Source organism: Streptomyces sp. NPDC029152, from assembly GCF_055564355.1.
In genome coordinates, this window is sequence record NZ_JBVHWR010000003.1 from 69,631 (window position 1) to 126,935 (window position 57,305).

Annotated in this window: 46 protein-coding genes, 1 tRNA gene and 4 pseudogenes (1 of these 51 running past the window's edge); 15 read left to right on the top strand and 36 right to left on the bottom strand. The window is 73.1% G+C overall.

The genetic code is table 11. From position 1 onward, the window contains the following. Nucleotides 1-45 precede the first annotated feature (45 nt). From ftsH to dacB, 5 genes are all read right to left on the bottom strand, one after another. A complete protein-coding gene (gene ftsH, locus ACZ4V6_RS06950; RefSeq protein WP_467824322.1) occupies nt 46-2,085 on the bottom strand; it encodes an ATP-dependent zinc metalloprotease FtsH in 2,040 nt (679 codons plus the stop codon). A gap of 174 nt (nt 2,086-2,259) precedes the next feature. Then, nucleotides 2,260-2,799 carry a hypoxanthine phosphoribosyltransferase gene (gene hpt / locus ACZ4V6_RS06955; protein ID WP_467824325.1) on the bottom strand — a complete coding sequence of 180 codons (540 nt, stop codon included), beginning with the start codon at nt 2,797-2,799 and terminating at the stop codon, nt 2,260-2,262. Nucleotides 2,800-2,892: 93 nt separating this feature from the next. Next, the gene (tilS, locus tag ACZ4V6_RS06960; RefSeq protein WP_467823301.1) at nt 2,893-3,939 is read right to left on the bottom strand and encodes a tRNA lysidine(34) synthetase TilS; all 1,047 of its coding nucleotides are present in this window, start codon (nt 3,937-3,939) and stop codon (nt 2,893-2,895) included. 189 nt (nt 3,940-4,128) lie between these two features. Continuing rightward, nucleotides 4,129-5,256, bottom strand: a complete 1,128-nt coding sequence (locus ACZ4V6_RS06965; RefSeq protein WP_467823303.1) for a zinc-dependent metalloprotease — start codon at nt 5,254-5,256, stop codon at nt 4,129-4,131. A 212-nt stretch (nt 5,257-5,468) separates the two neighbouring features. Further along, nucleotides 5,469-7,070 carry a D-alanyl-D-alanine carboxypeptidase/D-alanyl-D-alanine endopeptidase gene (gene dacB, locus ACZ4V6_RS06970; protein ID WP_467823306.1) on the bottom strand — a complete coding sequence of 534 codons (1,602 nt, stop codon included), beginning with the start codon at nt 7,068-7,070 and terminating at the stop codon, nt 5,469-5,471. Nucleotides 7,071-7,149: 79 nt separating this feature from the next. Between dacB and ACZ4V6_RS06975 the strand changes: the two genes are divergently transcribed. Then, complete coding sequence (locus tag ACZ4V6_RS06975; protein WP_006132604.1) at nt 7,150-7,641, top strand: inorganic diphosphatase; 492 nt, start codon at nt 7,150-7,152, stop codon at nt 7,639-7,641. A 113-nt stretch (nt 7,642-7,754) separates the two neighbouring features. After that, a complete protein-coding gene (locus ACZ4V6_RS06980) occupies nt 7,755-9,467 on the top strand; it encodes a threonine/serine exporter family protein (RefSeq protein WP_467823308.1) in 1,713 nt (570 codons plus the stop codon). Nucleotides 9,468-9,489: 22 nt separating this feature from the next. Here ACZ4V6_RS06980 and ACZ4V6_RS06985 read toward each other — a convergent pair whose 3' ends face one another. Next, nucleotides 9,490-10,608 carry a DedA family protein gene (locus tag ACZ4V6_RS06985; protein WP_467823310.1) on the bottom strand — a complete coding sequence of 373 codons (1,119 nt, stop codon included), beginning with the start codon at nt 10,606-10,608 and terminating at the stop codon, nt 9,490-9,492. 134 nt (nt 10,609-10,742) lie between these two features. Here ACZ4V6_RS06985 and ACZ4V6_RS06990 point away from each other — a divergent pair, with 134 nt between their 5' ends. Further along, entirely contained in the window at nt 10,743-11,108 is a 366-nt protein-coding gene (locus tag ACZ4V6_RS06990) for a YbjQ family protein (protein WP_467823311.1), read from the top strand. Between the two features lie 21 nt (nt 11,109-11,129). On the opposite strand, the gene ACZ4V6_RS06995 is transcribed toward ACZ4V6_RS06990, so the two are convergent. Next, entirely contained in the window at nt 11,130-11,891 is a 762-nt protein-coding gene (locus ACZ4V6_RS06995) for a MerR family transcriptional regulator (RefSeq protein WP_467823314.1), read from the bottom strand. 99 nt (nt 11,892-11,990) lie between these two features. Between ACZ4V6_RS06995 and ACZ4V6_RS07000 the strand changes: the two genes are divergently transcribed. Continuing rightward, a complete protein-coding gene (locus ACZ4V6_RS07000) occupies nt 11,991-13,415 on the top strand; it encodes a glutamate decarboxylase (protein WP_467823316.1) in 1,425 nt (474 codons plus the stop codon). A gap of 55 nt (nt 13,416-13,470) precedes the next feature. Here the strand turns inward: ACZ4V6_RS07000 and ACZ4V6_RS07005 are convergent, their stop codons facing one another. From ACZ4V6_RS07005 to ACZ4V6_RS07025, 5 genes are all read right to left on the bottom strand, one after another. Continuing rightward, nucleotides 13,471-14,232, bottom strand: a complete 762-nt coding sequence (locus ACZ4V6_RS07005; protein ID WP_467823318.1) for an ABC transporter permease — start codon at nt 14,230-14,232, stop codon at nt 13,471-13,473. Then, nucleotides 14,229-15,170 carry an ATP-binding cassette domain-containing protein gene (locus tag ACZ4V6_RS07010; RefSeq protein ID WP_467823320.1) on the bottom strand — a complete coding sequence of 314 codons (942 nt, stop codon included), beginning with the start codon at nt 15,168-15,170 and terminating at the stop codon, nt 14,229-14,231. The genes ACZ4V6_RS07005 and ACZ4V6_RS07010 overlap by 4 nt, the downstream gene beginning before the upstream one ends. 76 nt (nt 15,171-15,246) lie before the next feature. Beyond that, nucleotides 15,247-15,888, bottom strand: coding sequence for a PadR family transcriptional regulator (locus ACZ4V6_RS07015; protein ID WP_467823323.1), 642 nt, complete (start codon nt 15,886-15,888; stop codon nt 15,247-15,249). A gap of 59 nt (nt 15,889-15,947) precedes the next feature. After that, complete coding sequence (locus tag ACZ4V6_RS07020) at nt 15,948-17,408, bottom strand: aldehyde dehydrogenase family protein (RefSeq protein ID WP_467823326.1); 1,461 nt, start codon at nt 17,406-17,408, stop codon at nt 15,948-15,950. 66 nt (nt 17,409-17,474) lie between these two features. Next, the gene (locus ACZ4V6_RS07025) at nt 17,475-18,299 is read right to left on the bottom strand and encodes a helix-turn-helix domain-containing protein (protein ID WP_467824327.1); all 825 of its coding nucleotides are present in this window, start codon (nt 18,297-18,299) and stop codon (nt 17,475-17,477) included. A 356-nt stretch (nt 18,300-18,655) separates the two neighbouring features. Between ACZ4V6_RS07025 and ACZ4V6_RS07030 the strand changes: the two genes are divergently transcribed. Further along, nucleotides 18,656-19,156, top strand: coding sequence for an ATP-binding protein (locus ACZ4V6_RS07030; protein WP_467823328.1), 501 nt, complete (start codon nt 18,656-18,658; stop codon nt 19,154-19,156). Between the two features lie 93 nt (nt 19,157-19,249). Here the strand turns inward: ACZ4V6_RS07030 and ACZ4V6_RS07035 are convergent, their stop codons facing one another. The 3 genes and pseudogenes from ACZ4V6_RS07035 to ACZ4V6_RS07045 all read right to left on the bottom strand — a co-directional run. After that, nucleotides 19,250-19,519, bottom strand: a complete 270-nt coding sequence (locus tag ACZ4V6_RS07035; protein WP_077799099.1) for a DUF397 domain-containing protein — start codon at nt 19,517-19,519, stop codon at nt 19,250-19,252. Nucleotides 19,520-19,813: 294 nt separating this feature from the next. Next, on the bottom strand, nt 19,814-20,065 hold the full coding sequence (gene rpsR, locus ACZ4V6_RS07040) for a 30S ribosomal protein S18 (protein WP_467823330.1): 252 nt from the start codon (nt 20,063-20,065) through the stop codon (nt 19,814-19,816). 6 nt (nt 20,066-20,071) lie between these two features. Continuing rightward, a pseudogene (locus ACZ4V6_RS07045) lies at nt 20,072-20,662 on the bottom strand (CobW C-terminal domain-containing protein); the annotation flags it as partial. Here ACZ4V6_RS07045 and ACZ4V6_RS07050 point away from each other — a divergent pair. The 3 genes and pseudogenes from ACZ4V6_RS07050 to ACZ4V6_RS07060 all read left to right on the top strand — a co-directional run. After that, nucleotides 20,649-20,735: pseudogene (locus tag ACZ4V6_RS07050) on the top strand (30S ribosomal protein S14); the annotation flags it as partial. The pseudogenes ACZ4V6_RS07045 and ACZ4V6_RS07050 sit on opposite strands and share 14 nt — an antisense overlap. Nucleotides 20,736-20,789: 54 nt before the next feature. Beyond that, nucleotides 20,790-21,404, top strand: a complete 615-nt coding sequence (locus ACZ4V6_RS07055; protein WP_467823332.1) for a hypothetical protein — start codon at nt 20,790-20,792, stop codon at nt 21,402-21,404. A 26-nt stretch (nt 21,405-21,430) separates the two neighbouring features. Continuing rightward, nucleotides 21,431-21,955 (top strand): DUF4232 domain-containing protein, encoded by a 525-nt coding sequence (locus tag ACZ4V6_RS07060; protein ID WP_467823334.1) that lies wholly within the window; start codon nt 21,431-21,433, stop codon nt 21,953-21,955. 20 nt (nt 21,956-21,975) lie between these two features. Here ACZ4V6_RS07060 and ACZ4V6_RS07065 read toward each other — a convergent pair whose 3' ends face one another. Then, nucleotides 21,976-23,109, bottom strand: coding sequence for a DUF2786 domain-containing protein (locus ACZ4V6_RS07065; RefSeq protein ID WP_467823335.1), 1,134 nt, complete (start codon nt 23,107-23,109; stop codon nt 21,976-21,978). A gap of 131 nt (nt 23,110-23,240) precedes the next feature. Between ACZ4V6_RS07065 and ACZ4V6_RS07070 the strand changes: the two genes are divergently transcribed. The 3 genes from ACZ4V6_RS07070 (at nt 23,241) to ACZ4V6_RS07080 (ending at nt 26,509) form a co-directional block, all read left to right on the top strand. Further along, on the top strand, nt 23,241-23,873 hold the full coding sequence (locus ACZ4V6_RS07070; protein WP_467823338.1) for a LysE family translocator: 633 nt from the start codon (nt 23,241-23,243) through the stop codon (nt 23,871-23,873). Nucleotides 23,874-23,954: 81 nt separating this feature from the next. Next, complete coding sequence (locus ACZ4V6_RS07075) at nt 23,955-24,716, top strand: Clp protease N-terminal domain-containing protein (RefSeq protein WP_467823341.1); 762 nt, start codon at nt 23,955-23,957, stop codon at nt 24,714-24,716. A 98-nt stretch (nt 24,717-24,814) separates the two neighbouring features. Further along, nucleotides 24,815-26,509: a bifunctional 3'-5' exonuclease/DNA polymerase gene (locus tag ACZ4V6_RS07080; RefSeq protein ID WP_467823344.1), complete on the top strand. Its 1,695-nt coding sequence runs from the start codon at nt 24,815-24,817 to the stop codon at nt 26,507-26,509. 91 nt (nt 26,510-26,600) lie between these two features. Here the strand turns inward: ACZ4V6_RS07080 and ACZ4V6_RS07085 are convergent. The 11 genes from ACZ4V6_RS07085 to bldG form a co-directional block, all read right to left on the bottom strand. Further along, a tRNA-Thr gene (locus ACZ4V6_RS07085) sits at nt 26,601-26,674 on the bottom strand. Between the two features lie 124 nt (nt 26,675-26,798). After that, complete coding sequence (locus ACZ4V6_RS07090; protein WP_467823346.1) at nt 26,799-28,406, bottom strand: alpha/beta hydrolase; 1,608 nt, start codon at nt 28,404-28,406, stop codon at nt 26,799-26,801. 94 nt (nt 28,407-28,500) lie between these two features. After that, nucleotides 28,501-29,706: a DNA polymerase III subunit delta' gene (locus tag ACZ4V6_RS07095; RefSeq protein ID WP_467823348.1), complete on the bottom strand. Its 1,206-nt coding sequence runs from the start codon at nt 29,704-29,706 to the stop codon at nt 28,501-28,503. A 105-nt stretch (nt 29,707-29,811) separates the two neighbouring features. After that, nucleotides 29,812-33,084, bottom strand: a complete 3,273-nt coding sequence (tmk, locus tag ACZ4V6_RS07100; protein ID WP_467823350.1) for a dTMP kinase — start codon at nt 33,082-33,084, stop codon at nt 29,812-29,814. Between the two features lie 134 nt (nt 33,085-33,218). After that, nucleotides 33,219-36,065: a type I DNA topoisomerase gene (topA, locus tag ACZ4V6_RS07105; RefSeq protein ID WP_467823352.1), complete on the bottom strand. Its 2,847-nt coding sequence runs from the start codon at nt 36,063-36,065 to the stop codon at nt 33,219-33,221. Between the two features lie 271 nt (nt 36,066-36,336). Further along, entirely contained in the window at nt 36,337-36,534 is a 198-nt protein-coding gene (locus ACZ4V6_RS07110) for a hypothetical protein (RefSeq protein WP_467823354.1), read from the bottom strand. A 193-nt stretch (nt 36,535-36,727) separates the two neighbouring features. Then, nucleotides 36,728-38,293, bottom strand: a complete 1,566-nt coding sequence (locus tag ACZ4V6_RS07115; RefSeq protein WP_467823357.1) for a DUF7059 domain-containing protein — start codon at nt 38,291-38,293, stop codon at nt 36,728-36,730. An 85-nt stretch (nt 38,294-38,378) separates the two neighbouring features. Further along, nucleotides 38,379-38,966: a small secreted protein gene (locus ACZ4V6_RS07120; RefSeq protein WP_467823359.1), complete on the bottom strand. Its 588-nt coding sequence runs from the start codon at nt 38,964-38,966 to the stop codon at nt 38,379-38,381. A gap of 203 nt (nt 38,967-39,169) precedes the next feature. Continuing rightward, a complete protein-coding gene (locus ACZ4V6_RS07125) occupies nt 39,170-41,575 on the bottom strand; it encodes a sodium-translocating pyrophosphatase (RefSeq protein ID WP_467823361.1) in 2,406 nt (801 codons plus the stop codon). Nucleotides 41,576-41,899: 324 nt separating this feature from the next. Further along, complete coding sequence (locus ACZ4V6_RS07130; RefSeq protein WP_467823364.1) at nt 41,900-42,328, bottom strand: ATP-binding protein; 429 nt, start codon at nt 42,326-42,328, stop codon at nt 41,900-41,902. Between the two features lie 103 nt (nt 42,329-42,431). Next, entirely contained in the window at nt 42,432-42,773 is a 342-nt protein-coding gene (gene bldG / locus ACZ4V6_RS07135) for an anti-sigma factor antagonist BldG (RefSeq protein WP_003975386.1), read from the bottom strand. An 82-nt stretch (nt 42,774-42,855) separates the two neighbouring features. Between bldG and ACZ4V6_RS07140 the strand changes: the two genes are divergently transcribed. Beyond that, a complete protein-coding gene (locus ACZ4V6_RS07140; RefSeq protein ID WP_467823366.1) occupies nt 42,856-45,354 on the top strand; it encodes a DEAD/DEAH box helicase in 2,499 nt (832 codons plus the stop codon). Between the two features lie 116 nt (nt 45,355-45,470). On the opposite strand, the pseudogene ACZ4V6_RS07145 reads toward ACZ4V6_RS07140, so the two are convergent. The 7 genes and pseudogenes from ACZ4V6_RS07145 to ssd all read right to left on the bottom strand — a co-directional run. Continuing rightward, nucleotides 45,471-45,845 (bottom strand): annotated as a pseudogene (locus ACZ4V6_RS07145) (Rv3654c family TadE-like protein); the annotation flags it as partial. Nucleotides 45,846-45,988: 143 nt separating this feature from the next. Continuing rightward, nucleotides 45,989-46,372: pseudogene (locus tag ACZ4V6_RS07150) on the bottom strand (TadE family type IV pilus minor pilin); the annotation flags it as partial. Next, nucleotides 46,359-46,586, bottom strand: a complete 228-nt coding sequence (locus tag ACZ4V6_RS07155) for a DUF4244 domain-containing protein (protein ID WP_467823368.1) — start codon at nt 46,584-46,586, stop codon at nt 46,359-46,361. The gene ACZ4V6_RS07155 and the pseudogene ACZ4V6_RS07150, both read right to left, overlap by 14 nt. A gap of 100 nt (nt 46,587-46,686) precedes the next feature. After that, nucleotides 46,687-47,484: a type II secretion system F family protein gene (locus ACZ4V6_RS07160; protein WP_467823370.1), complete on the bottom strand. Its 798-nt coding sequence runs from the start codon at nt 47,482-47,484 to the stop codon at nt 46,687-46,689. Next, a complete protein-coding gene (locus ACZ4V6_RS07165; protein WP_467823372.1) occupies nt 47,481-48,350 on the bottom strand; it encodes a type II secretion system F family protein in 870 nt (289 codons plus the stop codon). The genes ACZ4V6_RS07160 and ACZ4V6_RS07165 overlap by 4 nt, the downstream gene beginning before the upstream one ends. Next, nucleotides 48,337-49,566: a TadA family conjugal transfer-associated ATPase gene (locus tag ACZ4V6_RS07170; protein ID WP_467823375.1), complete on the bottom strand. Its 1,230-nt coding sequence runs from the start codon at nt 49,564-49,566 to the stop codon at nt 48,337-48,339. Before ACZ4V6_RS07170 ends, ACZ4V6_RS07165 begins: the two co-directional genes overlap by 14 nt. A gap of 461 nt (nt 49,567-50,027) precedes the next feature. Further along, nucleotides 50,028-51,155, bottom strand: coding sequence for a septum site-determining protein Ssd (gene ssd / locus ACZ4V6_RS07175; RefSeq protein WP_467823377.1), 1,128 nt, complete (start codon nt 51,153-51,155; stop codon nt 50,028-50,030). 636 nt (nt 51,156-51,791) lie between these two features. Between ssd and ACZ4V6_RS07180 the strand changes: the two genes are divergently transcribed. Then, complete coding sequence (locus tag ACZ4V6_RS07180; protein ID WP_467823379.1) at nt 51,792-52,625, top strand: HAD family hydrolase; 834 nt, start codon at nt 51,792-51,794, stop codon at nt 52,623-52,625. A gap of 349 nt (nt 52,626-52,974) precedes the next feature. Here the strand turns inward: ACZ4V6_RS07180 and ACZ4V6_RS07185 are convergent, their stop codons facing one another. Further along, nucleotides 52,975-53,799 carry a Fic family protein gene (locus ACZ4V6_RS07185; RefSeq protein ID WP_467823382.1) on the bottom strand — a complete coding sequence of 275 codons (825 nt, stop codon included), beginning with the start codon at nt 53,797-53,799 and terminating at the stop codon, nt 52,975-52,977. A gap of 111 nt (nt 53,800-53,910) precedes the next feature. On the opposite strand from ACZ4V6_RS07185, the gene ACZ4V6_RS07190 reads away from it, so the two are divergent. Continuing rightward, complete coding sequence (locus tag ACZ4V6_RS07190) at nt 53,911-54,891, top strand: ATP-binding protein (RefSeq protein WP_467823385.1); 981 nt, start codon at nt 53,911-53,913, stop codon at nt 54,889-54,891. Nucleotides 54,892-54,894: 3 nt separating this feature from the next. On the opposite strand, the gene ACZ4V6_RS07195 is transcribed toward ACZ4V6_RS07190, so the two are convergent. Then, complete coding sequence (locus tag ACZ4V6_RS07195) at nt 54,895-56,178, bottom strand: polysaccharide deacetylase family protein (RefSeq protein ID WP_467823387.1); 1,284 nt, start codon at nt 56,176-56,178, stop codon at nt 54,895-54,897. Between the two features lie 372 nt (nt 56,179-56,550). Here ACZ4V6_RS07195 and ACZ4V6_RS07200 point away from each other — a divergent pair, with 372 nt between their 5' ends. Further along, on the top strand, nt 56,551-57,305 hold the 5' end (the start) of the coding sequence (locus ACZ4V6_RS07200) for a SulP family inorganic anion transporter (RefSeq protein ID WP_467823389.1). 1,735 nt of this gene lie beyond the right edge of the window; only the first 755 of its 2,490 coding nucleotides appear in the window; the start codon lies at nt 56,551-56,553; the stop codon falls past the right edge of the window.

The window sequence follows — 57,305 nt, forward strand, 5'->3', positions numbered from 1 at the left end:
GCCGGCATACATTCCGGGCCCGGTGGGCCGCGGGGAGGGCCTCGGTCAGCTCTCCGGGCGGTCCTCCGGGGCTCGTTCCGGTGCCGGGGCGGGCTCCGTGGTGGTGCTCTTGACGGTGGAGATCGCCGCCGTCGCACCGTTCGCCCCGTTCGTCAGCGCGAGCTCCTTGGGGGAGAGCACCGGCGGGCGGGTCGAGGGGGTGCGGCGGGAGGAACCGGTCCAGGCGGGCCGGGGCGGACGCTTGACGATCGGGGCGAAGATCTCGGCGATCTCCTCCTTGCCGAGCGTCTCCTTCTCCAGCAGGGCGAGGACGAGGTTGTCGAGGACGTCGCGGTTCTCGACCAGGATCTCCCAGGCCTCGTTGTGCGCCGTCTCGATGAGCTTCTTGACCTCTTCGTCGACCAGCGCGGCGACCTCTTCCGAGTAGTCGCGCTGGTGCGCCATCTCACGGCCGAGGAAGGGCTCGGTGTTGTCGCCGCCGAACTTGATCGCGCCGAGACGCTCGGTCATGCCGTACTGCGTGACCATCGCGCGGGCCACGCCGGTGGCCTTCTCGATGTCGTTGGCGGCACCGGTCGTCGGGTCGTGGAAGACCAGTTCCTCGGCCGCGCGGCCGCCCAGCATGTAGGCGAGCTGGTCGAGCATCTCGTTGCGCGTGGTCGAGTACTTGTCCTCGTCCGGGAGCACCATCGTGTAGCCGAGGGCGCGGCCGCGGGAGAGGATCGTGATCTTGTGGACCGGGTCGGAGTTCGGCGAGGCCGCCGCGACCAGGGCGTGACCGCCCTCGTGGTACGCGGTGATCTTCTTCTCCTTGTCCGACATGATCCGGGTCCGCTTCTGCGGGCCCGCGACCACGCGGTCGATCGCCTCGTCCAGCATGTGGTTGTCGATCAGCTTCTGGTCGCTGCGGGCCGTCAGCAGCGCGGCCTCGTTCAGCACGTTGGCCAGATCGGCACCGGTCATGCCGGGCGTGCGGCGGGCGACGGCCGACAGGTCGACGTCCGGGGCGACCGGCTTGCCCTTCTGGTGGACCTTGAGGATCTCCAGACGGCCCTGCATGTCCGGCCGGTCGACGGCGATCTGCCGGTCGAAGCGGCCGGGGCGCAGCAGCGCCGGGTCGAGGATGTCGGGCCGGTTCGTCGCGGCGATGAGGATCACGCCGCCCTTGACGTCGAAGCCGTCCATCTCGACGAGCAGCTGGTTCAGCGTCTGCTCGCGCTCGTCGTGACCGCCGCCGAGGCCGGCGCCGCGGTGGCGGCCGACCGCGTCGATCTCGTCGACGAAGACGATGGCCGGGGCGTTCGCCTTGGCCTGCTCGAACAGGTCACGCACTCGGGAGGCACCGACACCGACGAACATCTCGACGAAGTCGGAACCGGAGATCGAGTAGAACGGCACGCCCGCCTCGCCCGCGACGGCGCGCGCGAGCAGGGTCTTGCCGGTGCCGGGAGGCCCGTAGAGCAGGACGCCCTTGGGGATCTTGGCGCCGACGGCCTGGAACTTCGCCGGCTCCTGGAGGAACTCCTTGATCTCGTGGAGTTCCTCGACCGCCTCGTCCGAGCCGGCGACGTCGGCGAACGTCGTCTTGGGGGTGTCCTTGGTGATGAGCTTCGCCTTGGACTTCCCGAAGTTCATGACCCGGGAGCCGCCGCCCTGCATCTGGTTCATCAGGAACAGGAAGACGACCACGATCAGGACGAACGGCAGCAGGGACAGCAGGATGCCGACGAACGCGTTCTGCTTGGACGGCGACACGGTGTAGCCGTCGGGGATCTGCTTGTCCTGGTACTTGTTCTGCAGGGTGCCGGCGATGGTCACGCCCTGGTCGCCGATGTAGCTCGCCTGGATCTTCGAGCTGCCCTTGATCTTCTCGCCGTCCTTGAGCTGGACCTTGATGATCTGCTCGTCACCGGTGGTCAGCTTGGCCGACTCGACCTTGTTGTCGTTGATCGCCTGGACGACCTGGCCAGTGTCCACCGTCTTGTAGCCGCCGGACGAGCCGACGACCTGCATCAACACGACCACGGCAAGGACGGCCAGCACGATCCACATGACCGGCCCACGGAAGTATCGCTTCACGTCCATCCACACGGAGCGGTGCCGCCCCGTCCCTCCTGCCATAGTGAGTTTGATAAGACAGTTCTTCTGACGGTACCCCAGCCTGGTGGCCCGAAGCCGCACAGGACGGCCGACGTCCCGTCTGCATGCTCCAACGGCGCGCGGGCCCCCGGGGTTCCCGTTCCGCCCTACGGGGCTGTGCTAGCCACCGTAGACGTGGGGCGCGAGCGTACCGACGAACGGCAGGTTCCGGTACTTCTCGGCGTAGTCGAGTCCGTAGCCGACGACGAACTCGTTGGGGATGTCGAAGCCGACCCACTCCACGTCGATGGCCACCTTGGCGGCGTCGGGCTTGCGCAGCAGCGTGCACACCTTGAGGGAGGCGGGCTCGCGCGAGCCGAGGTTGGAGATCAGCCAGGACAGGGTCAGGCCGGAGTCGATGATGTCCTCGACGATCAGGACGTGCCTGCCCTTGATGTCGGTGTCGAGGTCCTTGAGGATCCGCACCACCCCGGAGGACTGGGTGCCCGCGCCGTACGAGGACACCGCCATCCAGTCCATGGTGACGGGGGTGGACAGCGACCGGGCGAGGTCGGCCATGACCATCACGGCGCCCTTGAGGACACCGACGATGAGCAGGTCCTTGCCCTCGTACTCCGCGTCGATCTTCGCGGCCAGTTCGGCCAGCTTCGCGTCGATCTCTTCCTTGGTGATGAGCACCTTCTCGAGGTCGGCACCCATGTCGTTCGCGTCCACCCGCATCACTTTCGGTCGTCCCACCGGCCACTCCGGATCACCCCGGTGACCCGGTCGGGTCGGTGGGAGGATCCGGATTCAGCCTTGCCGAATCACCAGTCTGCCACCCTGGCGCCGGGCGACGACTTTGCCGGGGAGGTTGATGGCCCCCTGGCCGCGCCAGCCGGTGATCAGCCGGTCGACTTCCTCGATGTGGCGGGCGAACAGCGCACCGGCCGGGGCACCGGCCTCGATGGCGGCGCGCCGCAGGATCCTGCGGCGTACGGCGGGCGGCAGGGCGTAGAGCTTGGCGCACTCCAGGACGCCGGTGGCGTCACGGACGCCGGCCTCGGCCTGGCGGGCCCAGGTGTCGAGGGCGTCGGCGTCGTCCCGGGAGAGCTGGGCCGTACGGGCGAGGGCCTCGACGACTCCCTTGCCGAGGGCCTTCTCCAGGGCGGGCAGGCCCTCGTGGCGCAGCCGGGAACGGGTGTACGCGGGATCCGCGTTGTGAGGATCGTCCCAGACGGGCAGGGACTGGACCATGCAGGCCTTGCGGGCGGTCTGCCGGTCGACCTGGAGGAAAGGGCGCCGGTAACGGCCGCCGGCCCCCGAGACCGCGGCCATGCCCGACAGGGAGCGGATGCCGGAGCCGCGGGCGAGGCCCAGCAGGACGGTCTCGGCCTGGTCGTCGCGGGTGTGCCCGAGCAGGACGGCGGCGGCGCCGTGCCGGGCGGCGGCGGCGTCCAGGGCGGCGTAGCGTGCGTCACGGGCGGCCGCCTCGGGTCCGCCGGCGCGGCCGACGGTCACGGAGGTCGCCTCGACGGGGTCCAGGCCGAGTTCGCGCAGGCGCAGGACGACTTCCTCGGCACGCAGGTCGGAACCGCTCTGCAGGCCGTGGTCGACGGTGACGCCGCCGGCGCGGACGCCGAGCCGGGGGGCCTCGAAGGCCAGGGCGGAGGCGAGCGCCATCGAGTCGGCGCCGCCGGAGCAGGCCACGAGCACGAGCGGCGCCGGCGGACGTCCGGGCGCGCGCTCGGCGGCCGTCCCCGCGGGGACGTCGGCCGTGGTGTTCAGTTCGGTGAGGATGTCGTGGAGGACGCGGCGGACCGCCAGGCGTATCGCCGCGACCGCAGGATGGGGACCCATGTCCGGTGCCCTTCATGAAGTTTTCGGGGGGTGAGCCCGAGGTTCGGTCACACAGAGTGTGTAGATGGTGACAGAAACGGGCCGTTCCCCGAGCATCGCACGCCCGCCGAAGGCTTTCGGTCCCTCGGACGGGTGAAAGGGGCGTTCGTCCGCCGACGGCCGGATCCGTTCGCGCCCCGTCCGCAGGGCTCACGCCTCCGGCTTGCGGTGCACCCGCGCGATCCAGTCCGCCGGTTTGGCGATCTCCGACTTGGTGGGGAGGGTGTTGGGCGAGGTCCACACGCGGTTGAAGCCGTCCATGCCGCACTCGTCGACGACGGCCCGTACGAAGCGCTCGCCGTCCCGGTACTGGCGGAGCTTGGCGTCCAGGCCGAGCAGCTTGCGCAGGGCCATGTCGAGACGGGAGGCACCCTTGGCACGGCGCTGCTGGAACTTCTCGCGGATCTCCCCCACGCTCGGCACGACCGCGGGGCCGACCCCGTCCATCACGAAGTCCGCGTGGCCCTCCAGCAGGGACATCACGGCGGTGAGACGGCTGAGGACCTCCCGCTGGGCGGGGGTCTGCACCAGCTCGACGAGCGACCGGCCGCCGTCGTCCTCCTCGCCCTCGGGGCGGCCCCCGGCGAGCGTCTGGGCGGCCTCGCGGACGCGCTCCAGCACGGTCATGGGGTCGACGTCGGTCTCCGCGAGGAACGACTGGATCTCGCCCTCGAGGTGGTCGCGCAGCCAGGGCACGGCGGTGAACTGCGTGCGGTGCGTCTCCTCGTGCAGGCACACCCACAGGCGGAAGTCGTGGGGTTCGACGTCGAGTTCGCGCTCGACGTGGACGATGTTCGGCGCGACGAGCAGCAGCCGGCCGCCGCCGTTCGCGCCGGCGGGGAGCTCTCGGGTGGCCGGGGCGAAGGTCTCGTACTGGCCGAGGACGCGGGAGGACAGGAAGGACAGCAGCATGCCCAGCTCCACGCCGGTGACCTTGCCGCCGACGGCGCCGAGGACGGCGCCGCCCGGGGAGCCGCCGCGGCGCTCCTGCATCTTCTCGAGCAGGGGTTTGAGGAGCTCCCGGAACCCGGCGACGTTCGCCCGGACCCAGCCGGGGCGGTCGACGACGAGGACGGGGGTGTCGTGGGCCTCGTCGGTGGCCATACGGGTGAAGCCCCGGACGTGTTCCTCCGAGGCCTTGGCGTGGCGGCGGAGCTCCGCGACGACGGCCCGGGCCTCGTCGCGGCTCACCTCGGGGCCCGGCCGTACGAGCCGGGTCGCGGTCGCCACCGCGAGATTCCAGTCGACCATGCCGGAAGATGCGCCGATGCTCGTCATTCCTCAACGGTACGTGAGCGCTGCCGCTCGGGGCAGGCCGTGCGGGGCGGTGGGGCGGGCGGGCCCCGGACCGGCCGGGCGAGGTCCGTCGCGACGGCACCCGGCGCCGCGGGCCGTGCCCGCCCTCCCCCCTTGCCCGAACGGCACGAGAAGCACCCCCGTCGCCGTGCGGAACGCCCGCCCACGGCGGAACGGCAGCGGACGGAACGCGGCTAGGCGCAGGCGCAGGCCGCCAGTTCCGTCGCCGCTCTGTCCAGGGCCGTCTGGGCCGCCCGGGGGTCCGTCGTGTCGTGGGCCAGGAAGGCGAAGGCCAGGAGGTGGCCGTCGGGGGTGGCCACGGTGCCGGCGAGGGTGTTCACACCGGTCAGGGTGCCGGTCTTGGCGCGGACGAGACCGGCCGCGCCGTCCGTGTAGCGGCCGCTCAGCGTGCCGGTGAATCCGGCGACGGGGAGACCGGTGAGGACCGGGCGGAGTTCGGGCCGGGCGGGGTCGGCCGCCTCGGCGAGCAGGGCCGTGAGGAGGTCGGCGGTGATCCGGTCGGTGCGGTCCAGGCCGCTGCCGTCGTGGAACACCGCGCCCCGCACGGGCAGACCGAGCCGCTCCAGCCGGGCGGTGAGGGCGGCGGAGACGCCGTCGAAGTCGGCGGGGTGCCCGGCCGCCACGGCCGTGTGGCGGGCCAGTGCCTCGGCGATGTCGTTGTCGCTGTTGGTCAGCATCCGCTCCACCAGGGCGGACAGCGGGGGCGAGGAGACGGTGGCGAGGGTGGCGGCGCGGGCGGTGGCCTTGGAGGGGCCCGGGGCCGACGCCGTGACGCCGTGCTCGCCCAGGAAGCCCGCGAAGGCGCGGGCCGCCTCCGCCGCCGGGTCCGCCGCGCGCGGGGCCGGGCCGCTGTCGGAGTCGTCCGTGCGGGCCTCGTCGGCCATCAGGGCGGTGACGGGGGCGAGGTTCTCGTTGACCCCGATCGGGTGCGTCCGCGTACCGGCGTAGAGGGACGTGTCGTACGACAGCGTCACCTCGCGCACGCCCCGCTTCTTCAGGGCCGCGGCGGTCTTCCCGGCGAGGGTGCGCAGGCTCGCGAGGCCGTGGGCGTTCGTGCGGGCGGTGAGGGTGGGGTCGCCGCCGCCCACCAGGACGAGCTCGCCCGTGTCGGTCTCCAGGGCGGTGCGGGTGGTGAGGCGGTGGTCGGGGCCGAGGGCGCTGAGGGCGGCGACCGCCGTGGCGATCTTGGTGGTGGAGGCGGGGGTCAGCGGGGTGCCGGCGCCCTGCCCGTACAGGCGCTCGCCGGTGGTGAGGTCGACGACCGCCGCCCCGTTCCGGGCGCCGAGCGCCGGGTCGGCGAGCAGGGGGCCGAGGGCGTCGGCGAGGGCCTCGCCGCGCGGTGCCGCCTTGACGCCGCCGGGAGCGGCGCCGGAGGCGCCGGCGAGGGCGGTCAGCACGGACGCGGCGCTGGGGGCGGGCCGGGGCGTCCCGGAGGCCGCGCCGGGGCCGGCGGTTCCGCGGCCGTGATCTGCGCCACCCGTGCGTTCCGGGGCGACTGCCCGGTCCCGCTCGGCCGTACGCTGACCCGTGGAGTCCCAGGGGCCGACGGCGGTCACCACACCGGCGGCCAGTGCCAGCCCGGCGGTGGCGGCGCCGGCGGTGTACTGCCAGGTCCTCGGACCGCGGGTGAGCTGCGGTGCCGTGGCCCGCGCGAGCCGCGTCAGACGCGGTCCGGCGGCCCGGGCGGCGCGTGCGAGACGCGGTCGTACGGCGCCCGCGGCCCGCACCACGTGCGGTCTCGCGGCCCGCCAAGGCCTCAGCTCTGGCACTACCACCAGCCCCTTTCGCGATCACACACCTGCGTGAGGGACACTTAACCACCAGAACTATGTGCTGATCATGGAGGAGCGTCCGGTGGAGTTCGACGTCACGATCGAGATCCCGAAGGGTTCGCGGAACAAGTACGAGGTGGACCACGAGACCGGTCGTATCCGCCTGGACCGCCGCCTGTTCACCTCGACCGCCTACCCGACCGACTACGGCTTCGTCGAGAACACCCTCGGCGAGGACGGCGACCCGCTGGACGCGCTGGTCATCCTGGACGAGCCGACCTTCCCGGGCTGCCTGATCCGCTGCCGCGCGATCGGCATGTTCCGCATGACCGACGAGGCCGGCGGCGACGACAAGCTGCTGTGCGTGCCGTCGACCGACCCCCGTGTGGAGCACCTGCGGGACATTCACCACGTGTCGGAGTTCGACCGCCTGGAGATCCAGCACTTCTTCGAGGTCTACAAGGACCTGGAGCCGGGCAAGTCGGTCGAGGGCGCCAACTGGGTCGGCCGTGTCGACGCGGAGGCCGAGATCGAGCGGTCCTACAAGCGCTTCAAGGAGCAGGGCGGCCACTGAGCAGCACCCCTCCCGCCAACGGGCCGCACGCGAGCGCGTGCGGCCCGTTCACGTTTGGGTGCGCATACTGAGGGCTACAGGAGGGTGTGTTCGTACCAGGGAGCGTTACGCAGGTGACGGAGGCCGAGGACCGCAAGCCGCAGTCGGACGAGGCGCACAGCGCCTTCCGGCAGCCCCATGGGGTCGCGGCGTCGGCCGACGGCGAGTCGTCGACGACGTCCGAGTTCGAGATCCCGCAGGGGCTGGCCGTCCCGCGGCCCACCGGATCGGAGTCCGAGACGACGTCGGAGTTCGCGCTGCCGGAGGGGCTGGACGTGCCCCCGGCGCCGCCCGCCGAGTCGGAGGGGTCGGCGTTCAGCACGCCGAGCACGTACAGCGCGTGGAGCGCGCCGGCCGCGTTCACCCCGGCGGGCGGGATCCCGGCGGTGAGCCTGACCAAGGACGCGCCGTGGCAGGACCGGATGCGCTTGATGCTGCGCATGCCGGTGGCCGAGCGGCCCGCGCCGGAGACGGCGCAGCGGCACGACGACGACGCGGGTCCCGCCGTGCCGCGCGTGCTCGACCTGACGCTGCGCATCGGGGAGCTGCTGCTGGCGGGCGGTGAGGGCGCCGAGGACGTGGAGGCCGCGATGTTCGCGGTCTGCCGTTCCTACGGCCTGGACCGCTGCGAGCCGAACGTCACCTTCACGCTGCTGTCGATCTCCCACCAGCCGTCCCTGGTCGAGGACCCGGTGACGGCGTCACGGACGGTGCGCCGCCGGGGCACCGACTACACGCGGCTCGCGGCCGTGTTCCAGCTGGTGGACGACCTCAGCGACCCGGACACGCACATCTCCCTGGAGGAGGCCTACCGGCGCCTCGCGGAGATCCGCCGCAACCGGCACCCGTACCCGACCTGGGTCCTGACCGCGGCGAGCGGCGCGCTGGCCGGCGCGGCCTCGCTGCTGGTCGGCGGTGACGTGATCGTGTTCTTCGCGGCGCTGTTCGGCGCGATGCTCGGCGACCGGCTGGCGTGGCTGTGCGCGGGGCGCGGGCTGCCGGAGTTCTACCAGTTCGCGGTGGCCGCGATGCCGCCGGCCGCGATCGGCATCGCGCTGACGCTGACGCACGTCGACGTGAAGGCGTCCGCGGTCATCACCGGTGGCCTGTTCGCCCTGCTGCCGGGGCGGGCGCTGGTCGCGGGCGTGCAGGACGGTCTGACCGGCTTCTACATCACGGCCGCCGCGCGCCTGCTGGAGGTCATGTACTTCTTCGTCAGCATCGTCGGCGGGGTGCTGGTGGTGCTGTACTTCGGCGTCCAGGTGGGCGCCAAGCTCAACCCGGACGCCGCGCTGGGCACGGGCGACGAGCCGGTCGTGCAGATCTTCGCCTCGATGCTGCTGTCGCTGGCCTTCGCGATCCTGCTCCAGCAGGAGCGGTCCACCGTGCTGGCGGTGACCCTGAACGGTGGCGTCGCCTGGTGCGTGTACGGCGCCATGCACTACGCCGGCGACATCTCGCCGGTGGCCTCCACGGCCGCCGCGGCGGGGCTGGTGGGCCTGTTCGGGCAGCTGATGTCCCGGTACCGGTTCGCGTCGGCGCTGCCGTACACGACCGCGGCGATCGGACCGCTGCTGCCCGGTTCGGCGACGTACTTCGGACTGCTGGCGATCGCGCAGAGCAAGGTGGACGCGGGGCTGCTGTCGCTGTCCAAGGCGGTGGCGCTCGCCATGGCCATCGCCATCGGGGTGAATCTCGGCGGGGAGATCTCCCGGTTGTTCCTGAAGGTGCCGGGGGCCGCGAGCGCGGCGGGCAGGCGGGCCGCGAAGCGGACGCGGGGTTTCTGACGCCGCGCCCCTTCGGGGTGCTTCAGTGGCCCTGGTCGTACGGGTACTGACCGTCTTGCCGGTCGCCGTGGGGCTGCCGGCCGTAGCCCTGCGGGTACTGCTGCGCGTACGGCTGCCGCTGGCCGCCGTAGGGCTGCTGATTGCCGTAGGGCTGCTGGCCGTCGTAGCCCTGGTCGTACTGCTGCTGGTGCTGCTGCGGCTGCTGGTGGTGCTGCGGCTGCTGCTGGTGGTGCTGCGGCTGCTGGTGGTGCTGCGGCTGCTGCTGGTGCTGCGGCTGCTGCTGGTGCTGCTGCGGCTGCTGCTGGTGCTGCGGCTGCTGCTGGTGCTGCTGCGGCTGCTGCTGGTGCTGCGGCTGCTGCTGGTGCTGCTGCGGCTGCTGGTGGTGCTGCGGCTGCTGGTGGTGGTGCTGCTGGTACGGGTCCACGCGGCGGAGCTGGGTCGTCGCGTCGTCCATGACCGGGTACTGGGGCTGCTCGGGGCGCTGCTGGGCCGCCGGAGGCACCGGCCCGGCCGCGGCGGCGCGCTTCTTCTTCCCGCGCTCGCGGAGGTACTCGATGCCGATCGGGACGACCGAGACCAGGACGATCAGGACGAGGATCGCCTCGACGTTGGTGCGGATGAACTCGATCTGCCCGAGCCAGTACCCCGCGAGGGTGACGCCCGTGCCCCAGGCCACGCCGCCGATGACGTTGTACGTGAGGAACGTGCGGTACTTCATGCGCCCGGCGCCCGCCACGATGGGGGCGAAGGTGCGCACGATCGGCACGAAGCGGGCCAGGACGATCGCCTTGGGACCGTACTTCTCCATGAACTCGTGGGCCTTCTCCAGGTTCTCCTGCTTGAAGAGTCTGGAGTTGGGCCGGTTGAAGAGCTTCGGGCCGAAGAACTTGCCGATCATGTAGCCGACCTGGTCGCCGAGGACGGCGGCGGCCACGATCAGGGTGCACACCAGCCACAGCGGCTGGCTGATGTACTGCCCTTGGGCGACGAAGAGACCCGCGGTGAACAGCAGCGAGTCGCCGGGCAGGAACGCGAAGAGACCGGACTCGGCGAAGACGATCAGCAGGATGCCGGCCAGGCTGAAGGTCTCGATCAGGTAGTCCGGGCTCAGCCACTCGGGGCCGAGCGCAAGCGTGGTCACGGGATTGTGGCTCCTGCACTGGGGGGCGGGCGGGGGCTTTGGCTGCCCCAACGTATCAACGCGGCCGTCGGGGCCCAGGTTCCACGGCCGCCCGAGGGGTGCGCTGTGCGTCCGGCCGGGGAACCCTGTGAACCATGGGAATCGAAGAATACGGCGGCGGACAGGGCCCTCGGCCCGACGTACTCGTCGTCACCACGAACGACCTGCCCGGGCACCGCGTGCAGGAGGTGCTCGGGGAGGTCTTCGGACTGACCGTACGCTCCCGGCACCTGGGGAGCCAGATCGGCGCCGGGCTGAAGTCCCTGGTCGGCGGGGAGCTGCGCGGGCTCACCAAGACCCTCGTCGAGACCCGCAACCAGGCCATGGAGCGGCTCGTGGAGCAGGCACGCGCGCGGGGCGCCAACGCGGTGCTGGCGTTCCGCTTCGACGTGACCGAGGCGGCGGACGTGGGCACCGAGGTGTGCGCCTACGGGACGGCGGTGGTCGTGGCCCGGGAGTGAGACCCGGCCCACGACCACCGCTCAGGAGGTGTGCCGGACGGCGTTGGCGAGGATCGCGTCGCGCATGTAGGCGGCGAGGCCCGGCTCGGCGGCGTCGATGTTCCGCGTGAAACGTTCGTCCGACACGTACATCTCGCCCAGGCAGGTGTGCATCTCGTACCCGCAGTCGTAGTGGTTGCGGGCGATCCCCTGCCGGTGGTCCTCGGCGACGTCCATGGCCGCCTCGGAGTCGGCGGGCTCACCGGCCTCCATCAGGGCCACGAAGCGCCGGGTGAGCTCGTCGGCCTCGTCCTGGATGCGCTGCCAGTCCTCCTTCGTGTACGAGGCGGCCTTCTGCTCGGACTGGCGGTAGGCGTCGGTGTCGCCCCAGCGCTCCTGGACCTCCTCCTCGTACTGGTCGGGGTCGAAGTCGCCGAAGACCTCGAACTTCTCCTCGGGCGTGAGGTTGATGCCCATGCTGCGTGCCTCCATGGCGTGCTCCACGGCCGCCGCCATCTTCTGCAGCTTCTCGATCCGGGCGGTCAGCAGCTCGTGCTGGCGGCGCAGGTGCGCACGCGGGTCCGCGGCCGGGTCGTCGAGCAGGGCGGCGACCTCGTCGAGCGGGAAGCCGAGCTCGCGGTAGAACAGGATCTGCTGCAGCCGGTCGAGGTCGGCGTCGCCGTAGCGCCGGTGACCCGCGTGGCTGCGCTCGCCCGGGACGAGCAGGCCGATGTCGTCGTAGTGGTGCAGGGTGCGCACCGTCACCCCGGCGAAGCCGGCCACCTGTCCCACGGAGTAGCTCACTTCCGCTCCCTTCTGTGACGCCGTCCACGCTGCCGCCTCACGTCACGTGAGGTGCAAGCCCGGGTGCGCGGCTCATGTCCCGGACCTACCGTCGGACGCATGCCACTGCACCACGGTCACCACCCGCGCCGCGAAGACGCCGGCCGGCGTCGGCTCGCCGCCAACCCCTTCCACGGCCAGGCGAATCCTCTCGGCGGCATGACCGAGGCGCCGCCCGTGCACCGCCTCCCGGACTCCCCCCTGCCGCCGTCGACGGCGTACGAGCTGGTCCACGACGAGCTGATGCTGGACGGCAACGCCCGGCTGAACCTGGCCACCTTCGTCACCACCTGGATGGAGCCGCAGGCCGGGGTGCTGATGGGCGAGTGCCGGGACAAGAACATGATCGACAAGGACGAGTACCCGCGCACCGCCGAGCTGGAGCGGCGCTGCGTGGCGATGCTCGCCGACCTGTGGCACGCGCCCGACCCGTCGGTGGCCGTGGGCTGTTCGACGACGGGTTCGAGCGAGGCGTGCATGCTGGCCGGGATGGCGCTGAAGCGGCGGTGGGCGCTGCGGAACGCCGACCGGTATCCGGCGAAGGACGTGCGGCCCAATCTGGTGATGGGCGTGAACGTCCAGGTCTGCTGGGACAAGTTCTGCAACTTCTGGGAGGTGGAGGCCCGTCAGGTGCCCATGGAGGGGGACCGCTTCCACATCGACCCGCAGGCCGCCGTCGAGCTGTGCGACGAGAACACGATCGGCGTCGTCGGCATCCTCGGTTCCACCTTCGACGGGTCCTACGAGCCGGTCGCCGACCTGTGCGCGGCCCTGGACGCGCTCCAGGAGCGGACCGGCCTCGACGTCCCCGTGCACGTGGACGGGGCCTCCGGCGGCATGGTCGCGCCCTTCCTGGACGAGGACCTGGTGTGGGACTTCCGGCTGCCGAGGGTCGCCTCGATCAACACCTCGGGGCACAAGTACGGGCTGGTCTACCCCGGCGTCGGCTGGGCGCTGTGGCGGGACGCGGACGCGCTGCCCGAGGAGCTGGTGTTCCGGGTCAACTACCTGGGCGGCGACATGCCGACCTTCGCGCTGAACTTCTCGCGGCCCGGCGCGCAGGTGGTCGCGCAGTACTACACCTTCCTGCGGCTGGGCCGCGAGGGCTACCGGGCCGTGCAGCAGAACTCGCGGGACGTGGCCCGGGGCCTGGCCGAGCGGGTGGAGGCGCTCGGCGACTTCCGGCTGCTGACGCGGGGCGACCAGCTGCCCGTGTTCGCGTTCACCACGGCGGACGACGTGACGGCGTACGACGTCTTCGACGTCTCCCGGCGGCTGCGCGAGAGCGGCTGGCTGGTGCCCGCGTACACCTTCCCGCCGCACCGCGAGGACCTGTCCGTGCTGCGGGTGGTGTGCCGCAACGGGTTCTCGGCCGACATGGCGGACCTGCTCATGGGCGACCTGGAGCGGCTGCTGCCGGACCTGCGCCGTCAGCCGCACCCCCTGACCCACGACAAGGGCGCGGCGACCGGATTCCATCACTAGGGGTGCCCTCCGGAGCCGGCCCGATCCGGACGGCACCCCTCGCGCCCACCGGTGCCTACCGGCTCAGGCGCGCGAACCTGCGGACCGCCAGGGGGAAGAACACGGCGAGCAGCGCCAGCGGCCAGGCGACGGCCGCCCACAGGTGCCCGGGCTCGCCGCCGGGGCCGCCGAACAGGTCGCGCACGGCCGTGGCGGTCTGGGACATCGGGTTCCACCGGACGACCGTGCCCAGCCAGCCGGGCATGGAGTCCGGCGCGGCGAAGGCGTTGGAGAGGAAACCGACCGGCCAGACCAGGATCTGCACCGCCTGCACCAGCTCGGGCCTGCCCGCCACCAGGGCCAGGAAGATGCCGATCCACAGCATGGCGAACCGGAAGAGCAGGAGCAGGCCCATCGCGCCCAGGAACGCGCCGGCACCGCCGTGGGCGCGCCAGCCGAGCGCGTACCCGACCGCGGTCATCACCGCGAGCCCCGCCACCGACTGGAGCATGTCGGCGGCCGAACGGCCCACCAGTACCGCCCCGTTCGCCATCGGCAGCGAGCGGAAGCGGTCGATGACGCCCTTGTCGAGGTCCCGGGTGACGGCGATCATGGTGCCCTCCAGGCCGAAGGCCATGGTGAGCGCCAGCATCCCGGGGACCAGGTAGTCGACGTAGGCGCCGTTCACGCCCCGGCCGCCGCCGACCAGGTAGCCGAACATCAGCAGCAGCATGACGGGGAAGACCAGGTTGACGACGACCGTGACGGGCTGTCGCGCCCAGCGGGCCAGCTCGCGGCGGGTCATGGTCCAGGAGTCGGTCAGGGCGAAGGCGGTCACACGGCCTCCTCGGCGTGGTCGGTGAGGTGCAGGAACACCTCGTCCAGGGTCGGCCGGCGCAGGGCCACGTCCTCGGCCTCGGCCCCGGCCTCCCGCAGCGCCCGTACGACGCCGGAGAACGCCGCCGTCCGGTCGGTGACCGGCGCGCTGAGCAGCCGGCGGTCGGGGTCGACGCGGACGCCGGGGAGCGGCAGCAGGGCGGCCACGGCGCCCAGCCGGCCGGCGTCGCGCAGGACGACGTCGATGCGGTCGCCGCCGGTGGCGGCCTTCAGTTCGTCCGCCGTGCCGTCGGCGACGACCCGGCCGGCGTCGACGACGCAGATGCGGTCGGCGAGCTGGTCGGCCTCCTCCAGGTACTGGGTGGTGAGCAGGACCGTCGTGCCGCCGCCGACCAGGGAGCGGACCGACTCCCACACCTCGGCCCGGCCCCGCGGGTCGAGGCCGGTGGTCGGTTCGTCCAGGAAGAGCACCTCCGGCTCGGTGATCAGGGACGCCGCGAGGTCCAGGCGGCGCCGCATGCCGCCGCTGTAGGCGCCGACCGGCTTGCGTCCGGTGCCGGTGAGGCCGAAGCGCTCCAGCAGTTCACCGGCGCGCGCGCGTGCCCGCCGGGCGCCCAGGTGGTGCAGGCGGCCGAACATCTCCAGGTTCTGCCGGCCGCCGAGCTCCTCGTCGAGCGCCGCGTGCTGGCCGAGCAGGCCGATGCGCAGCCGTACGGCGTACGCGTCGGTGACGACGTCGTGGCCGGCCACCTCGATCCGGCCCGCGTCCGGCCGCAGCAGGGTGGACAGGATCCGGACCAGGGTGGTCTTGCCCGCGCCGTTGGGGCCGAGCACCCCGTGCACCGTGCCCCGCGCGACCGTCAGGTCGAGCCCGTCCAGCGCGTGCTTGCCGCCGTACTCCTTGCGTGCCCCTTCGACGGTGATCGCCGCATCGGCCACTGCGCCTCCCCTGTTAGTCAAATTTGACTACTCGATAAGGGAAAGTACTCCCGTCCGCACGTCTGGTCAAACTTGATTAGCCGGCATCCCCGGGATGCCGCTCCCCCGTCGCGTACGGGTTCCCCTCGCCCTCCGCCAGGACGCCGACGAACGGCTCGCCCTCGCCGGCGAAGGTGTACGCGCCCTTGCGGATGCGCTCCACGAGCGCGCGGGTCCACTCGGCGCCGGTGTCGGCGGAGTGCACCCAGAGGTTCATGATCTCGCCGATGTGGCCGAGCTGCCCGGGACCGTCCTCGGGCGTGTAGTACGTGGTGACGGACTCGCGCCACTCCTCGATGGCCCGGATCCGTTCCTCCAGGAGGGCCAGCACCTCCTCGCGGCCGAGGTCGACCATGAAGCCGAGCCCGGCGGAGAGCACGTCCGGCTTCTGGTCGTAGGCGGTCAGGGACTCCCGCAGCAGGGCGAAGTACTCCTCGGTGCCCTTCTCGGTGATCTCGTACTCCGTGCGCGGCGGGCCGCCCGCGGTCGACGGGGCGATCTCGTGCGCGTGCAGCAGTCCCTGCTTGGCCATCTGCTTCAGCGCGTGGTAGATCGAGCCGGGCTTGGCGTTGGACCACTCGTGCGCGCCCCAGTACTCCAGGTCGTTGCGCACCTGGTAGCCGTGGGCCCGCCCGTGCTGACGGACCGCGCCGAGCACCAGGAGACGGATCACTGACATGGGGTCCAGCCTAGGTGCCCGCGCGGCAGGTCCCGCGCCGGTGCCGCCCGCCGGAACGGTCAGAACGGGAAACCGCTCCGGCCGTGCTGCACCGAGATCCACTTCTGCGTGGTGAACGCGTCCAGCATCGTGTCGCCGTTCAGCCGGCCGATGCCGGAGTGCTTCTCGCCGCCGAAGGGCACGATCGGCTCGTCGTGCACGGTGCCGTCGTTCACGTGGAACATGCCGGTGTCGATCTGCTGGGCGAAGCGCACGCCCCGCTCGACGTTCCCCGTGTGCACCGCACCGCTCAAGCCGTACGGGGTGTCGTTGACCAGGCGCACGGCCTCTTCCTCACCGTCGAAGGGGACGAGGAAGGCGATCGGGCCGAAGACCTCCTGCTTCAGCAGGGCGGAGTCGGCGGGCAGGCCGGTCAGGACCGACGGCGTGACGAGGTTGTCGGTGGTCGTGCCGCGCACCAGGGCGGTCGCGCCCTCGGCGAGCGCCTGCTCGACCACGCCGGTCAGCGCGTCCGCCTGCGAGGAGTTGATCACCGGGCCGATGACGGTCGACGGGTCGCTCGGGTCGCCGGCCTTGAGGGTCCTCACCTTGGCGACGAACTTCTCGGTGAACTCGTCGGCGACCGCGCGGTCGACCAGCACGCGGTTGGCGGCCATGCAGACCTGGCCCTGGTGGACGAAGCGGCTGAAGACGGCGGCGTCGACCGCGTAGTCGACGTCGGCGTCGTCGAGGACCACCAGGGCGCTGTTGCCGCCCAGTTCGAGCACCGAGCGCTTGAAGTGCGCGGCACAGACGGTGGCCACGTGGCGGCCCACCGTGTCCGAGCCGGTGAAGGAGATCACCTTCGGGACCGGGTGCTCCAGGAAGGCGTCGCCGATCTCCGCGATGTCGGTGACCACGACGTTGAGCAGGCCGCCCGGCAGACCGGCGTCCTCGAAGAGCTTCGCGACCAGGGTGCCGCCGACGATCGGCGTGTTCTGGTGCGGCTTGAGGACGACGCCGTTGCCGAGGGCGAGGGCCGGGGCGACCGACTTCAGGGAGAGCAGGAAGGGGAAGTTGAAGGGGCTGATGACGCCCACCACGCCGACCGGCACCCGGTAGACGCGGTTCTCCTTGCCGTCGGCCGGCGAGGGGATGATCCGGCCCTCGGGACGCAGCGCCAGGTGGACGGCCTCGCGCAGGAACTCCTTGGCGAGGTGCAGCTCGAAGGCGGCCTTCAGCCGCGTGCCGCCCAGCTCGGCGACGATCGCCTCGCCGATCTCCTCCTCGCGCTCCTCCACGAGCCGCAGCGCCCTCTCGAACACCGAGCGGCGCGCGTACGGGTTCGTCGCCGCCCACCGCTTCTGCGCGCGCTCGGCCGCCCGGTACGCGGCGTCGACCTCGTCGACGGTGGCTGTCGTGATCGAGGCCAGCTTCTCGTTGTCGTACGGGTTGAAGTCGATGATGTCCCAGGAACCGGTGCCCGGGCGCCACTCGCCGTCGATGTACTGCTGGGCGAGGTCGGTGAAGTACGACGACATGTGATCCCTCAATCCCCTAGCTGCCGCATGGCCGGCCACCTGATTGAGCGTCATCGTACTTATGTTTCAAGAGAGTTGGAGAAGACCCCGCAGAAGGTCCCGGCTCTCGTCCGGCCCCGGGCTGTCCTGCTGGAGTTCCTCGAGCGCCGTCTCGTACTGGGCGACGTCCTCGCGCTTGTCCAGGTACAGGGCGCTGGTGAGCTGCTCCAGGTACACGACGTCCGAGAGGTCGGACTCGGGGAAGCTGAGGATCGTGAACGCGCCACTCTCGCCCGAGTGGCCGCCGAAGCCGAACGGCATGACCTGAAGCCGCACATTGGGGCGTTCCGACATGTCGATCAGGTGCTGGAGCTGCCCGCGCATCACCGCGCGGTCGCCGTACGGGCGGCGCAGCGCGGCCTCGTCCAGGACGATGCGGAACTCGGGGGCGTTCTCGGCGACGAGGCGCTTCTGCCGCTCCAGGCGCAGCGCCACCCGGCGCTCGACGTCCGCCTCGCTCGCGCCCTTCATCCCGCGCCGGACGACCGCGTGGGCGTACTCCTCGGTCTGCAGCAGGCCGTGGACGAACTGCACCTCGTACACGCGGATCAGCGACGCCGCGCCCTCGAGGCCCACGTAGGTGGGGAACCAGCTGGGCAGCACGTCGGAGTAACTGTGCCACCAGCCGGCGACGTTGGCCTCCTTGGCCAGGGAGAGCAGGGAGGCGCGCTCCTGCTCGTCCGTGATGCCGTACAGCGTCAGCAGGTCCTCGACGTCCCTCGTCTTGAAGCTCACCCGGCCCAGCTCCATCCGGCTGATCTTCGATTCCGAGGCGCGGATCGAGTAGCCCGCCGCCTCGCGCGTGATCCCCCGCGTCTCACGCAGTCGCCTGAGTTGTGATCCGAGCAGCATGCGCCGCACCACCGATCCGGGCTCTCCCGCGCTCACGTTCGCCAGCCTCCCCAGCCGTCCTCAAGGGCCGAAGTCTGCCACTAAAACACTCCGAGCAGTACTCGCCCGGTTACGGAAACGGAATCGAGCCAAAGGTAACGCGCGGGATCGGGCGGGGAGTTGACACCGCCCGATCCGGATGCGCGGTGAAGAGATCGCGAAGAGGGCGGAAAAATTGCCCAACAAGCGGCACGGGCAGGTCCATTTCGGTCACGTGCACGTGCATCTGCCCTTGCATCTGCGGAACGCATCCGAAACCATGGTCCCGCACCACCGCGCCGCATCGCTACGACCGCGAACTCCCGGGAGTGCCTCGCATGGGGACGAATGGATCGACCATGCTCGAGCCGTTACGGCAGGGCCTTCCCCCACTCGACCCCACGGCCGTCTCCCACGCCGCCTCCTGTGCCCTGCCGCCCCGCTACGAGGCGGTGCGCGAGGCCCGGCGGTTCACCAGCAGGACGCTCGACGGCTGGGAGACGGGCGACCGTTTCGACGACGTCTGCCTCGTCGTGTCCGAACTGGTCACCAACGCCCTGCGGCACGCGCTGCCGGCCGGCGTCCCGCGACCGGCCGACCAGAACGGCCCCGTACGGCTGCACCTGATGCACTGGAGCGACCGGCTGGTGTGCGCGGTGCGCGACCCCAGTCACGACAGCCCGGTCGCCCGGGACGCCGACGACTTCTCGGCGGAGTCGGGCCGCGGCCTGTTCCTCGTCGACTCCTTCAGCGACAGCTGGGGCTGGCACCCGCTCGCCGGCACTCTGGGGGGCAAGGTCGTGTGGGCGCTGTTCCGGCTCCGGCAGCCCGCCGGCTGACCGCCGGCGGGCACCCGCGCCGCGCCTTTGCGTCGTGCCCGCGCTCCGGCACGGGCGCGGCCGGTCCGCGGCCGGTCTGCGGCCGGTCTGCGGTCAGCTCGCGATCAGGTGGTCGAACTCGCCGTCCTTGACGCCCAGCAGCATGGCCTCGATCTCCGCGCGCGTGTAGACGAGCGCGGGTCCGTCGGGGAAGCGGGAGTTGCGCACCGCGACACCGCCGTCGGGCAGCCGCGCGAACTCCACGCAGGACCCCTGCGAGTTGCTGTGCCGGCTCTTCTGCCAGGCCACGTCGTGCAACTGCGTGGCGGCCATGCCGTTGTACACGCCGGACGCGTCGTCAACGTCGTACACGTCGTGGTCCACAGGTCGCTCCCCGGTGGTGCACTGGCTGGTATGGCCATTGATGCAGCGGTCAACTGGTCCGGATCATAACCCTGTTCACATGCAGCTGCATGAGCAAATGCACGTGCACGCGCGGTGTTCCTCCGGTTACAGCGGCGACGGCCGCTTCACCGAAGCCCTCGCTCCCTTTGACGCCCGCTCCGAAGAAGTCGTTCCCGCGTATGCCCCGGGATTCGGAGAACATGCGACGGCCCCGGGTCCCGTCGGACGGAACGGGGCCCGGGGCCGTCGGTGTGGCGGCGGGACCGCCGCCGGTCAGCGGGCCGGGTACGGCGGCAGCGCCATCTCCCGGGCGTTCCCGACCGCCCTGGCGAGCTGCCGCTGCCGCCGGGCCGTCACACGGGTGGCGCGGCGGCCGCGGATCCTGCCGCGGCCGGAGAGGAATCTCCGCAGCAGCTCGGTGTCCATGGAGCCGATGGAGCCGATGGAGCCGGTGTACGTCGCCCCGTCCCGGTCCGGCGCACCGGGACGGCGCCCGGCGGGCTCGCGGCCGCTCGTGCGCGGCACGGGCGGTCAGACCTCCAGGAGGGTGTCGAAGGCGGGCGGCAGCCGTCGCCGGGCGTCGCGCCCGGCGGCGTACTCGGCGTCGGCCGGCAGGCAGGACTCCGGGAGCCGTTCGAGGCCGTCGTGGTCGAGACCGGGCGACGTGAAGACCAGGTGCCGGCAGCGGTCACCGTGCCCGGGGTGCCAGTCCAGCGCGGCGGCGGCGCGGCGCACGGGCGGGACCAGCTCCCAGGCCGCGTCGGGGAGCGACGCGAGCCACGGCCCCGCGCTCTCCACGCACAGGGCCCCGCCCGCGGCGTCCCAGTGCGGCGGCGCGTCCGCCTTGTCGGCGAGCCAGAACCGGCCCCGGCTGCGGGCGGCGGCACAGGTCAGGTCCTCCAGTGCCGCGTACAGCCGCTCCGGGTGGAAGGGGCGGTGCCGGCGCCGGACGAAGGTGGCGACGCCGTGCGCGTCGGCCTCCGTCGGCAGCAGCGCGCAGGCCGGGTGCCGGGCGGCCGCCGCGGCCTGCGCGTCGAAGCCGGCGGGAGCCGCCCGCGCCAGGGCGGAGGGCCCGCCCGGCGGGTCACCGTGGCCGATCGGCGGCTGCTTCCGCGCCTTCGGCCTGTCCCGGGTGAACCTGCGTGAGCAGGCACACGCCGGACATCTGCCCGGAGTTCGCAAGTCGTCCTGGTAGCTTGCCGCTGACGCGGGGCCCACCCGGCCGTCCGGCTACAGCTTGGAGCGTGCGGTGACACTGGTGACTGCGGAGAGCACGGCGAGTACGGCGAACGCGACGAGCACGGCGGACGCGGCTCGTACGGCTGCCCGCGCGGACGTCCCCGGTGGCGTCCGCGGGCGCGCGCGGCGGTCCGTCCGGGCGGCGGCCGCGGCCGCCGCCCTGGTGGGCGCGCTGGCGCTGACCTCGTGCACCGACGGCGGCGGATCCGACGGCGGCTCGGACAAGGGCGGCACGTCCTCGGCCACGCCCAGCGCCTCGACGGGCGCGGACACGGGCGGTGCCGGCGACGGCTCGCCGTCCGCCGCCGCCGGCGCGCTGGAGGGCAGCTGGCTGACGACCTCCGGCGGCCACGCCGTCGCCCTGATGGTCACCGGCGACAAGGCCGCCCTCTTCGCCACGGGCGGGTCCGTGTGCAGCGGCACCGCCGGCGAGGAGTCCGGCACCCGCACCATCCGCCTGAAGTGCACCGACGGCAACGACGACCGGGCGAACGGAACGGTCGAGTCGGTCGACGGGACGTCGCTGAAGGTGAGGTGGCAGGGCGCCCCGGGCGAGGAGACGTACACCAAGTCCGAGGGCGGAACACTGCCGCCCGGCCTGCCGACGGCCGGCCTGGGCTCCTGAACCGCACCCACGAAGGAACCACACCCATGCGCACCACCAAGCCGGCCGTCCTCGCGGCGGCCGCCGTCACCGCGGCACTCCTCCTCACCGCCTGCGACGGCGGTGGCGGCGGCGACGCCGGCACGAGCGGTACCGACGACCGCGGCCCCGCCGCCTGCCGGATCGGGGAGATGGGCGTGGACATCGCGCCGAGCCCCGCTCCGGCCGCCGGGGACACGGGCACCGTCTCCGTGAACCTCGCCAACCACGGCCCGGCGTGCACGCTCGACGGCTTCCCCACCGTCACCCTCACCGCCGACGGCTCCCCGGCCGAGGTCCCCGCGGACGAGGCCGCCACCGCGCAGCGGCTGACCGTCGCCGCGGACGGCACGGCCACCTTCACCCTGACCTACGTACGCGGCGGGGCCGACGGACTCGCCGTGCGGTCGGCGGAGTTCGCCCTGCCCGGTGACGCCGCCACCCACCGCGTCCCGTGGTCGTACGGCGAGGTGGCGACGGAGGGCGGGGCGCCGAGCGCCACGGTGAGCGCGTTCCAGCCCGCCGGGGACTGACCGGCGCCCGCTGCCCGGGCCTACCGCCCGGGCAGCGGGCGCCGGCGGCCGACCCGGGCCCGGTCGGCCGCGCGGGTGCCCTCCGTCCAGCCCGCCGCGTCGTCGGCGCCCCGCAGCCGGGTCGTGGTCGTCTCCGGGAACATCCGCTCCAGGCGGTCGGTGACCGCGACCTGGCGGGAGGCGAGAACGGGGAGCAGACCGGCGTCCGCCGCCCCGGTCTCGGCAGCCGTCCGCTCGGCGACGGCCCTCAGGCGGGTGCCCGCGCGATGGGCGTAGGCCGCGAGGAAGGACTGACGGAAGGTCTTGGTCCGCTTGCGCCCGCCGGCGCGCTGGGCGGCCTCCGCCTTCGTCATCGCGGTCTCGGCCTGCACCAGCAGGGAGGTGTAGAGGAGCTCCACCGCCTCCAGGTCGGCCTCGAAGCCGACGACGGTGGAGAAACCGAGGGCCTCGTTCCACACCGCCCGGCAGTGGTTGGCGTCGGCCACCGCGTCCAGCAGCACCGCCTTGGCCTGCTCGTAGGGCGGCTCCACCCCGATCCGGCAGGCGCCCGGCGCGTCGGGCGAGGGCGCGTGGGCCGACAGCAGCGCCTCGTCGACGCTGTGCCGGGCCATCAGCTCCTGCGCCTTGGCGCTGAGCGCCTCCGCCTCCTGCGGATAACCGGTCGCCTCCGCCTTGGCGAGCAGCGCGCGGATGCGGGCGAGGGCGCGGGACTCCGGCCGGGGTCCGTGGCGCGGCGTCCCCGCCTCCAGCGGCTCCAGCACGGGCAGGCGCAGCAGCAGGCGGTAGAGCTCCAGCACGGCGGTGGCGTGCGAGAAGCGGTCGGTGCGCGGTGCCGCAGCCGCGTCCGGCAGGTCCTCGAGCTGCGCGGCCCAGCGGGGGCCGCGCGGACGGTCGTGCGCCGCCTGGGCCCGGATCAGTACGGCCACCAGCCGTACGTGCACGTCGTCCAGTTCGCGCCGCACGATCCGTACGAGGTCGGCGGGCTGCCAGCCGCGCCGCCAGGCCGTGGCCACGAACTCCTCGCCGCGCCGGGTCAGTTCGGCGTCCGCCGCCGGATCGGCCGCGAGCAGCGAGGCCGCGGTGTCGAGGGCGGTGTCGGCGGTGTCGTACAGGGCGGCCCCGAAGGCGCGGTCGACGGTGCTGGACGTGCTCACCCGGTGATGGTGCCACGGTCCCGGGCCCCGGCGTGTCCCGCTCCCGCGTCCCGCCCTCGCGCTCCGCCCCCCGTGCCTCGTGTCGCGAAAAGCGGTCGTCGGCCGCGGCGCTCGGCGGCGAGCATGTCCCCATGGTGGACACGACTCTCTACGCGGCGTTCCTCGTCGCCGCCCTGGCACTGTGCGTCACTCCGGGACCCGACACGATGTTCATCGTGGCGATGGGCGGGCGGGGCGGGCCCGCGGCGGGCGTCATGGCCGCGTCCGGGGTGGCCTGCGCGATGCTGGTGCACGCGGTCGCCGCGGCGCTCGGCCTGTCGGCGCTGTTCACGTCGCTGCCGACGCTGTACCACGTGCTGCGCTGGGCGGGCGCGGCCTACCTGCTGTACCTGGCGGTGAAGGCCTTCCGGGACCGGTCGGTGCCCGGCGAGGACCACGCGGCGCCCCGGGGGACGGGGATGCGGCGGGCCTTCTGGCAGGGCGCGATCACCAATCTGCTCAACCCCAAGGTGATCCTCTTCAACGTGGCGTTCCTGCCGCAGTTCGTCGACCCGGCCCTCGGACACGTCCCCGGCCAGCTGCTGCTGCTCGGCGGCACGCTCGTGGTGACGGGCTTCCTGTGGGACGGCTTCGTGGGGCTGCTGTCCGGCCGGCTCGCGAGCCTGCTGCGGCGCAGCGCCCGGGTGAACCGCTGGCTGAACATCGTCTCCGGGACGGTGTTCACGGGGCTGGCGGTGCGATTGGCGCTGGCCTCGCCGAAGTAGGCGCGCCAGGCCCCTCCGGACACGGCCGACCACTGTCAACCATTGGTTGACAGTGGCGAGAGCGCAACCTACGGTTGACACATGACGACGAATCCGAGCATCACGTCATCCGTACGTCTCGACGAACTCATCAACGCCATCAAGAAGGCGCACGCGGAGCCGCTCGAACAGCTCCAGGACGCCGTCATCGCCGGTGAGCACCTCGGAGAGGTGGCCGACCACCTGATCGGCCACTTCGTGGACCAGGCCCGGCGTTCGGGCGCGTCCTGGACGGACATCGGCAGGCGCATGGGCGTCACCCGGCAGGCGGCGCAGAAGCGCTTCGTGCCCAAGGAGTCGGCCGACCTCGACGCGAGCCAGGGCTTCAGCCGCTACACGCCCCGCGCGCGCAACGCGGTGATGGCCGCGCACAACGAGGCCGTGACCGCGGGCGCCGCCGAGGGCCTGCCCGAGCACCTGCTCCTCGGCGTGCTCACCGAGCGCGACGGCCTCGCCGCCAAGGTGATCGCCCAGCAGGGCGTCTCCCTCGACGCGGTCCGCGAGGCGGCCCTGGCGGCGCTCCCGCCGGCCGCCGAGGAGGCCCCGGAGCTGGTGCCCTACGGGCCTGCGGCCAAGAAGGTCCTGGAGCTCACCTTCCGCGAGGCCCTGCGCCTCGGTCACCACTACATCGGCACCGAGCACATCCTGCTCGCCCTGCTGGAGCACGAGCACGGCGAGGGCGTGCTGAGCGGCCTCGGCATCGGCAAGGAGGCGGCCGAACGGTACGTCACCGAGACGCTGGACCAGTTCCTGGAGGCGTCCGGGGAACCGGGGCAGGAAGCGCCCGGGACACAGGAGGGCTGAGGCCGCCGCTTCCACGGCAAGGGCGCCCGAGCGGGGGGACGGCCGGGCCCCGCCCCCGTCCGGGGGCCGTTGTCAGACCCCCCTGTCACACTCGCGGCATGGCCGACCGGTGGGCGCTCGCCGTGACCGAGGACGGTGGCGTGGACGTCGCCCCCCTCGGCCCCGACGGGCTGCCCGCCGGACCGGTGCGGCGGGAGCCCGACCTCGCCGCGTCCGTACGCGCCCGGCCGGACGTCACCCGGTGGGTGTGGCGCTCCACCGCGGAGGTCTGTCCGCGCCTGCTCGCCGCGGGGGTGCGAGTGGAGCGGTGTTACGACATCGAGGCCGCCGAGACCCTCCTGCTCGGCCACGAGGGGCGGTACGGGCAGCCCCGCTCGGCCGCCGCGGCCCTCGCCCGCCTGCGCGGCGGCCCCGTGCCGCCCGACCCGCCCCAGCGGTCCGCCGATCCGGGCGCCCAGTCCCCGCTGTTCGAACCGCAGGGCGTGCACGTGCCCCTGGACGACCTCCTCGCCGTCTACGCCGAGCAGCAGCGCCGCCACGACCGGTCCGCGCACCCCGGCCGGCTGCGCCTGCTGACGGCGGCCGAGTCGGCGGGGATGCTGGTCGCCGCCGAGATGAACCGCGCCGGCCTGCCCTGGCGGGCCGACGTGCACCGCGAGGTGCTCCACGACCTGCTCGGCGAGCGGTACGCGGGCGGGGGCGAGCCGCGCCGCCTGGCCGAGCTGGCGGAGGAGGTGTCCGCCGCGTTCGGGCACCGGGTGCGGCCCGACCTGCCCGCCGACGTCGTCAAGGCGTTCGCCCGGGCCGGGATCAAGGTCGGCTCCACCCGCCGCTGGGAACTGGAGTCGATCGACCACCCGGCCGTGAAGCCCCTGCTCGCGTACAAGAAGCTGTACCGGATCCGGGTCGCCCACGGCTGGTCCTGGCTGCAGGACTGGGTGCGCGACGGACGCTTCCGCCCCGAGTTCCTCGCCGGCGGCACGGTCACCGGACGGTGGGTGACCAACGGCGGGGGCGCGCTGCAGATCCCCAAGGTGATCCGGCGGGCCGCCGTGGCCGACCCCGGCTGGTGCCTCGTCGTCGCCGACGCCGACCAGATGGAGCCGCGCGTCCTCGCCGCGATCTCCCGCGACCCCGGGCTGATGGAGGTGGCCGGCCGGGAGACCGACCTCTACCAGTCGGTGTCCGACCGGGCCTTCTCCGGGGACCGCGCCCAGGCCAAGCTCGCCGTGCTCGGCGCGGTCTACGGCCAGACCTCCGGCGACGGCCTGAAGAACCTCGCCGCGCTCAGACGCCGCTTCCCGAGGGCGGTGGCGTACGTCGACGACGCGGCCCGCGCGGGCGAGGAGGGCCGGCTGGTGCGGACCTGGCTGGGGCGCACCTGCCCGCCGGCGGCCGGGACGGGCGGCGACGACCCGGCCGAGGAGGCGGGCATCCCCCAGGACACCCCCTCCGACGCCCCCGGCCCCCAGGAGTGGGTGCCGGGACACGCCTCCACCGACGCCCGCGCGCGCGGCCGCTTCGCGCGCAACTTCGTCGTCCAGGGCAGCGCCGCCGACTGGGCCCTGCTGATGCTCGCCGCGCTGCGGCGGGCCTGTGCGGACATGGCGGCCGAGCTGGTCTTCTTCCAGCACGACGAGGTGATCGTGCACTGTCCGCGGGAGGAGGCCGACACCGTCGTCACGGCGATCCGGGAGGCGGCCGACCTGGCGGGCAGGCTCACCTTCGGCCGGACGCCGGTACGGTTCCCGTTCACGACGGCGGTGGTGGAGTGCTACGCGGACGCCAAGTGAGCCGGGACGGCGCGGCGCCCGGCCGGGACCCGTCCGGGGAGGCGGAACGACTGAGGGCCAGATCACCCGGAAGTGACCTGGCCCTCGACCGAGCCGCCTTCGGGATTCGAACCCGAGACCTACGCATTACGAGTGCGTTGCTCTGGCCATCTGAGCTAAGGCGGCGCGCTGTGCGCACCATGGTGCGATCAGCAACGACGGTAAGTCTACACAGTTTCCGGGGGTGCTTCGTACCCGCCCCGGAGTCCGGACCTCCGGGCCTTCGGGGCGGATGGGGCCGGTGGGGCGGTCACGAGCAGCGCGTGCCCTTCGCCGGCGGGGTGCCGCGCAGGAGGTAGGTGTTGATCGCCGAGTCGATGCAGGAGCTGCCGCGGCCGTACGCGGTGTGGCCGTCGCCCTCGTAGGTGAGGAGGCGGCCGGAGGAGAGCTGGCCGGCCAGGGCCTGGGCCCAGCGGTACGGGGTGGCCGGGTCGCGGGTGGTGCCGACCACGACGATCGGCGCGGCGCCGGCGGCCTCGATGCGGTGCGGCTCGCCCGTGGGGTGCACCGGCCAGTACGCGCAGTTCAGGGAGGCCCAGGCGAGGCCCTCGCCGAAGACCGGGGACGCCTTCTCGAACTCGGGCAGCGCGGCGCGCACCTCGTCCGGGGAGGAGAAGGCCGCCGGGAGGTCCAAGCAGTTCACCGCCGCGTTGGCGGACATCAGGTTGCTGTAGCCGCCGCCCGCCTCGCGCTCGTAGTAGCTGTCGGACAGGACCAGCAGGCCGGCGCCGTCGCGGTCCCTCATCGCCGACGCCAGCGACTCGCGCAGCTGCTGCCAGGCGCTCTCGTCGTACATCGCCGCGATCACCCCGGTGGTGGCCAGGGACTCGGTGAGCCTGCGGCCGTCGGCGTCGCCGGTGGGGATCGGCCTGGCGTCCAGCCCGTCGAAGAAGGCCTTCAGGTTCTTGCCGACCCGGTCGGGGGAGGTGCCCTTGCCGCCGAGCGGGCAGTCCGGCTGCCGGACGCAGTCCTTCGCGAAGGACCGGAACGCCGTCTCGAAGCCCGCCGTCTGCTCCAGGTTCAGGCGGCGGGCGGTCAGGGACGGGTCCATCGCGCCGTCCAGGACCAGGCGCCCCGCCCGGCTCGGGAACAGTCCGGCGTACGTCGCCCCCAGGAACGTGCCGTACGAGGCTCCGACGTACGTCAGCTTCTCGTCGCCCAGCACCGCCCGCAGGATGTCCATGTCCCGGGCCGCCTCGACGGTCGAGACGTGGCGCAGCAGCTTCGGCGCGTCCGCTCCGCAGCCCTCGGCGAACGCCTTGTAGGCGCCGACCAGCCGATCGGTCTCCCTCGCGTCGTCCGGGGTGACGTCCGTCTGCGTGTACGCGTCCATCCTGCGCCCGTCGAGGCACTTCACGGGCTCGCTGCGGGCCACGCCCCGGGGATCGACCGCCACCATGTCGTACCGGGCACGGACTTCCGCCGGGTAGCCGAGGCCGGCGTACTGCTGGAGGTACCCGATCGCGGAGCCGCCCGGTCCGCCCGGGTTCACCAGCAGCGAGCCGAGCCGCTTGCCGGGGCCGGTGGCCTTCTTGCGCGCCACGGCGAGGCGTACGTCCCCGCCGGCCGGCTTCGCGTAGTCGAGCGGCGCCTTCATCGTGGCGCACTGGAAGCCGGGGACGCCGCACTCGCGCCAGCTCAGCTTCTGCCCGTAGTACGGGACCAGGGACGACGGCGTGGACCCGGGCAGCGCGGCCAGGGTCGTCCGCGCCGTCTTGGCCGCTCCGGCCACCTCCTCCGCGGCCGCCGAACCGGCCGACGTCGACGCGCCCCCGGCCGAACAGGCGGTGGCGAGCAGCGCGGCGGCGAGCAGCGTGGTTCCGGTACGGGTCCTGCGGTGGGTGCGCCTTGTGTCCATCCAGCGAGCGTAACCGTCCGCGACGGCAGGGACGCGTTACGTGACGGACGTGCCACGAACGAGTACCCCGGCCGACCGCCGCCGGGGTGCCTCGTCAGCCCGCCCTGAGCGCCATGGTCATGGCCTCCACCGCGAGCAGTGGTGGCACGTTGCGGTCGAGCGCCTCCGCACAGGCGGTGATCGCTTCGATGCGGCGCAGGGTGGCCTCCGGCGAGCCTGCGCGGGCGAGGCGCTCCAGCACGTCCATGGAGTCGGCGTTGGCGATCGCCACGCGGGAGCCGAGCTGAAGGGCCAGGACATCGCGGTAGAAGGTGGTGAGGTCGGTCAGGGCGACGTCGAGGCTGTTGCGCTGTGTGCGGGCTTTGCGGCGCTTCTGGTTCTCCTCCAGGTCCTTCATCACACCCGCCGTGCCGCGCGGCAGGCGTCCGCCCTGGGCCGCGCCCAGGGCGGCCTTCAGCTCCTCGGTCTCCTTGGCGTCCATCTCCTCGGCGAGTTCCTTCGCGTCCGCCGCCGCCGCGTCCACCAGCTCCTGCGCGGCCTTGAGCGCGCTGCCGATGTCGTCGACCCTCAGCGGCAGCTTCAGCACGGCCGCCCGGCGCTCCCGGGCGGCCGGGTCGGTGGCCAGGCGGCGGGCCCGGTCGACGTGGCCCTGGGTGGCGCGGGCGGCGGCGGCGGCGACCTCGGGCTCGACGCCGTCGCGGCGTACGAGCATGTCGGCGACGGCCTCGACCGACGGCGTGCGCAGGTTCAGGTGGCGGCAGCGGGAACGGATCGTGGGCAGGACGTCCTCGACGGACGGGGCGCACAGCATCCAGACCGTCCGCGGGGCGGGCTCCTCGACGGCCTTGAGGACGGCGTTGGCGGACTTCTCGTTCAGCCGCTCGGCGTCCTGGACGAGGATGATCTGCCAGCGGCCGTTCGCCGGCGAGGTGAACGACTTGCGGACGGTGTCCCGCATGTCCTTCACCAGGATCTCGGCGCCCACGGCGGCCACCGTGCTGACGTCCGCGTGGGTGCCGACGAGCGCCGTGTGGCACCCGTCGCAGAAGCCGCAACCGGGGACGCCACCGAGGGCGCGGTCGGGGCTCACGCACTGCAACGCGGCGGCGAAGGCCCGCGCCGTCTGCGTCACCCCCGCCCCGGGCGGGCCGGTGAACAGCCAGGCGTGCGTCATGCTCGACGCCTCGGGCAGGGGGCCGTCGTCGGCGGCGGCGGTGACGAAGGCGTCGGCGTCCCGGGCGGCGGCGGCGAGCTGCTCGCTCACCTTCTCCTGCCCGACGAGGTCGTCCCACACGGTCATGGGTCACGCCGTCCTTCCGTCACACTCCGCCGCGCGCTCTGCGCCGCGCCCTCCATTGTGCGGGCCGCCTCCGACAGTGGGCGCCGGCCGGCGGGCGGAGGCCGGTCAGCGCCGTCCCCGGCCCCTCCCGCGGCCGTCTCCGTCGCCGTCGCGGCCGTCGTCGCGGTCGTCGTCCCGCGGGCCGAGCAGTTCGTCCGCCAGGGTCGGCAGGTCGTCCAGCGGTGTCTCCTCGGCCCAGTCCGAGCGGCGCCTGCGGGGCGGCGCCTGGTCGGGGTCGATCCGGGGCAGCTCGCGCGTGGCCTCCTGGGGCTCCCCGGACCGGTCGGCTCCGGCCGGGCCCTCCTCCCGGAAGTAGCCCGGCGGAACCCGGTCGGCGGGGCCGTCCCCGCGCACGGGGGGCAGCACCGCCGTCTCGTCGGCGGCGCGGGGGTCCACCGCCGGCAGCACCGCCGTCTCGTCCGCCGCGCCGGGCGGCACCGGCGGCTTGGGCAGCTCGGCCGTCACCTCGGACTCGGACACGCCGGACGCCCGGCCGCCGTCGCGCCCGTCCCGGGCACGGTCCTCGGCGTCGCGCCCGCCGTCCCGGTCGTCGTCCCGTGTGTCCCGCACCGGCCGCAGCACCGCCGTGTCCTCCGCCGGTCCGCCCGAGGCGTTCGGCGGCGTCACGACGGGCGTCGGAACGGTCATCGCGTCCGAGGGGTCCGGTGCGGCCGGAGTGCGCCGGGGGGCGTCCGCCGCGGGCGGGGCCGCGGGCCCGGGGCCCGCGGCTGCCGCGGCCGCCGCCTGCTCCGCCGCCCGGCGTGCCTCCTCGGCGCGCATCAGGGCCTCCTCGGCCTTGCGCTGCTTCTCCAGGCGCCGGGCCTCGGCCTCGGCGCGCAGCCGGGCCTCCTCCTCGGCCTGCTTGCGCAGCCGCTCCTGCTCGGCGCGGCGGCGGGCCTCCTCCTCGGCCCGGGCCTTCTCCTCCGCGAGGAGCCGTGCCCGCTCCTCCTCCGCCCTCCGGCGTGCTTCCTCGGCCCGCTGCCGGGCCTCCTCGGCCTGCCGCTCGGCCTCGCGCCGCTGCGCCTCCTCCAGCTCGCGCCGCTTGCGCTCCTCCTCCTCGGCGCGCAGCCGCTCCAGCTGCTCGAGGCGCTCGCGCTCCAGGCGCTCCTCCTCGGCCTTGCGCGCTGCCTCCTCCTCGGCCTTGCGCCGGGCCTCCTCCTCGGCCTTGCGGCGCGCCTCCTCCCGGGCCTTGATCTCGGCCTCGGACAGCGGCAGCACCTGGTCGAGCCGGTGGCGTACGACGGTGGTGACGGCCTCGGGCTCCTGGCCCGCGTCCACGACGAGGTAGCGGCCGGGGTCGGCGGCGGCCAGCGTCAGGAAACCGGCCCGCACGCGCGCGTGGAACTCGGCGGGCTCCGACTCCAGGCGGTCCGGTGCCTCGGTGAACCGCTCGCGCGCGGTCTCCGGCGGTACGTCCAGCAGGACCGTCAGGTGCGGGACGAGCCCGGCGGTCGCCCAGCGGTTGATCCGGGCGATCTCGGTCGGCGACAGGTCGCGCCCGGCGCCCTGGTAGGCGACCGAGGAGTCGATGTACCGGTCGGAGATGACCACGGCGCCGCGCTCCAGCGCGGGCCGGACCACGGTGTCGACGTGCTCCGCGCGGTCGGCGGCGTACAACAGCGCCTCCGCGCGGTGCGACAGACCCGCGCTCGACACGTCCAGCAGGATCGACCGCAGGCGCTTGCCGACCGGCGTCGCACCCGGCTCGCGGGTCAGCACGACCTCGTGCCCCTTGCCCCGGATCCACTCGGCGAGGGCCTCCGCCTGGGTGGACTTCCCGGCGCCGTCGCCGCCCTCCAGGGCGATGAAGAAACCGTTCGCCGCGGGGCTCGGCACCGGGTCGTCGCCGCCGAGCAGCGCGTCCTTCAGGTCCTGCCGCAGCGGTACCCCGGAACGGTCGTCGACCTTGGCCAGCACCAGCGCGGCCACCGGCAGCAGCAGCGCGCCGAACAGCATCAGCACGAACGCGGCGCCGCCGTGCGCGAAGACGAACCTGCCGCTCTCCAGCCGGTGCGGCCCGATCGCCGCCGCCACCACGGGTGCGATCACCGCGCCGAGCGCCACGTAGACCCGGACGACGGCGTGCAGGTGCTCGGTCGTCCGCGTCCGGCGGTGGTCCTCGGTCTCCTGGTCGAGCAGCGCGTGCCCGGTGTTGGCGGCCACGCCCGCGCCGACGCCGGCCAGGGCGAGGAGCAGCAGCACGGTGGTGACGTCCGGGACGAGGCCGGCGGCCAGCAGGGCGATGCCGGCGAAGGCGATCACCAGGGCCAGCAGCCGCCGCCGCGACAGGGAGGGCAGCACGGCGGGCGCCGTGCGGATGCCGACGACCACCCCACCGGTCAGGGCGCCGACCATCAGCCCGTACAGCACCGGACCGCCGCCCAGGTCCCTGGCGTGCAGCACCGCCACGGCCACGGCGGCGGACACGACCGCGGCGACGGCCGCGCAGGCGAACACCAGCAGCGGCAGGGCGCCGGTGCGGCCCTTGTCGACACCGGCGGCCGTCCGCGGGCGGCGCATGCCCTCCAGCGGCGACCGGGCGCGCGGGGTGCGGACCGCGGGCAGTTCGAGGAAGGCCACCAGGGACAGGGAGGCGGCGAACAGTCCGGCCGCGACGTACGAGGCGAGCGCCGCCTGGTGCTGGGCGAACCAGTCGACGCCGGCGCCCAGCAGGTTGTTCAGCAGTCCGGCGACGACGAGCACGGCTCCGGCGAGGGGGACCGCCACGAAGCCGGTGCGCAGCGACAGGCGGCGCAGGGCGTCCATGTGGTCCGGCAGGGGACGCACCGTCGCGCCCTCCGGCGGCGGCGCGGGCAGCAGCGCGGGGGCCGCGCTCTCTCGGCACACGGTCCAGAAGCGCTCGGCGACACCGGTGACGAAGCCGGTCACCAGGAGGGCGGCGAGGGCGTCGTCCGGTGTCCAGTCGATCCACAGCGGCGCCACGAGCAGCAGCACCGCCCGCAGACCGTCCGCGCCCACCATGGTCCAGCGGCGGTCGAGCGGACCGTCCTGCGAGGTGAGCGACGTGAGGGGGCCGAGCAGGACCGCGCCGAAGAGCAGCGTCGCCAGGATGCGAACGCCGAAAACCGTCGCCACTGCGAACGCCACGCCCCGGAAGCCCCCGCCGAACGAGTCCGCCCCTGCGGCGGCCTGCACGGCGAGGAGGACCAGCACCAGCAGGGCGAGGGTGTCGCCGACACCCCCCACGAGCTGTGCGCCCCACAACCGCCTCAACTGCGGTCGGCGCAGCAGGGCGCGGACGGCACGCTCGCGGGAGTCCGCGACGAGGGCGTCGTCCTGGGCGGGGTGAGGGGCCGTTGGCTGCTCGGCTCGCGTCATGCGTTCAGCCTATCGGGCGCCACCGCCGGGCCGTGGTACCCGGCCGAACGTACGCACGCCCCGACACCGAATCGATGCCGGGGCGTTCGCTCAGCGAACGACAGCGCGTGCCGCGCGGAGGAGCTGAGACCGGCTCAGTCCTCCGTCACGGGGGAAGCGGCCGCCTTCTCGGCGGCCGTCTTCGTCGCCGTCCTGGCCGTCGTCTTCTTCGCCGCCGTCTTGGCGGTCGTCGACTTGGCCGCGGTCTTCTTCGCCGCCGCCTTCTTGGCCGGGGCCTTCTTGGCGGTGGTCTTCTTGGCCGCGGTCTTCTTCGCCGTCTTCTTGGCGGGCCCCTTGGCGCGCTTCTCGGCGAGCAGCTCGTAGCCCCGCTCCGGCGTGATGTCCTCGACGCTGTCGCCGGAGCGCAGGGTCGCGTTGGTCTCGCCGTCGGTGACGTACGGGCCGAAGCGGCCGTCCTTGACCACGACCGGCTTCTCGCTGACCGGGTCGGTGCCCAGTTCCTTCAGCGGCGGCTTGGCCGCCGCCCGGCCACGCTGCTTGGGCTGGGCGTAGATCGCCAGCGCCTCCTCCAGCGTGATCGTGAAGAGCTGGTCCTCGGACTGGAGGGACCGCGAGTCCGTGCCCTTCTTCAGGTACGGGCCGTAGCGGCCGTTCTGCGCGGTGATCTCGACGCCCTCGGCGTCGGTGCCGACGACGCGCGGCAGCGACATCAGCCTCAGGGCGTCGTCCAGGGTGACGGTGTCCAGGGACATCGACTTGAACAGCGAGGCCGTCCGCGGCTTCACGGCGTTCTTGCCGGTCTTCGGGGTGCCCTCGGGGAGCACCTCGGTGACGTAGGGGCCGTAGCGGCCGTCCTTGGCGACGATGGTGTGGCCGGTGGCCGGGTCGGTGCCCAGCTCGAAGTCGCCGCTCGGCCTGGCGAGCAGCTCCTCCGCCAGCTCGACGGACAGCTCGTCGGGCGCCAGGTCGTCGGGCACGTCGGCGCGCTGGTGGTTCTCGGAGTCCTTCTCACCGCGCTCGACGTACGGGCCGTAGCGCCCCACGCGCAGCACGATGCCGTTGCCGACGGGGAAGGACGACACCTCGCGCGCGTCGATCGCGCCGAGGTCGGTCACCAGTTCCTTGAGGCCGCCGAGGTGGTCCCCGTCGCCGTTGCCGGCGTCGGCCGCGCCGCCCTCGCCCGCGCCCTCGCCGAAGTAGAACCGCTTCAGCCACGGCACGGACTGGGCCTCGCCGCGGGCGATGCGGTCGAGGTCGTCCTCCATCTTGGCGGTGAAGTCGTAGTCGACGAGCCGCCCGAAGTGCTTCTCCAGGAGGTTGACCACGGCGAAGGACAGGAAGGACGGGACGAGGGCCGTGCCCTTCTTGAACACGTAGCCGCGGTCGAGGATCGTGCCGATGATCGACGCGTACGTCGACGGGCGGCCGATCTCCCGCTCCTCCAGCTCCTTGACCAGCGACGCCTCGGTGTAGCGGGCCGGGGGCTTGGTGGCGTGGCCGTCGACCGTGATCTCCTCGGCCGTGAGCGCGTCGCCCTCGGCGACCTGCGGCAGGCGGCGCTCGCGGTCGTCCAGCTCGGCGTTCGGGTCGTCGGCACCCTCGACGTAGGCCTTCAGGAAGCCGTGGAAGGTGATCGTCTTGCCGGAGGCGCTGAACTCGACGTCCCGGCCGTCGGAGGCCGTGCCGCCGATCTTCACGGTGACGCTGTTGCCGGTCGCGTCCTTCATCTGGGAAGCGACGGTCCGCTTCCAGATCAGCTCGTAGAGCTTGAACTGGTCGCCGGTCAGTCCGGTCTCGGCGGGCGTGCGGAAGCGGTCGCCGGAGGGGCGGATCGCCTCGTGCGCCTCCTGGGCGTTCTTGACCTTGCCGGCGTACGTGCGCGGCTGCGCGGGCAGGTAGTCGGCGCCGTACAGCTGCGTGACCTGGGCGCGGGCGGCGGCGATCGCCGTGTCGCTCAGGGTCGTCGAGTCCGTACGCATGTAGGTGATGTAGCCGTTCTCGTACAGCTTCTGGGCGATCTGCATGGTCGCCTTGGCGCCGAAGCCGAGCTTGCGGCTGGCCTCCTGCTGGAGCGTCGTCGTACGGAACGGGGCGTACGGCGAGCGGCGGTACGGCTTGGACTCGACGGAGCGGACGGCGAAGCGGGTGCTCTCCAGCGCGGCGGCGAGCGCGCGGGCGTCCGCCTCGTCGAGGTGGAGGGTGTTCGCGCTCTTGAGCTGCCCCAGGGAGTCGAAGTCGCGGCCCTGCGCGATGCGCCTGCCGTCGACGGTCTGCAGGCGGGCGACCAGCGACGACGGGTCGGAGGCGTCGCCCGCCCGGCCCGTGCCGAAGGTGCCCGTCAGGTCCCAGTACTCGGCGGAGCGGAAGGCCATGCGCTCGCGTTCCCGCTCGACCACGAGCCGGGTGGCGACGGACTGGACGCGGCCGGCCGACAGGCGCGGCATGACCTTCTTCCACAGGACCGGCGAGACCTCGTAGCCGTAGAGGCGGTCGAGGATGCGGCGGGTCTCCTGGGCGTCGACGAGCTTCTGGTTGAGCTGGCGCGGGTTGGCGACGGCGGCCCGGATGGCGTCCTTGGTGATCTCGTGGAACACCATGCGCTTGACCGGGATCTTCGGCTTGAGCACTTCCTGGAGGTGCCAGGCGATGGCCTCGCCCTCGCGGTCCTCATCGGTGGCGAGGAAGAGCTCGTCGGAGTCCTTCAGCAGGTCCTTGAGCTTCTTGACCTGCGCCTTCTTGTCAGCGTTGACCACATAGATCGGCTGGAAGTCGTGTTCGACGTCCACACCGAGGCGGCGGACCTCGCCGGTGTACTTCTCGGGCACCTCGGCGGCGCCGCTGGGAAGGTCGCGAATGTGCCCGACGCTCGCCTCGACGACGTAGCCAGGACCGAGATAGCCCTTGATCGTCTTCGCCTTGGCAGGCGACTCGACGATGACGAGTCGGCGGCCGCCGTTCGCGGTCTCGCTGGTCGGGGACAACTTCGCTCTTCTCTCCGGTCGACGCTGGGGCCTGCCCCGGGCGGTGCTCCCGGGATCGGGTCGTGCTGCATTTCGGTCGTGACGCTGCGGAGTGTGACGGTACCTCCCGCCCCCTTGTCAAACGGGAAAAGCCCGCAACGGCCACTCGAACGGTAACCCGACGAACCCTGTTCCTGCCGCCCGGAGTGTCCACCGGCCCGGATGCGCGTATCCGGAGCGCAACCCCCCGGTTACCTGTACGGGGGTACGTGCGGCGTCCGGATCCGGCCTCTCACACGCGCGTCAGACACCATGCCCCGGCGGTCAGCGCGGTCACGGCGACGACGCTCGCGACGGTCGCCGATGCGACGGGCCTCACACCCAGCGCGACGGGCCGGCCGTGCCGCACCCGTGTCACGGTCCACACCAGCAGGACGCCCCCGAACAGGGCGAACACCGTTCCCGCGAAGACCGCCGGCCCGCTTTCCATGGTCCCCGTGCCCCTTTTCTCCGTCCGCGAGTGCCCAGCCTCCGCGAGGCTGCCACGCGTGGACGGCGGGCAGGCGAACCCGAGGTGAACGGGGAGCCGAGGGGCCCGGCCCGTGGCTCGTTCCGCCGGGTCCGCCACTGGCGCCGGGGCCCGGGGCGGTGGGCCCGCGTCTCCTCGCCGACGGGAGAAATCCCTACGCCGGCTCCAGGAACCCCTGCTCCACCAGCAGCCGGATCTGCGCGGGCGTGCGGTCGCGCAGCGCCACCGGGTCCTCGCCCACCAGCTGGGCGATGGCGTCCAGGATGCGGCCGGCGCTCATCGTGCCGTCGCAGACGCCCGCGAACCCGGCGCCGACGGTGTCGACCCGGGTGGCCCGGCGCATGCCGCGGTTCTGGCGCAGCACGACGTGCTCGGGGTCCTCGGCGCCGGGCAGGCCGACCTGCTCCTGGACGACCTCGGGGGCCAGCGTGAAGCACGACTCCAGCAGGGCCGCGTCGTCGTGCTCGCGCAGGTAGTCGAGGCGGGCGAAGTGCGCCCGCACCGTCTCGCCGAGCGGCTGCTCGATCGGGTGCGGCCACTCCTCCGCCGTGATCGACGGTTCCGCGGCCGCCGTCCTGCGCAGCGTGATCCAGCCGAAGCCGACGGCCCTGACCTTGCGCGCCTCGAACTCGTCCAGCCACGCGTCGTAGCGCGCCTGGTACTCGGTCTCGTCGCCGCGGTGGTCGCCCGCGTCCCTGAGCCACAGCTCGGCGTACTGCGTGACGTCCTGCACCTCGCGCTGCACGATCCACGCGTCGCAGCCGCGCGGCACCCAGGAGCGCAGCCGGTCCGTCCACTCCTCCCCCTCCACGTGCTGCCAGTTGGCGAGGAAGTGCGCGAACCCGCCCTCGTTCAGGCGCTCCCCCGTTCGCTGGACGAGCGTGCGGCACAGCTCGTCCCCGCCCATCCCGCCGTCGCGGTAGGTGAGGCGGGCGCCCGGGGAGATCACGAACGGCGGGTTGGAGACGATCAGGTCGTACGTCTCGTCGTCGCGGACCGGCTCGTAGAGCGAGCCCTCGCGCAGGTCGGCGGCCGGGGCCCCGGACAGGGCGAGCGTGAGCGCGGTGATGCGCAGCGCGCGGGGGTTGACGTCCGTCGCCGTCACGCGCGTGGCGTGCCGGGCGGCGTGCAGCGCCTGGATGCCGGAACCGGTGCCGAGGTCGAGGGCGGCGGAGACGGGGGTGCGGACGGTGAGGCCGGCGAGGGTCGTGGAGGCGCCGCCGACGCCGAGGACGACGCCCTCCGCCCGGCTTCCGGCGCCGTCCTCCCCCCGCCCGCCACCGCCCTCGGCGGGAGCGCTGACGCGCACACCTCCTGCTCCGCCGACCGCGCAGCCCAGGTCGGACACGATGAACCAGTCCTCGCCCTCGGGTCCGCCGTACGGCCGCACGTCCACGGTGGCCGCCAGCTCGCCGTCGACGGACACGAGCCACCCGCCCTCCAGGCACGCCTCGACCGGCAGGACGTCCGCCGCGCGCGCGTGGGGCACCGGTTGCTGGAGGAGGAACAGCCGGACGAGCAGTTCCAGCGGAGTGTCACCGCGGGTGGCCCGGAGCGCGGGCACGACCTCGCCGCGCGACAGCGCCGCGTAGGCGGGGGCGCCGAGCAGCTCCAGCAGTCCGTCGGCGGTGAAGGACGCCCCGAGCAGGGCGTCCCGCAGCCGCGCGGTGACGTCGGGGCGGTCGGCGGAGGGCAGGGAGGAGAGGCTGGCGTTACTCACCTCACCATTGTGGCCCGCGCTCCGCCTCGCGCCCGCCGGGCGGGTGCCGGTTCGTCCCGGCCGCCGTCCCGGTCGCGCCGTGGTGTCAGCTCGTGGCCACCGGTGACGCAGTGGCCGACTTGCAGCTGGGCTGCTGGGCCATCGCCTTGCCGACGTCGCCCTCCTCGAGGGTCTTCAGCGCGTCGCTGCCGGACTTGCCGAGCTTGTTCAGCTCGGTGGCGACGTCCTTGAGGCCGTCGGCGAACTTCGCCTGGTTCTTGGTGTCGAGGCCCTCCACCTGCTTCTTCAGGGAGGCGTAGGAGGCGGAGAGGCTGTTGAGCTCCTTGACCGCGTCCTGCTGCTTCTTCTCACCGTCGTCCACGTTCGGCGCTCCGGCCTTCTGGACCGCGTCGCCCATCGCCTTGTAGGCGTCGGACATGTCCTGGAAGGCCTTCGCGTCGGTCTTCTGGACCTGCTCCGGCGTGCTGTTGTCCGAGGTCTCCTTCTGGATCGCGGCGTTGGCGGCCTCGATCTTCTTCGCCTGCGGCTGCACCGCGTCGCAGACCTGCTCGGCCCAGGAGTCCAGCTTGTCGTTGCCGTCGTCGCTGCTGCATCCCGTCAGCGCCAGTACCAGTACCGCACCGCCGGACAGTGCGGCCGCGAGCTTCTTGTTCACCGGATTGGTCCCTTCCATGGCTCTCGGCCCCGGAACATACACGCCGGATGGAGGACACTCGCAGGACGAGCATCCATTAAGACCGTATTGCAGCCATTTGCACCAGAGAGAGAAGGGTCACGACGAGGGCGCGCGAACGACGGCACGGGCGGACGCCGCGTCAGTACGCGTCGCCCGCCCGTGCCTTGGGCGGTGCTGCCCGTCCCCGTCGACGGCGGCGGCTACGAAACCACCGCCGCGTCCGGCGACTTGGGCTCCGGGTCGGCGTCGCCCTCGTCACCCACGGCGATTCCGCGCCGCTTGGACACGTACACCGCCGCGGCGACGACGGCGAACGCGACGACCGCGATCAGCACCCGTACGCCGACGCTCTCGTCGGCGCCGTAGGAGAACTTGATGACCGCCGGCGCGATGAGCAGCGCGACCAGGTTCATGACCTTCAGCAGCGGGTTGATGGCGGGACCCGCGGTGTCCTTGAAGGGGTCGCCGACCGTGTCACCGATGACGGTGGCCTCGTGGGCGTCGCTGCCCTTGCCGCCGTGGTGGCCGTCCTCGACGAGTTTCTTGGCGTTGTCCCAGGCGCCGCCGGAGTTGGCGAGGAACACCGCCATCAGCGTGCCCGCGCCGATCGCGCCCGCCAGGAACGCGCCGAGCGCGCCCACGCCGAGCGTGAACCCGATGAAGATGGGCGCCATCACGGCGAGCAGCCCGGGCGTGGCGAGTTCCCGCAGGGCGTCCCTGGTACAGATGTCGACGACCTTGCCGTACTCGGGTTTCTCGCTGTGGTCCATGATCCCGGGCTTCTCCCGGAACTGCCGCCGCACCTCGAAGACCACCGAACCCGCCGAGCGCGACACCGCGTTGATCGCCAGTCCCGAGAAGAGGAAGACGACCGCCGCGCCCGCGATCAGCCCGACGAGGTTGTTGGGCTGCGAGATGTCCATCATCAGGCTCATCGGGGCACCGTCGCCGCTGAGTCTCTCGCCCACGTCCCGCGCGCCGGTGGTGATCGCGTCACGGTACGAACCGAACAGCGCCGACGCCGCGAGGACGGCCGTGGCGATGGCGATGCCCTTGGTGATGGCCTTGGTGGTGTTGCCGACGGCGTCCAGGTTGGTGAGCACCTGGGCGCCGGCGCCCTCGACGTCGCCGGACATCTCGGCGATGCCCTGGGCGTTGTCGGAGACCGGCCCGAAGGTGTCCATGGCGACGATCACGCCGACGGTGGTGAGCAGGCCGGTGCCGGCCAGCGCCACCGCGAACAGCGCCAGCATGATCGACGTGCCGCCGAGCAGGAAGGCCCCGTAGACGCCGAGGCCGATCAGCAGGGCGGTGTAGACGGCGGACTCCAGGCCGACGGAGATACCGGCGAGGACGACGGTGGCGGGACCGGTGAGCGACGTCCTGCCGATGTCCCTGACGGGCCGCCGGGTGGTCTCCGTGAAGTAGCCGGTGAGCTGCTGGATCAGGGCGGCCAGCACGATGCCGATCGCCACGGCGACGAGCGCGAGGATCCGCGGGTCGCCGTTCCTCCCGGCGATGGCCGCGTCGGTGACGCCGTCGAGGTCGGCGTACGTGCCGGGGAGGTAGACGAAGACGGCCACCGCCACCAGGACCAGCGAGATCACCGCGGAGACGAAGAAGCCCCGGTTGATCGCGCTCATGCCGCTGCGGTCGGCCCGGCGGGGGGCCACCGCGAAGATGCCGATCATGGCGGTGATCACGCCGATCGCCGGCACGAGGAGCGGGAACGCCAGTCCCGCGTCGCCGAAGGCCACCTTGCCGAGGATCAGCGCGGCCACCAGCGTCACGGCGTACGACTCGAAGAGGTCGGCCGCCATGCCCGCGCAGTCGCCGACGTTGTCGCCCACGTTGTCGGCGATGGTCGCGGCATTGCGCGGATCGTCCTCCGGGATGCCCTGTTCGACCTTGCCGACCAGGTCGGCGCCGACGTCGGCTGCCTTGGTGAAGATGCCGCCGCCGACCCGCATGAACATCGCGATCAGCGCGGCGCCGAGACCGAAGCCCTCCAGCACCTTCGGCGCGTCGGCCGCGTACACCAGCACCACGCAGGAGGCGCCCAGGAGGCCGAGCCCCACCGTGAACATGCCGACGACGCCGCCCGTGCGAAACGCGATCTTCATCGCTCTGTGCGAGACGAGGGTGAGGTCCTTTTCCGGTTCACCCGCGGCCGGTGTCGCTTCCCGCGCCGCCGCGGCGACGCGCACGTTGCTGCGTACGGCGAGCCACATGCCGATATAGCCGGTGGCCGCCGAGAAAGCCGCGCCGATCAGGAAGAACACCGATCGTCCGGCACGCTGATTCCAGTCGTCCGCGGGCAGCAGCATGAGCAGGAAGAACACGACGGCCGCGAATACGCCGAGCGTGCGCAACTGCCGGGCCAGATAGGCGTTCGCGCCCTCCTGGACGGCCGCCGCGATCTTCTTCATGCTGTCGGTTCCCTCGCCCGCCGCGAGCACCTGGCGCACCAGGACTCCCGCGAGCACCAGCGCGGCCAGCGCGACGACCGCGACGACCGCGACCAGGGCGCGGTTCCCGTCGGTCAGTACGGCGGCGGCGACGGTCGAGGCATCGACCGACCGATGAGGGGTGGAAAGCTCCGCCATTCGTCCTCCTTGACGCTTGGGCTGAGCTCAAGATGTGGACGGGATCGTAGGTACCGGAACCTGATCGAAACAGTGCACGACAAATGGAATCCACCTGTCAACCGGAAGGGCCCCGGACGTAGTAATGCCCTTCCGGCATTAATCCGTGATCCTTTCGCCTGATCCTTTTCCGCTTACCTGATCCTTTTCCGCATCCTTATTCCGCGGGATCGATCGTGAATGAATTCACTTATCGCCCGCACGGCACCACTGTATGCGTGGCCCGCACCTTCCGCACATGACGAAGGGCCCTACGAGGTAGGGCCCTTCGGGTGATCGGGAGTGTCACTCCGGCGGCAGTACCGCGGGCGCGGTCGGCCACGTCATGCGGATCCGTCCGCCGTCCTCCCCGGCCGAGACCTCCACGTCGTCGACGAGACCGCTGATGACCGCGAGGCCCATCTCGTCCTCCTCGGTCTCCGCGTCGTCAGCGGCGCCCGGCGCTCCGGTCCCGGGCACCGCGTGCGGCGCCTTGTCGCCGACCTCGATGGAGAACTGCTTCTCCTCCTCGATCAGCGACACGTCGACCGGCGCCGTGATGCCGCCGTGCTGATGCAGGCCCACGGCCCGGGTGCAGGCCTCGCCGACGGCGAGCCGGACCTCGTCGAGGACGGCCTCGTCCACTCCGGCCCTGCGTGCCACCGCCGCCGCCACCAGACGGGCGGTGCGGACATGCTCGGGCAGCGCGCTGAAACGGAGTTCGACGGTGGCCATGCATCCCCCTCGGAACCACGGGCGTGCTTCGAGGGGCCGGGCCGCCGACAGCCCGGCCCCTCCTTGGTTCGGTCGTCCCGGGCCCACGGCCCGGGACCGGTCGTCAGTCGGTGGCCGCCACCGCTTCCTCGACCGAGGTGTGAATCGGGAACACCTTGGTGAGGCCGGTGATACGGAAGATCTTGAGAATGCGCTCCTGGTTGCAGACCAGGCGCAGCGAGCCCTCATGGGCGCGCACCCGCTTCAGTCCGCCGACCAGCACGCCGAGCCCGGTGGAGTCGAGGAAGTCCACGCCCTCCATATCGACGACGAGGTGGAAACTCCCGTCGTTCACCAGCTCGACCAGCTGCTCGCGCAGCTTGGGCGCGGTGTATACGTCAATTTCGCCACCGACCTCGACGACCGTACGATCGCCGACGGTACGGGTCGACAGGGACAGGTCCACGGATCCTCCAGCACCTTGCTATCGAGCGGTCGTCCCTCGGGACACCTCGGCTTGAAGCCCCCAGGACGGTTCGCCAGCCGCGATGGCATTCAATCACTTACCGGCAGGCGTGCACGACGCCTTGGTCCCATTGTCCGTCACGCCAGTGACACACTCGGTGCCGATGGCCGAGAATCACCGATCCGATCGATCCCCGGCAGGACCCGGCTCCCGGCCGGATCCGGGCACGGTCCTGGGCCGGCTCGCCGCGGGACCGAGCCGGGCTGCGCGCATCACTCATACGGAGCACTTGCCCCCGCGTGCGGGCCGTCATGCCCTCTGGCCGGACCGGATTCGCCCGGAGGTCGTCGCGGCGGTGCGGGCCGCGGGCATCGAGCACCCCTGGGCCCACCAGGCACGGGCGGCGGAGCACGCCCTGGACGGCGACTCGGTGGTCGTCGCCACCGGCACCGCCTCCGGCAAGTCCCTGGCCTATCTGGTGCCGGTCCTGTCGACGCTCCTGGACGGCTCCGAGGCCCCGAACGGGCGCGGCGCCACCGCCCTCTACCTGGCCCCCACCAAGGCGCTGGCCGCCGATCAGTGCCGGTCCGTGAAGGAACTCGCGCAGCCGCTGGGCACATCCGTGCGAGCGGCCGTGTACGACGGCGACACGCCGTTCGAGGAACGCGAGTGGATCCGCCAGTACGCCTCCTACGTCCTCACCAACCCGGACATGCTGCACCGCGGGATCCTGCCGGCCCACTCCCGCTGGTCCTCCTTCCTGAAGTCGCTGAAGTACGTGGTCGTCGACGAGTGCCACACCTACCGCGGCGTCTTCGGCTCCCACGTCGCGCAGGTCCTGCGCAGACTGCGCCGGCTGTGCGCCCGCTACGGCGCGTCGCCCGTGTTCCTGCTGGCCTCCGCCACCGCCGCCGAGCCCTCGGTGGCGGCCCGCCGGCTCACCGGGCTGCCGGTGGTCGAGGTCGCCGACGACGCCTCACCGCGCGGTGAACTGGTGTTCGCCCTCTGGGAGCCGCCGCTGACCGAACTGGAGGGCGAGAAGGGCGCACCGGTCCGCCGCACCGCCACCGCCGAGGCAGCCGACCTGCTCACCGACCTCACCGTGCAGGGCATGCGCTCGATCGCCTTCGTGCGCTCCCGGCGCGGTGCCGAACTGATCTCGGTGATCGCCCAGGAGCGCCTGGCCGAGGTCGACCGGTCGCTGACCCGGCGCGTGGCGGCCTACCGCGGTGGCTACCTGCCCGAGGAACGCCGGGCCCTGGAACGCGCCCTGCACTCGGGTGAACTCCTCGGCCTCGCGGCGACGAACGCCCTCGAACTCGGCGTCGACGTCTCCGGCCTGGACGCCGTGGTGATCGCCGGCTACCCGGGCACCCGGGCGTCGCTGTGGCAGCAGGCCGGGCGGGCCGGCCGGTCGGGGCAGGGGGCACTGGCGGTCCTCGTCGCCCGGGACGACCCGCTGGACACCTTCCTCGTCCACCATCCGGAGGCCCTGTTCGACCAACCGGTGGAATCCACCGTGCTCGACCCCGACAACCCGTACGTCCTCGCCCCCCACCTGTGCGCCGCCGCGGCCGAGCTGCCCCTGACGGAGGACGACCTGGAGCTCTTCGGCCCCGCCTCGGCGGAACTGCTCCCCCAGCTGGAGGCGGCGAAGCTGCTGCGCCGGCGGACCCGGGCCTGGCACTGGACGCGCCGTGAGCGGGCCGCCGACCTGACCGACATCCGCGGGGAGGGCGGACGCCCGGTCCAGGTCGTCGAGGCCGGGACGGGCCGGCTGCTGGGCACGGTGGACGCCGGTGCCGCCCACACGACCGTCCACGAGGGCGCCGTCCACCTCCACCAGGGCCGCACGTATCTCGTGCGCTCCCTGGACCTGGAGGACTCCGTCGCCCTGGTCGAACGGGCCACGCCGTCGTACTCGACGGTGGCCCGCGACACGACGTCGGTCTCCGTCCTCGACACCGACGTCGAGGTGCCGTGGGGCGACGGCCGCCTGTGCCTCGGCTCCGTCGAGGTCACCAACCAGGTGGTCTCCTTCCTGCGCCGGCGCCTGATCACCGGTGAGGTCCTGGGCGAGACGAAGCTCGACCTCCCTCCCCGGACCCTGCGCACGCGGGCGGTGTGGTGGACGGTCACCGAGGACCAGCTCGACGAGGCCCGGATCAACCCGGAGATCCTCGGCGGCGCCCTGCACGCCGCCGAGCACGCGTCGATCGGCATGCTGCCCCTGTTCGCCACGTGCGACCGCTGGGACATCGGCGGCGTGTCGGTGCCGCTGCACCCGGACACGCTGCTGCCGACGGTCTTCGTGTACGACGGCCATCCGGGTGGTGCGGGCTTCGCCGAGCGCGCCTTCCACACGGCCCGGGCCTGGCTCACGGCCACCCGGGAGGCCATCGCATCCTGCGAGTGCGACGCCGGCTGCCCGTCGTGCATCCAGTCCCCCAAGTGCGGCAACGGCAACGATCCGCTGCACAAGCGGGGGGCCGTACGACTGCTCACGACGCTGCTGCGGGGAGCGGCGGGGGCGGAGGCTGAAGCGGGGGCGGAGGCGGAGACCGGGACGGAGGCACGGTAGGCGCCGCGTCCCGCCCCGCCGTCACTCCGCCGTGCCGCGCCGTTCCGCCCCGGCCCCGGGCCGGCACCACGGGCCCACCCTGCGGGGACCGCGCCTACCGGCTCCGCCGCCGGAACCGGTCTCGGCCCAGCCACCGGGTCCGGCCCCGCCGGGCCGGCCCGGGCCCGGACCTCCGCCCCGAAGGGCCCCCGGCCCGCCGCCACCGTCACGTCCGAGACCTGGCCGGTGACCGCGCACCGCACCAGCCGCGCGCCCTGGGCCCGTGCGATCCGGTCCGCCCGGGCGCAGGCCCCCGGGGCGCCGAGCGACCAGTGGTCCGCCGCCGCGAGCGCCGCGAGGTCGGCCCCGCCGGCCGCGCGGTGCCGGGCCACCACGGCCTGCCCCAGGGCCAGCACGACGCCGAACACCAGGCACAGGACGGCGATGGCGCCGACGCTCCAGACGGTGGCGGACCCCCGGTCGCCCCTCCCGGGGGCGTCCCGGCCGGTCACCCGGCGGAACGAGGAGCCGCTCCTCACGGCCCCGCCCCCGCCCCTTCGCCCACCGGCGTGCCGGCCGTCCGCTCCGGCGACGGCTCCGCTGCCGGGTCCACCGCGGGATCGCCCGCGTCGCCCTCGCCGTCCCCACCGTCCTCGGCCGGGCCCACCGCCTGCTCGACCGAGGCCACGGCCTCCTCCCGTACCTCGAAGGGCAGGCCGTGCAGCATCGACGGCGCGGCCACGACCACCACGCGGACGCGGTCCCCCTCCCGGGCGACGGTGACCCGCGCGCCGTGCGGCGCCGCTTCGCGGGCGACCTGGAGGACCGCGTCGGCCGGGTCCTGACGGGCCGCCGCGCGGGCGCCCGTGCGGGCGGCGTCCACGCACCGGATCTGGGCGGCCACGACCAGCAGACCCCACACCAGCGCCATCGCGAACACCACGAGCACGGGCAGCACCACGGCGGTCTCCGCTGTCACAAAACCCCCGTCGGCTCTCCTGCGGGCTCCCGGCCCCGCCGACCGCTCACATCCGCGCATCGAGGGCCTTCTTCACGATGCCCTGGAGCTCCGCGCTGACCGCCCCGCTCGTCACCACCTTGTAGAGGACCACGGCGAAGGCCACTGCCGCGACGATGCCCATCGCGTACTCGGAAGTGACCATTCCCGCGTCCCGTCGCAGCACGGTCTGTCGCCGCGCCGCACGTGCCCTGCACACCAGGGCACGCAGCCGTGCCCGTACCGATCGATTCATCACAACCCCCGCGAGGTCCGGTCCCGTCGTTCACTCGTCCGCCGTTCACTCGTCCGCCGGCCACTCGCTCGCTGGCTTCACGTCGTTCCGTTCCGCCCCGTCACCCACCACCCCCTCCGCCGCCCAGCACCCCGCCCGCGAGGCCGATCACCACAGGCAGTACGCCGACCGCGACGAACGCGGGCAGGAAGCACAGCCCCACCGGCGCGGTGACCATGACGGCCGCCCGGCGGGCACGGACCGTCGTGGCGCGCGCCCGGTCGGCACGGGCCTGGGCGGCGAGCCGGGCGACCGGCCCTGCGGCGGGCAGGCCGGACACGTCGGCGCGCTCCAGCAACCGCGCCAGGGGACCGGCGTCCGGCAGCGCGGCCAACCCGCGCCAGGCACCGCCCGGTTCACCGCCGAGCCGGACTTCCGCGGCGCCGCGCGCCAGCGCGTCCCCCACGGGCCCGCCGAGGGCGTCGCCCACGGCCTGGGCCGCGATCACCGGGCCGGCGCCCGCCGCGACGCATGCCGCCAGCAGGTCCGCGGCCAAGGGCAGTTGACGCGCGGCCTCCACGGCGACGGCCTCCTGCGCGACCGGCCCGGCGGCCGACCGCTTCACGTGCCGGCGCCACAGCACCGCCGCCAAGGCCAGCCCCACCACGGCACCGGTGACGCCACCCACCAGGGCCCATCCGGCGCCCGCCGTCCCCACCAGGGGCAGCCATCCGCGCACGGTCTCCAGCACCTCGCCGCGCCGTGGGCCGGCGCGGACCGGCACCGGGACCAGCAGCAACGCGAGCCGCTTGCGCACCGCCCGCTCCCGCCGCACGGCTCCGACCCGGCCCGCCAGCCACCCGACGACCAGCGCCGCCCCCAGCACCGCCCCCAGCCTGTGGACAACGTCTCCGCTCACGCCGCCGCCTCCGCTCCCCGCACGATCCGGGACACCCACCACACCCCGAGGCCCTCCAGCACCGCGCCGGCCAGCAGACACCCCAGGCCCCCTCCGGTGTGCAGCAGCACACGCAGCGGGTCGGAACCGAGGGCGACACCGAGCAGGAGACCCAGCACCGGCAGGCCGGCGAGCATCACCGCCGTGGCACGGGCGCCCGCCAACTGGGCGCGCAGGTCGGCCCGCTGGTCCCGCTCGGCGCGCAGTGCGCCCTCCAGCCGCTCGAGCCCCGCCGCGAGCCCGGCCCCCTGGTCGACGGCCACCCGCCAGCAGGCCGCCAGGCCCCGCAGCCCTTCGGCGCCCGGCCGGCGTGCCGCCGCGGCGAGCGCTGCCGGGACGTCCCCGCCGAACCTGGCCGCCGCCAGCACCCCCGCCTGCCCGTCGCCGAGTCCTCTCGAGTCGTGGGCGGCGCACAGCAGTGCCTCGCCCGGCTGCCGCCCCGCCCGCACCTCCCCGGCGAGCGCGCCGCACAGCGCGATCACCGCGTCCTGCCGCCGCTCCCGGTCCCGCCGTTCCCGACCGGCCAGCCGCACTCTCCGCAGCAGCGGCACCCCGGCCGTCCCCGCGACGGCCGGGAGCACCGAGGCGCCCAGTACCGTCAGCACCAGCCCGGCCGCCAAGGACCACCACTCGCTCCGCAGCCGGCCGCGCACCTGCCGCAGCCCGTCCAGCACCCGGCGCACCGTGAGCGGCCCGGCCCCGACCGCTCCACCACCCGCGAGCAGCGCCCGCGCGCGCCGGGCCCCCGAGTGCCACCCGGCCGTCAGCCACGCCCCCGTTCCCAGACACACCAGGGCGGCGGCCGTCGTCAGCTCACCCGACCCCATCGCCTGTTCGCCTCCCTTCCACGGGCCGCGCCCCGAGTCCCTCACCGCGCAGCAGTTCCCGCAGTCGCTCCCACCCGCGCTCGGCGACGAACGCCTCCGCGCTCCACCGCAGCGCCGGTACCGTCCGCACCAGGCCCGACGGATCCCGTTCCAGTACGTGCACCTCGGCGATCCGCCGCCGCCCCGCCCGGTCCCGCTCCAGGTGCAGGACGACCGACAGGGCTGCCGCCAGCTGGCTGTGCAGGGCCGCCCGGTCCAGCCCGGCGGCGGTGCCGAGCGCCTCCAGCCGGGCGGGTACGTCGGCGGCGGCATTGGCGTGCACGGTCCCGCACCCGGCGTGGCCGGTGTTCAACGCGGCGAGCAGGTGGACCACCTCGGGCCCGCGCACCTCGCCTACGGCCAGCCGGTCCGGCCGCATCCGCAGGGCCTGCCGCACCAGGTCCTCCAAGGTGACCAGGCCCGCGCCCTCCTGGTTGGCGGGTCTGGTCTCCAGGCGGACGACGTGCGGGTGGTCCGGCCGCAGCTCCGCCGAGTCCTCGGCGAGCACGATCCGTTCACCGGGTCCGACCAGCCCGAGCAGCGCGCTCAGCAGCGTCGTCTTCCCGCTGCCGGTACCGCCGCTGACGAGGAAGGACAGCCCGGCCCGCAGGAGCGCCCGCAGCACCCCGCTCCCTCCGGGCGGTACGGTGCCGGCCGCCGCCAGCTCGTCGAGCGTGAACGCGCGCGGCCGCACCACCCGCAGCGACAGACACGTGCAGCCGACGGCGACCGGGGGCAGCACGGCGTGCAGCCGGGTGCCGTCGGGCAGCCGGGCGTCCACCCACGGCCGGGCGTCGTCGAGCCGGCGCCCGGCGACCGCGGCGAGGCGCTGCGCGAGCCGCCGCACCGCTCCGGCGTCCGCGAAGGCGACCGGCGTGAGTTCCAGGCCGCCGCCCCGGTCCACCCAGACTCTGTCCGGCGCGGACACCAGGACGTCGGTCACCGACGGGTCGGCGAGCAGCGGTTCCAACGGTCCGCTGCCGACGAGTTCCGACCGCAGCTGCTCGGCGGCACCGAGGATCTCGGCATCCCCCAGCACGCGCCCCTGCTCCCGCAGCGCCTGTGCCACGCGCGCGGGAGTCGGCTCCGCCCCGCTCTCGGCGAGCCACCGCCGCACGCCGTCGAGCAGCCCGGAGGCGGACCCCGGGACCGCCCCGGGACCGGCCCCCGGGGCCACCGCGGAAGCCCGCCCCGGCGTCACCGCGGAGACCGGGGCCGGGAGCGTCCTCGAAGCGCCCGGCACCACCCCCCGGGCAAGCACGGTGGTCACCCGGGAGGCCGCGCCGGCGGACGGCGCCGGAGGAACGTCCGTGGCCGCCCCCGCCCTCGCGCACGACCCGGCGGCCGGTGCCCGGGACTGCTCGGGCCCCGTCCCCGTGGCCGCCCACGCGGGTCGCCTCGACGCCTTCTGACGGCCTTCCCCGACGGGCCGCCCGGACGCCGCCCCATGGCCCGCCCCGGCGGGCCGTCCGGGGCCCGCTCCCACGGCCGTCCCCGCGGGCCGCCCCACCGGCCCCGTCATCTCCGAGGGCCACCCGGCCGGACCGTGAGCCGGCCCCGTGGCCGGCCGGACCGCGCCGTCCGCCGCACCGGCCCGCACGCCCTCGCCCACCGCGGCGCCGGCACCCGCCGGCGTCCTCATGCCGCACCGCCCGTCTCCGTCACCAGCGCCCGCTCCCAGAACTCCCGGCAGAAGCGCGCCAGGGGCCCTCGTCCGGTTCCGCCCGGCGGCCGCTTGTCCTCGGTCGCCCGCAACAGCCCGGCCTCGACGGGCACGTCACCGACCAGGGGCAGCCCGAGCAGCCGGGCCACCTCGCGGTCGTCGAGCCCCGGCGCGTACGGGCCCCGCACCGCGACCCGCAGGTCGCGCAGGACCATGCCGACCGCGGAGGCGACCCGCCCGGCCGCAGCGACGGCGCGCAGTTCGGCCGGGACGACGAGCAGTCCGACGTCGATCTGGGCGAGGACCTCCGCGACCCCGTCGTCGATCCGGCGCGGCAGGTCGACGACGACCGTGCCGCCCCTGCGCCGCGCCGCGGCGAGGACCGCCCGTACGGCCTGGGCCGGCACGGCGACGCAGTCCCCCCGGTCCCAGCTGAGGACGCGCAGCGAGTGCAGCTCCGGCAGCGACTCCTCCAGGGCGCTCCCGCCGACCCGTCCGCGTGAGGACGCGAACGCGGGCCACCTCAGTCCCTCGGCCGTCTCGCCGCCGAGCAGGACGTCGAGTCCGCCGCCCAGGGGGTCGGCGTCCACCAGCAGGCTGCGCAGCCCCTGACGGGCGGAGGTGACGGCGAGCGCGCAGGCCAGCGTGGACGCTCCGGCACCGCCCCGGCCGCCGATGACGCCCACGGTGAGGGCGGGCCGGCCGACGTCCTCCGCGACGTCGGCGATGCGGTCGACCAGCCACTGCTCACCGTCGGGCAGCATCAGGACGTGGTCGGCGCCGATCTCGACGGCCCTCTGCCAGACCCCGGAGTCGTCCTGGTCGCGGCCCACCAGCACCACGCCCCGTCTGCGCACGGCCCCGCGCACGCGCCGTGCGGCGTCGTCGCCCACCAGGACGAGCGGCGCCGCCTCCCAGCTGCCGCGCCGCCCGGGCACCGAGGGCTCCCCGGGCACCGAGTGGTGCACCTCGGGTGTGGCGCCCGCCGCCGCGCACAGGCGCAGCAGGTCGTCGAGGAGGTCGGTGTCCTCGGTGACGATCAGCGGGCCGCTCCGCCGCCCCTCGGCGGCGGGTGGCGGATCGTGTGTGACGGTACCGGTCATGGCCGGGTCCCCCTTCGTCGTGTCCTGCGTCGTGTCCTGCGCCGTCGCGTCGTCGCGACCCGCTTCGTCGCTCCACCGCTCGCCACCGCTCGCGCGGCCGGCGGCCCCGTGATCCCGAGGCCCCTCTCTCCGAAGCGTGTGAAGAACCGGAAACCAGCCATATGCGACCGGCAAAGCGAACCGGCCATGAGTGGTGGCGGCCCGAACGCGTGGAATCACGGTGCAGCGGTCCGCGAAATCGTGTGGATCTTGGTCAATAACCGTGGAGGGCGCGATCTATGTGAATATCGCCGTCACTCATACCGGTGAGTCCGGAACCGCCCCGGCACCCCCGCACACAGCTCCCGCAGCGCAGTCCGTCGGTTACCCACGGTCATAAATCATGAGCATGACAAACATGCCGACACGCACCGCCCATGCGCGCCGACCGCGCCACCGGCAGAAGGAAAAACCCACCCGGACATGCGACGACCCCCGCCGGGGGGGAGAGCGGGGGTCGTCTCCACGGCCGACTCGGGGGGGGAGGAGTCGGACCGGGTTAGCACGGTCGCGAACGATCCGTGACTTCCATGGTGTACCCGAGAGCCCTCTCAGGCAAACCCACACGCCCCACCTTACGCCGAATGGGCTGCGCCTATGCTCAGGGTCGTGGAAAACCGCTCCCGGCCCCGTACCGCGGCCTTCTTCGACCTGGACAAGACGGTCATTGCGAAGTCGAGCACACTCACCTTCAGCAAGTCGTTCTACCAAGGCGGGCTGATCAACCGCAGGGCCGTCCTGCGCACCGCCTACGCCCAGTTCGTCTTCCTCGCGGGCGGTGCCGACCACGACCAGATGGAGCGGATGCGCGAGTACCTCTCCGCACTCTGCCGCGGCTGGAACGTCCAGCTGGTCAAGGAGCTCGTCGCCGAGACGCTGCACGACCTGATCGACCCGATCATCTACGACGAGGCCGCCTCCCTGATCGAGGAGCACCACACCGCCGGCCGCGACGTCGTCATCGTCTCCACGTCGGGCGCCGAGGTCGTCGAACCGATCGGCGAGCTGCTGGGGGCGGACCGGGTGGTGGCGACCCGCATGGTCGTGGGCGATGACGGCTGCTTCACCGGGGAGGTGGAGTACTACGCGTACGGCCCGACCAAGGCCGAGGCGATCCGCGAGCTGGCCGCGTCCGAGGGGTACGACCTCGCCCGCTGCTACGCCTACAGCGACTCGGTGACCGACCTGCCGATGCTGGAGTCCGTCGGCCATCCGCACGCCGTCAACCCGGACCGCGCCCTGCGGCGCGAGGCGCTCGCGCGCGAATGGCCGGTTCTCGAGTTCCACCGCCCCGTACGGCTCAAGCAGCGGATCCCCGGCTTCGCCGTATCGCCGCGCCCGGCCCTCGTCGCCGCCGCCGCGATAGGTGCCGCGGCGGCCACCGCGGGCCTCGTCTGGTACGCGAGCCGACGCCGGACGACAGCGGCCTGATCTTGACCCTTTCACCCGTGTTTGACCGTGGAAGTAAAGAAGTGCGGCAAGGGCTTCCACTTGCTCGTGGTCAGGAGTACAAAGGATTCAACGGCCCGCGAGACCAAGGACATCCGAAAGGATCGCCTTAACAACGCATTTGGCCCCACGGACCGAGCATGAACACCGAGCACCCACGCGACGTCGACCCGTCGATTACGGGCCAGCCGCACCAGGTGACGGGCAAAGTCCCGACCTGATGGGCATATATCGAGGACGCTTGGTAACCCGGTGAGCATGCCAGCGGCGGTACGAATTCTCGTACCGCCGCATTTCGTCGCGCCGCCGGCTCCCGTCCGCGCCGCCCGACCTATGCCGCTCCGCGCTGGAGCGCCTCGCAGACCGCCGTCGACTCGCGGGCGCCCAGTTCCACCGCTCTGCCGCAGTGCGCGATCCAGGCGGCCATGCCCTCGGGGGTGCCGGAGACGTAACCGTCGAGTGCCGTCAGGTAGGCCGCCCGCCCCAGCTCGGCGTGTCCGACCTCGGCGGCGCAGACCGACTTCGGGTCCAGACCGCTGCCGACCAGGACGATCCTCTCGGCCGCACGCGCGACCAGGCCGTTGTGCGAGGTGAAGGGGCGCAGGGCCAGGAGTTCGCCGTGCACGACGGCGGCGGTGACCAGCGCCGGCGCGGAGCCCCCCGCGATGACCAGCCCGGCCAGGCCGTCCAGGCGGCCGTGCGCCTCGGCGGCGCCCGGCAGCGGCAGTCCGACGAGCGGTTCGTCCACCGGCTCGCCCTCCTGCCGCGGCCGCCCCACCCGATCGTCCTTGTCCGCGGCCGCCACCAGGTGCAGCCGGGCCAGCACCCGCAGCGGGGACTGGCGCCAGATGGACAGCAGCTGGCCCGCCTCGGCGGTCAGCCGCAGGGCCGCGCCCACCGCGCGCGCCTCGTCGTCGCCGCTGAAGTCGGTCCGGCGGCGCACCTCCTCCAGCGCCCAGTCGGCACCGGACAGCGCCGCCGAACCCCGGGCGCCGCGCAGCGCCGCCTCGGACGTGATCTCGTTGCTGCGTCGCCGCATGATCCGGTGACCGTAGACCCGGTCCACGGCCTTGCGTACGGACTCCACGGTCTCGGCCACACCGGGCAGCGAGCCCAGGGCCGCGAGCGGATCGGCGGTCGCGCCTGTCGTACTCATGGGTACGACCCTACGCACCCCGACGCCCCGCCCCACGAATGAGTGGTCTTCTTCACGCACCTCCAGGCTCCCCTGCCACGTACAGCTATCAGTCCACTACTCTTGGTGAACATGAAAATTGCTTTCGTCGGGAAGGGCGGCAGCGGCAAGACCACTCTGTCCTCCCTGTTCATCCGCCACCTCGCCGCCACCGGCGCACCCGTCGTCGCGATCGACGCCGACATCAACCAGCACCTGGGGGCCGCGCTGGGCCTCGACGAGGCGGAAGCGGCCCGGCTGCCCGCGATGGGCGACCACCTTCCGCTGATCAAGGACCACCTGCGCGGCACCAATCCGCGCATCGCCTCCGCCGACACGATGATCAAGACGACGCCGCCCGGCGACGGCTCGCGGCTGCTGCGGGTACGCGAGGACAACCCGGTCTACGAGACCTGCGCCCGGCCGGTGGAACTCGACGGCGGCACCGTCCGTCTGATGGTCACCGGGTCCTTCACCGAAGCCGACCTGGGAGTCGCCTGCTACCACTCCAAGACCGGAGCGGTGGAGCTGTGCCTGAACCACCTGGTCGACGGCCGTGACGAATACGTCGTGGTCGACATGACGGCGGGCTCGGACTCGTTCGCCTCCGGGATGTTCACCCGCTTCGACATCACGTTCCTCGTCGCCGAGCCGACCCGGAAGGGGGTCTCCGTCTACCGCCAGTACAAGGAGTACGCCCGTGACTTCGGCGTCACCCTGAAGGTCGTCGGCAACAAGGTGCAGGGGCAGGACGACCTCGACTTCCTGCGCGAGGAGGTCGGGGAGGACCTGCTGGTGACCGTCGGCCACTCGGACTGGGTGCGGGCCATGGAGAAGGGCCGCCCGCCGCGGTTCGAGCTCCTGGAGGACGCCAACCGCCGCGCGTTGCGGACGCTGCACACGGCCGCGGACGCGACGTACGGGCTGCGGGACTGGGAGCGTTACACGCGCCAGATGGTGCACTTCCACCTGAAGAACGCCCGGAGCTGGGGCAACGAGCGGACCGGGGCCGACCTCGCCGCGCAGGTCGACCCCGGGTTCGTCCTCGGCGAGGAGGTCGTCGCCCCGGCGTGACGCCTACCGCTCGGCCGCCGGCGCTCCGGGCACGCCCTTCGGCGCCGGCGCGGGGGCGGCCGACAGAAAGGACGCCCAGCCCTTCTCCGGGGCCTCGCCGACGCCCAGGGTGCGCAGCTTCTTCAGGATCTTCGGGTCCTGGGCGTCCAGCCAGTCCGCGAGCTGGCGGAAGGAGACACAGCGCACCTCCTCCTTGGTGCACACCTTCTCGACGACCTCCTCGACGGCCCGCATGTAGGTGCCGCCGTTCCACGACTCGAAGTGGTTGCCGATGATCAGCGGCGCGCGGTTGCCGTCGTAGGCCCGCCGGAAGCCCTGCAGCAGGCCGTCGCGCATCTGGTCACCCCAGAACTCGCGCTTGGCGGGGTCGCCCTGGGTGGCGGTGCCCGACTGGTTGACCATGAAGTTGTAGTCCATGGTGAGCTGTTCGAAGGTGTGCCCGGGGAACGGGACGAGCTGCATCGACAGGTCCCACAGTCCGTACTTCTTCTCGGGCCAGACCTGGTTGTTCACGCCGCTGCTGTCGTAGCGGAAGCCCATCCGGCTCGCGGCCCTCATGAAGTTCTCCTGGCCCTCCAGGCACGGGGTGCGGGCGCCGATCAGCTCCTTGTCGTAGTCGAAGGGCAACGGTGCGGCGTCCTTCAGGCCGGTGTTGGTCTTCCAGGTCTTCACGAACTGCTTGGCCTGGTCGATCTCGCTCTTCCACTCCTCGACGGACCACTCGCCGACCCCGCCCCCGGCGCCGCAGAAGTGACCGTTGAAGTGGGTGCCGATCTCGTTGCCCTCCAGCCACGCCTGCCGCAGCTGCGTGACGGTGTCGGTGATGCCCTCCTCGTCGTTGAAGCCGATGTCCGAGCGGCCCGGGGAGTGCTGCGGCGGCTGGTACAGGTCCTGCCTCTCCTCCGGCAGCATGTACACGCCACTCAGGAAGTACGTCATGGTGGCGTTGTTCTCCTTGGCCACCTTCCGGAAGTGGGAGAACAGCTTCTGGCTGTCCTCACCGGCCCCGTCCCACGAGAACACCACGAACTGCGGAGGCTTCTGACCGGGCTTGAGGCGCTCGGGCCGGGGCAGGTGCGGCTGTGCGCCGGTGTACGCCGTCGAGCCGTCACCGATCAGCCGCACCACGCTCCCGGGCGCCGGCGCCCCTTTCCCTTTCTCCTTCTGCGGGCCGTGCGCCCCTTGGCCGGAATGGTTGCCGCTACTGCCGATCGCGCAGCCGGCGAACGACGCGGCGCAGACCGCGGCGACCACGGCGCGCGCGGCGATCCTGCGGGTGGCGGCCATGTTCCGCCCACCTTCTTCCTTCTCTCGGGCCAACGCCGACGAGGGCGATGTCGGGTGCTGTACCGGGACGTGCCGTCAGCGCCGCCAAGGTGGCACGAGACCGAGAAGGAATTAATACGACAAGCCGATGAAAAGACCGATTCACCCACTAGAGCAGCTCACTACTCCATTCGCACGAAAAGTCTATGCCTCTCCTTTACTCTGAATTACGATCCGTTTACCGAACGCATTCATGGATGCATCCATGAATGCGTTCGCAGAGCGCCCGAGCGTCCCGCCGCTGTACGCCGTGACCCACGGCCGCGAACCGCCCCCGCCGAGCGGGGGTTCCCCCCTGACCGCGACCGCACAGCCCCGGAGGAGACGGGAAACATGTCAGCCTGCGTCCCCGCCCGCGCCGATTCGGCCCGGACCAAGCACGTCCACCCACCCCACAGCCCACCGCCCGAGCGCCCCGGACGCTTCCGCGTCGAGGGCGCCGACCTCTCGGCCGCGATCGCGGTCTTCCTGATCGCCCTCCCCCTCTCCCTGGGCATCGCCCTCGCCACCGGCGCCCCGCTCCAGGCCGGCCTCGTCGCCGCCGCCGTGGGCGGGATCGTCGTCGGCCGGCTCGGCGGCTGCCCGCTCCAGGTCAGCGGGCCTGCGGCAGGACTCACCGTGGTCACCGCCGACCTCATCCAGCGCTACGGATGGCGTACGACCTGTGCCATCACCGTTCTCGCCGGGCTCGCCCAGCTGGGGCTGGGCTGTGTGCGGGTGGCACGCACCGCCCTCGCCGTCAGCCCCGCCATCGTGCACGGCATGCTCGCCGGCATCGGCATCACCATCGCCGTGGCCCAGTTGCACATCGTCCTCGGCGGCACCCCGCAGAGCGCGGTCCCCGACAACCTGCGCGCACTGCCCGCCCAGTTGGGGAACGTCCAGCCCGCCGACCTGGCGGTGAGCGTGCTGACCCTGACCCTGCTGCTGCTCTGGCCCCGCCTCCCCGGCCGCGCCGGGCAGCTCCTGGGCAAGGTGCCCGCGGCCCTGGTCGCCGTCGCCGGCGCCACCGCGGTCGCCGTCCTCGCCGGACTCCGGCTGCCCAAGGTCGACCTGCCGTCCTGGAGCAGCCACGCCCTGGCCGCGCT

Bases quoted from the DNA above. Each gene is read 5' to 3' on its own strand.
- ACZ4V6_RS07110 (WP_467823354.1), bottom strand. From the start codon at position 36,534: ATGGAAAGCGGGCCGGCGGTCTTCGCGGGAACGGTGTTCGCCCTGTTC.
- ACZ4V6_RS07000 (WP_467823316.1), top strand. From the start codon at position 11,991: ATGCCACTGCACCACGGTCACCACCCGCGCCGCGAAGACGCCGGCCGG.
- ACZ4V6_RS07185 (WP_467823382.1), bottom strand. From the start codon at position 53,799: ATGAGTACGACAGGCGCGACCGCCGATCCGCTCGCGGCCCTGGGCTCG.
- tilS (WP_467823301.1), bottom strand. From the start codon at position 3,939: ATGGGTCCCCATCCTGCGGTCGCGGCGATACGCCTGGCGGTCCGCCGC.
- ACZ4V6_RS07155 (WP_467823368.1), bottom strand. From the start codon at position 46,586: ATGAATCGATCGGTACGGGCACGGCTGCGTGCCCTGGTGTGCAGGGCA.
- ACZ4V6_RS06990 (WP_467823311.1), top strand. From the start codon at position 10,743: ATGGGAATCGAAGAATACGGCGGCGGACAGGGCCCTCGGCCCGACGTA.
- hpt (WP_467824325.1), bottom strand. From the start codon at position 2,799: ATGGGTGCCGACCTCGAGAAGGTGCTCATCACCAAGGAAGAGATCGAC.
- ftsH (WP_467824322.1), bottom strand. From the start codon at position 2,085: ATGGACGTGAAGCGATACTTCCGTGGGCCGGTCATGTGGATCGTGCTG.
- ACZ4V6_RS07090 (WP_467823346.1), bottom strand. From the start codon at position 28,406: ATGGACACAAGGCGCACCCACCGCAGGACCCGTACCGGAACCACGCTG.
- ACZ4V6_RS07120 (WP_467823359.1), bottom strand. From the start codon at position 38,966: ATGGAAGGGACCAATCCGGTGAACAAGAAGCTCGCGGCCGCACTGTCC.
- ACZ4V6_RS07130 (WP_467823364.1), bottom strand. From the start codon at position 42,328: ATGGCCACCGTCGAACTCCGTTTCAGCGCGCTGCCCGAGCATGTCCGC.
- ACZ4V6_RS07095 (WP_467823348.1), bottom strand. From the start codon at position 29,706: ATGACCGTGTGGGACGACCTCGTCGGGCAGGAGAAGGTGAGCGAGCAG.
- ACZ4V6_RS07020 (WP_467823326.1), bottom strand. From the start codon at position 17,408: ATGTCGTCGTACTTCACCGACCTCGCCCAGCAGTACATCGACGGCGAG.
- ACZ4V6_RS07125 (WP_467823361.1), bottom strand. From the start codon at position 41,575: ATGGCGGAGCTTTCCACCCCTCATCGGTCGGTCGATGCCTCGACCGTC.
- ACZ4V6_RS07025 (WP_467824327.1), bottom strand. From the start codon at position 18,299: ATGCTGCTCGGATCACAACTCAGGCGACTGCGTGAGACGCGGGGGATC.
- ACZ4V6_RS07030 (WP_467823328.1), top strand. From the start codon at position 18,656: ATGGGGACGAATGGATCGACCATGCTCGAGCCGTTACGGCAGGGCCTT.
- ACZ4V6_RS07070 (WP_467823338.1), top strand. From the start codon at position 23,241: ATGGTGGACACGACTCTCTACGCGGCGTTCCTCGTCGCCGCCCTGGCA.
- ACZ4V6_RS07195 (WP_467823387.1), bottom strand. From the start codon at position 56,178: ATGGCCGCCACCCGCAGGATCGCCGCGCGCGCCGTGGTCGCCGCGGTC.
- ACZ4V6_RS07140 (WP_467823366.1), top strand. From the start codon at position 42,856: ATGGCATTCAATCACTTACCGGCAGGCGTGCACGACGCCTTGGTCCCA.
- ACZ4V6_RS07165 (WP_467823372.1), bottom strand. From the start codon at position 48,350: ATGGGGTCGGGTGAGCTGACGACGGCCGCCGCCCTGGTGTGTCTGGGA.
- ssd (WP_467823377.1), bottom strand. From the start codon at position 51,155: ATGACCGGTACCGTCACACACGATCCGCCACCCGCCGCCGAGGGGCGG.
- ACZ4V6_RS07080 (WP_467823344.1), top strand. From the start codon at position 24,815: ATGGCCGACCGGTGGGCGCTCGCCGTGACCGAGGACGGTGGCGTGGAC.
- ACZ4V6_RS07060 (WP_467823334.1), top strand. From the start codon at position 21,431: ATGCGCACCACCAAGCCGGCCGTCCTCGCGGCGGCCGCCGTCACCGCG.
- ACZ4V6_RS06965 (WP_467823303.1), bottom strand. From the start codon at position 5,256: ATGACGAGCATCGGCGCATCTTCCGGCATGGTCGACTGGAATCTCGCG.
- ACZ4V6_RS07075 (WP_467823341.1), top strand. From the start codon at position 23,955: ATGACGACGAATCCGAGCATCACGTCATCCGTACGTCTCGACGAACTC.
- ACZ4V6_RS07180 (WP_467823379.1), top strand. From the start codon at position 51,792: ATGCTCAGGGTCGTGGAAAACCGCTCCCGGCCCCGTACCGCGGCCTTC.
- ACZ4V6_RS07190 (WP_467823385.1), top strand. From the start codon at position 53,911: ATGAAAATTGCTTTCGTCGGGAAGGGCGGCAGCGGCAAGACCACTCTG.
- tmk (WP_467823350.1), bottom strand. From the start codon at position 33,084: ATGACGCGAGCCGAGCAGCCAACGGCCCCTCACCCCGCCCAGGACGAC.
- ACZ4V6_RS07015 (WP_467823323.1), bottom strand. From the start codon at position 15,888: ATGTCAGTGATCCGTCTCCTGGTGCTCGGCGCGGTCCGTCAGCACGGG.